Annotated in this window: 46 protein-coding genes; 20 read left to right on the top strand and 26 right to left on the bottom strand. The window is 60.3% G+C overall.

Annotation, left to right across the window (positions count from 1 at the left end; genetic code table 11):
- Positions 1 to 201: 201 nt before the first annotated feature.
- Together AB4Z20_RS24860 and AB4Z20_RS24855 are read right to left on the bottom strand one after the other, a co-directional pair.
- Positions 202 to 396, bottom strand: a complete 195-nt coding sequence (locus tag AB4Z20_RS24860; RefSeq protein ID WP_014339307.1) for a DUF6021 family protein — start codon at positions 394 to 396, stop codon at positions 202 to 204.
- 100 nt (positions 397 to 496) lie between these two features.
- Entirely contained in the window at positions 497 to 1,174 is a 678-nt protein-coding gene (locus AB4Z20_RS24855) for a peptidase C39 family protein (protein ID WP_442090793.1), read from the bottom strand.
- Between the two features lie 224 nt (positions 1,175 to 1,398).
- Here AB4Z20_RS24855 and AB4Z20_RS24850 point away from each other — a divergent pair, with 224 nt between their 5' ends.
- The gene (locus AB4Z20_RS24850) at positions 1,399 to 1,563 is read left to right on the top strand and encodes a hypothetical protein (protein WP_258690761.1); all 165 of its coding nucleotides are present in this window, start codon (positions 1,399 to 1,401) and stop codon (positions 1,561 to 1,563) included.
- Between the two features lie 83 nt (positions 1,564 to 1,646).
- Here the strand turns inward: AB4Z20_RS24850 and AB4Z20_RS24845 are convergent, their stop codons facing one another.
- Both AB4Z20_RS24845 and AB4Z20_RS24840 read right to left on the bottom strand, forming a co-directional pair.
- Entirely contained in the window at positions 1,647 to 2,396 is a 750-nt protein-coding gene (locus tag AB4Z20_RS24845) for a TerC family protein (RefSeq protein ID WP_063322133.1), read from the bottom strand.
- Between the two features lie 26 nt (positions 2,397 to 2,422).
- The gene (locus AB4Z20_RS24840) at positions 2,423 to 2,674 is read right to left on the bottom strand and encodes a hypothetical protein (RefSeq protein ID WP_320390165.1); all 252 of its coding nucleotides are present in this window, start codon (positions 2,672 to 2,674) and stop codon (positions 2,423 to 2,425) included.
- A gap of 139 nt (positions 2,675 to 2,813) precedes the next feature.
- Between AB4Z20_RS24840 and nhaR the strand changes: the two genes are divergently transcribed.
- Entirely contained in the window at positions 2,814 to 3,710 is an 897-nt protein-coding gene (gene nhaR / locus AB4Z20_RS24835) for a transcriptional activator NhaR (protein WP_063322135.1), read from the top strand.
- On the opposite strand, the gene AB4Z20_RS24830 is transcribed toward nhaR, so the two are convergent.
- Entirely contained in the window at positions 3,707 to 4,858 is a 1,152-nt protein-coding gene (locus AB4Z20_RS24830) for an MFS transporter (protein ID WP_063322136.1), read from the bottom strand. The genes nhaR and AB4Z20_RS24830 overlap by 4 nt on opposite strands.
- Positions 4,859 to 5,140: 282 nt before the next feature.
- On the opposite strand from AB4Z20_RS24830, the gene sstT reads away from it, so the two are divergent.
- A complete protein-coding gene (gene sstT / locus AB4Z20_RS24825; protein WP_442090789.1) occupies positions 5,141 to 6,373 on the top strand; it encodes a serine/threonine transporter SstT in 1,233 nt (410 codons plus the stop codon).
- A gap of 211 nt (positions 6,374 to 6,584) precedes the next feature.
- Here the strand turns inward: sstT and AB4Z20_RS24820 are convergent, their stop codons facing one another.
- Positions 6,585 to 7,094 carry a DUF1993 domain-containing protein gene (locus AB4Z20_RS24820; protein ID WP_253473050.1) on the bottom strand — a complete coding sequence of 170 codons (510 nt, stop codon included), beginning with the start codon at positions 7,092 to 7,094 and terminating at the stop codon, positions 6,585 to 6,587.
- 130 nt (positions 7,095 to 7,224) lie between these two features.
- On the opposite strand from AB4Z20_RS24820, the gene AB4Z20_RS24815 reads away from it, so the two are divergent.
- On the top strand, positions 7,225 to 7,872 hold the full coding sequence (locus AB4Z20_RS24815; RefSeq protein WP_320390163.1) for a YceH family protein: 648 nt from the start codon (positions 7,225 to 7,227) through the stop codon (positions 7,870 to 7,872).
- Between the two features lie 6 nt (positions 7,873 to 7,878).
- On the opposite strand, the gene AB4Z20_RS24810 is transcribed toward AB4Z20_RS24815, so the two are convergent.
- Positions 7,879 to 8,700, bottom strand: a complete 822-nt coding sequence (locus tag AB4Z20_RS24810; RefSeq protein ID WP_320390162.1) for a shikimate 5-dehydrogenase — start codon at positions 8,698 to 8,700, stop codon at positions 7,879 to 7,881.
- Positions 8,701 to 8,961: 261 nt separating this feature from the next.
- Between AB4Z20_RS24810 and AB4Z20_RS24805 the strand changes: the two genes are divergently transcribed.
- Entirely contained in the window at positions 8,962 to 9,315 is a 354-nt protein-coding gene (locus AB4Z20_RS24805; RefSeq protein ID WP_214508969.1) for a hypothetical protein, read from the top strand.
- A 219-nt stretch (positions 9,316 to 9,534) separates the two neighbouring features.
- Here AB4Z20_RS24805 and AB4Z20_RS24800 read toward each other — a convergent pair whose 3' ends face one another.
- The 6 genes from AB4Z20_RS24800 to AB4Z20_RS24775 all read right to left on the bottom strand — a co-directional run bounded on the left by AB4Z20_RS24800 (position 9,535) and on the right by AB4Z20_RS24775 (position 18,374).
- Entirely contained in the window at positions 9,535 to 11,055 is a 1,521-nt protein-coding gene (locus AB4Z20_RS24800) for a nucleobase:cation symporter-2 family protein (protein WP_214508968.1), read from the bottom strand.
- Between the two features lie 124 nt (positions 11,056 to 11,179).
- On the bottom strand, positions 11,180 to 12,004 hold the full coding sequence (locus AB4Z20_RS24795; protein ID WP_442090786.1) for an arylamine N-acetyltransferase family protein: 825 nt from the start codon (positions 12,002 to 12,004) through the stop codon (positions 11,180 to 11,182).
- A 117-nt stretch (positions 12,005 to 12,121) separates the two neighbouring features.
- Entirely contained in the window at positions 12,122 to 12,916 is a 795-nt protein-coding gene (xth, locus tag AB4Z20_RS24790) for an exodeoxyribonuclease III (RefSeq protein WP_442090784.1), read from the bottom strand.
- A gap of 69 nt (positions 12,917 to 12,985) precedes the next feature.
- The gene (locus AB4Z20_RS24785; protein ID WP_442090782.1) at positions 12,986 to 15,562 is read right to left on the bottom strand and encodes a bifunctional diguanylate cyclase/phosphodiesterase; all 2,577 of its coding nucleotides are present in this window, start codon (positions 15,560 to 15,562) and stop codon (positions 12,986 to 12,988) included.
- Positions 15,563 to 15,767: 205 nt separating this feature from the next.
- The gene (locus tag AB4Z20_RS24780; protein ID WP_258690756.1) at positions 15,768 to 17,339 is read right to left on the bottom strand and encodes a sensor domain-containing diguanylate cyclase; all 1,572 of its coding nucleotides are present in this window, start codon (positions 17,337 to 17,339) and stop codon (positions 15,768 to 15,770) included.
- 375 nt (positions 17,340 to 17,714) lie between these two features.
- Positions 17,715 to 18,374, bottom strand: a complete 660-nt coding sequence (locus tag AB4Z20_RS24775) for a ribonuclease T2 family protein (protein ID WP_442090779.1) — start codon at positions 18,372 to 18,374, stop codon at positions 17,715 to 17,717.
- A gap of 178 nt (positions 18,375 to 18,552) precedes the next feature.
- Between AB4Z20_RS24775 and chrA the strand changes: the two genes are divergently transcribed.
- Positions 18,553 to 19,911 carry a chromate efflux transporter gene (gene chrA, locus AB4Z20_RS24770; RefSeq protein ID WP_258690754.1) on the top strand — a complete coding sequence of 453 codons (1,359 nt, stop codon included), beginning with the start codon at positions 18,553 to 18,555 and terminating at the stop codon, positions 19,909 to 19,911.
- Here the strand turns inward: chrA and arsN2 are convergent.
- Positions 19,908 to 20,339 carry an arsenic resistance N-acetyltransferase ArsN2 gene (gene arsN2, locus AB4Z20_RS24765; protein ID WP_442090777.1) on the bottom strand — a complete coding sequence of 144 codons (432 nt, stop codon included), beginning with the start codon at positions 20,337 to 20,339 and terminating at the stop codon, positions 19,908 to 19,910. The two genes, chrA and arsN2, sit on opposite strands and share 4 nt — an antisense overlap.
- Before the next feature lie 135 nt (positions 20,340 to 20,474).
- On the opposite strand from arsN2, the gene AB4Z20_RS24760 reads away from it, so the two are divergent.
- On the top strand, positions 20,475 to 20,963 hold the full coding sequence (locus AB4Z20_RS24760) for a hypothetical protein (RefSeq protein WP_442090775.1): 489 nt from the start codon (positions 20,475 to 20,477) through the stop codon (positions 20,961 to 20,963).
- Positions 20,964 to 21,170: 207 nt separating this feature from the next.
- On the opposite strand, the gene AB4Z20_RS24755 is transcribed toward AB4Z20_RS24760, so the two are convergent.
- Together AB4Z20_RS24755 and AB4Z20_RS24750 are read right to left on the bottom strand one after the other, a co-directional pair.
- Positions 21,171 to 22,394, bottom strand: a complete 1,224-nt coding sequence (locus tag AB4Z20_RS24755; RefSeq protein ID WP_253473016.1) for an MFS transporter — start codon at positions 22,392 to 22,394, stop codon at positions 21,171 to 21,173.
- Between the two features lie 524 nt (positions 22,395 to 22,918).
- A complete protein-coding gene (locus tag AB4Z20_RS24750) occupies positions 22,919 to 23,968 on the bottom strand; it encodes an NAD(P)-dependent alcohol dehydrogenase (protein WP_442090773.1) in 1,050 nt (349 codons plus the stop codon).
- Positions 23,969 to 24,154: 186 nt separating this feature from the next.
- Between AB4Z20_RS24750 and AB4Z20_RS24745 the strand changes: the two genes are divergently transcribed.
- Complete coding sequence (locus AB4Z20_RS24745) at positions 24,155 to 25,072, top strand: AraC family transcriptional regulator N-terminal domain-containing protein (protein ID WP_442090771.1); 918 nt, start codon at positions 24,155 to 24,157, stop codon at positions 25,070 to 25,072.
- Positions 25,073 to 25,215: 143 nt separating this feature from the next.
- Here AB4Z20_RS24745 and AB4Z20_RS24740 read toward each other — a convergent pair whose 3' ends face one another.
- Both AB4Z20_RS24740 and AB4Z20_RS24735 read right to left on the bottom strand, forming a co-directional pair.
- Complete coding sequence (locus tag AB4Z20_RS24740; RefSeq protein ID WP_442090769.1) at positions 25,216 to 26,730, bottom strand: amino acid racemase; 1,515 nt, start codon at positions 26,728 to 26,730, stop codon at positions 25,216 to 25,218.
- A 10-nt stretch (positions 26,731 to 26,740) separates the two neighbouring features.
- Positions 26,741 to 28,036 carry a dicarboxylate/amino acid:cation symporter gene (locus AB4Z20_RS24735; RefSeq protein WP_258690747.1) on the bottom strand — a complete coding sequence of 432 codons (1,296 nt, stop codon included), beginning with the start codon at positions 28,034 to 28,036 and terminating at the stop codon, positions 26,741 to 26,743.
- 181 nt (positions 28,037 to 28,217) lie between these two features.
- On the opposite strand from AB4Z20_RS24735, the gene AB4Z20_RS24730 reads away from it, so the two are divergent.
- Positions 28,218 to 29,165, top strand: coding sequence for a LysR substrate-binding domain-containing protein (locus tag AB4Z20_RS24730; protein ID WP_258690746.1), 948 nt, complete (start codon positions 28,218 to 28,220; stop codon positions 29,163 to 29,165).
- A 10-nt stretch (positions 29,166 to 29,175) separates the two neighbouring features.
- Here the strand turns inward: AB4Z20_RS24730 and AB4Z20_RS24725 are convergent, their stop codons facing one another.
- From AB4Z20_RS24725 to AB4Z20_RS24715, 3 genes are all read right to left on the bottom strand, one after another.
- Positions 29,176 to 30,024, bottom strand: coding sequence for a nickel/cobalt efflux transporter (locus AB4Z20_RS24725; RefSeq protein WP_442090766.1), 849 nt, complete (start codon positions 30,022 to 30,024; stop codon positions 29,176 to 29,178).
- Between the two features lie 7 nt (positions 30,025 to 30,031).
- Positions 30,032 to 30,319 (bottom strand): metal-sensing transcriptional repressor, encoded by a 288-nt coding sequence (locus tag AB4Z20_RS24720; protein WP_442090764.1) that lies wholly within the window; start codon positions 30,317 to 30,319, stop codon positions 30,032 to 30,034.
- A gap of 249 nt (positions 30,320 to 30,568) precedes the next feature.
- Positions 30,569 to 30,844 (bottom strand): hypothetical protein, encoded by a 276-nt coding sequence (locus tag AB4Z20_RS24715; protein WP_442090762.1) that lies wholly within the window; start codon positions 30,842 to 30,844, stop codon positions 30,569 to 30,571.
- A gap of 510 nt (positions 30,845 to 31,354) precedes the next feature.
- Between AB4Z20_RS24715 and AB4Z20_RS24710 the strand changes: the two genes are divergently transcribed.
- From AB4Z20_RS24710 to tal, 7 genes are all read left to right on the top strand, one after another.
- Positions 31,355 to 31,525: a YhfG family protein gene (locus AB4Z20_RS24710; protein ID WP_003199786.1), complete on the top strand. Its 171-nt coding sequence runs from the start codon at positions 31,355 to 31,357 to the stop codon at positions 31,523 to 31,525.
- A complete protein-coding gene (locus tag AB4Z20_RS24705; RefSeq protein ID WP_442090760.1) occupies positions 31,525 to 32,124 on the top strand; it encodes a putative adenosine monophosphate-protein transferase Fic in 600 nt (199 codons plus the stop codon). The genes AB4Z20_RS24710 and AB4Z20_RS24705 overlap by 1 nt, the downstream gene beginning before the upstream one ends.
- A gap of 142 nt (positions 32,125 to 32,266) precedes the next feature.
- Entirely contained in the window at positions 32,267 to 32,938 is a 672-nt protein-coding gene (locus AB4Z20_RS24700) for a metallophosphoesterase (protein WP_442090759.1), read from the top strand.
- A 220-nt stretch (positions 32,939 to 33,158) separates the two neighbouring features.
- Positions 33,159 to 33,401 (top strand): hypothetical protein, encoded by a 243-nt coding sequence (locus AB4Z20_RS24695; RefSeq protein ID WP_024616335.1) that lies wholly within the window; start codon positions 33,159 to 33,161, stop codon positions 33,399 to 33,401.
- Positions 33,391 to 33,675 carry a type II toxin-antitoxin system RelE/ParE family toxin gene (locus tag AB4Z20_RS24690; protein WP_024616334.1) on the top strand — a complete coding sequence of 95 codons (285 nt, stop codon included), beginning with the start codon at positions 33,391 to 33,393 and terminating at the stop codon, positions 33,673 to 33,675. Before AB4Z20_RS24695 ends, AB4Z20_RS24690 begins: the two co-directional genes overlap by 11 nt.
- A gap of 82 nt (positions 33,676 to 33,757) precedes the next feature.
- Positions 33,758 to 34,744: a tRNA dihydrouridine(20/20a) synthase DusA gene (gene dusA / locus AB4Z20_RS24685; protein ID WP_442090756.1), complete on the top strand. Its 987-nt coding sequence runs from the start codon at positions 33,758 to 33,760 to the stop codon at positions 34,742 to 34,744.
- Positions 34,745 to 34,922: 178 nt separating this feature from the next.
- On the top strand, positions 34,923 to 35,849 hold the full coding sequence (gene tal, locus AB4Z20_RS24680) for a transaldolase (RefSeq protein WP_214508920.1): 927 nt from the start codon (positions 34,923 to 34,925) through the stop codon (positions 35,847 to 35,849).
- A 203-nt stretch (positions 35,850 to 36,052) separates the two neighbouring features.
- Here the strand turns inward: tal and rssC are convergent, their stop codons facing one another.
- The 3 genes from rssC to AB4Z20_RS24665 form a co-directional block, all read right to left on the bottom strand.
- Positions 36,053 to 36,535: an anti-sigma factor antagonist RssC gene (gene rssC / locus AB4Z20_RS24675; protein ID WP_018609990.1), complete on the bottom strand. Its 483-nt coding sequence runs from the start codon at positions 36,533 to 36,535 to the stop codon at positions 36,053 to 36,055.
- The gene (gene rssB / locus AB4Z20_RS24670) at positions 36,535 to 37,716 is read right to left on the bottom strand and encodes a two-component system response regulator RssB (RefSeq protein WP_210643695.1); all 1,182 of its coding nucleotides are present in this window, start codon (positions 37,714 to 37,716) and stop codon (positions 36,535 to 36,537) included. The genes rssC and rssB overlap by 1 nt, the downstream gene beginning before the upstream one ends.
- 346 nt (positions 37,717 to 38,062) lie before the next feature.
- Positions 38,063 to 38,752 carry an MlaA family lipoprotein gene (locus AB4Z20_RS24665; protein ID WP_092344347.1) on the bottom strand — a complete coding sequence of 230 codons (690 nt, stop codon included), beginning with the start codon at positions 38,750 to 38,752 and terminating at the stop codon, positions 38,063 to 38,065.
- Positions 38,753 to 38,954: 202 nt separating this feature from the next.
- Here AB4Z20_RS24665 and AB4Z20_RS24660 point away from each other — a divergent pair, with 202 nt between their 5' ends.
- Both AB4Z20_RS24660 and AB4Z20_RS24655 read left to right on the top strand, forming a co-directional pair.
- The gene (locus tag AB4Z20_RS24660) at positions 38,955 to 39,575 is read left to right on the top strand and encodes an HAD family phosphatase (protein ID WP_214508919.1); all 621 of its coding nucleotides are present in this window, start codon (positions 38,955 to 38,957) and stop codon (positions 39,573 to 39,575) included.
- 109 nt (positions 39,576 to 39,684) lie between these two features.
- Positions 39,685 to 39,948, top strand: coding sequence for a DUF4404 family protein (locus tag AB4Z20_RS24655; protein ID WP_214508918.1), 264 nt, complete (start codon positions 39,685 to 39,687; stop codon positions 39,946 to 39,948).
- Positions 39,949 to 40,134: 186 nt separating this feature from the next.
- On the opposite strand, the gene queF is transcribed toward AB4Z20_RS24655, so the two are convergent.
- Both queF and copI read right to left on the bottom strand, forming a co-directional pair.
- On the bottom strand, positions 40,135 to 40,965 hold the full coding sequence (queF, locus tag AB4Z20_RS24650; RefSeq protein WP_013692631.1) for an NADPH-dependent 7-cyano-7-deazaguanine reductase QueF: 831 nt from the start codon (positions 40,963 to 40,965) through the stop codon (positions 40,135 to 40,137).
- Between the two features lie 61 nt (positions 40,966 to 41,026).
- Positions 41,027 to 41,572 (bottom strand): copper-resistant cuproprotein CopI, encoded by a 546-nt coding sequence (gene copI / locus AB4Z20_RS24645; RefSeq protein WP_442090752.1) that lies wholly within the window; start codon positions 41,570 to 41,572, stop codon positions 41,027 to 41,029.
- A gap of 157 nt (positions 41,573 to 41,729) precedes the next feature.
- Between copI and AB4Z20_RS24640 the strand changes: the two genes are divergently transcribed.
- The gene (locus tag AB4Z20_RS24640; protein ID WP_253472965.1) at positions 41,730 to 42,410 is read left to right on the top strand and encodes a heavy metal response regulator transcription factor; all 681 of its coding nucleotides are present in this window, start codon (positions 41,730 to 41,732) and stop codon (positions 42,408 to 42,410) included.
- Entirely contained in the window at positions 42,407 to 43,756 is a 1,350-nt protein-coding gene (locus tag AB4Z20_RS24635) for a heavy metal sensor histidine kinase (protein WP_253472962.1), read from the top strand. Before AB4Z20_RS24640 ends, AB4Z20_RS24635 begins: the two co-directional genes overlap by 4 nt.
- Positions 43,757 to 44,005: the final 249 nt, after the last annotated feature.

Below are 44,005 nucleotides of genomic sequence, written 5' to 3'. Positions count from 1 at the left end.
TGGGCCATGGATGGCCCTTCGCGGCGGCCCACGGAGCAATGCCGGAGTGAGGGCATGCCGAGCCTAAGCGAGGCACCGAGTGGTGGGGCAAAGCGCTTTTGGTTACTTTTGGCGCTCTTCCAAAAGTGACCCGCTGTAAGAGCGGAACCATAAGCCGCCGTTACCGCAGAAACGGATATACACACCAACCCACGGCAATCTCTAGACCTTCAGATCACCCAGCGGATCATAAGGCTTGGGCTTGCGCTCCTCCTTCTTGTCCAGAGGCGCCTTGGCCGGCCCTACCGGATCAACCTGAGGATCCTCAAGGTCCGGCGAATCCGGATCAAACCCCAGGTCATCACCACTGGAATGCTCTGACGAATGTGGCCCCGTAGGTGTTTTCGACTGTGCCATGCGCGCCTCCTCCAATCACGGTCGGAAAATGCCCAACCCTGACGATAAGAGCCTCAGGCCTGCCAGGTTGTGCCCGGCAAGTGACGAACGGGGGGAGCGATCAATGCGCCGTTTCCAAGGTCTTGGTGGCCCGCGCCGCCGCTTGCTCCTGCCCTGCCCCGGCCAATTCGGCCGCCGCTTTGAGCCACCGCTGCGAGTCGACATTGGCCGGAAGCTGCGTAGGTCGCTGGACCAGCACCGCCCAGCCGCCCGCGCCCTGGAAGTCCGATTCGAAGGCACTGAAGCTCATCAACTGCCGCGGGTTCATGCCTGCACGCAGCAACACCGTCTGCTTCCGACGGTCGTAGCCGACGAGAATTCCATACCGAGGCGCGGGCCAGAACGCCGAACCCTCGATATAGCGCACCAGCACCGGATAACCCGCCGCGACCTGCTCCAACAATACCGGCAGCCTGGGGCGGAGGGGATACACCAGCAACCCGTACTCCCGCGCCAGGGTGGGTATATTCTCCTGCAAACCAGCTTCGCCACCGGGCAGGTGCAACGGTTTTTCCAGCAGCCCCGGCGTGATGACAGTGCCTTGCAACGTCAGCAAGGCGGCCAGGGACTGCGGAGCGCCCTGGTGCATTTCACCACGGTAGAACGGCACGCTGTTAAGTTCCACCCGCTCGGGCAGGCGCTGGATCTGCGGCGACACACTGCCCGCACACCCCACCAGGGCAACGAGGCAGGACAGCGTCAGGACCAGTGATCGAAAAGATGAAATAACCGGTGACATGATGACTCTCTTGTTCAGACACCCGGCATCCGGGCCAGGCTTGGGTCGACGATCATAAGGCGCGCACAGCCCTGGGTATAGCCATAACCTTCGTTTTACGAGGGTGATAGAACGAACCGATCCGAACCCCAGCGCCATAGATCGATTAGCTGCAACACTTGAGCGACTAGACTGTCCATTGTACTGGGTGCGATATCCCGGACCGGGGATAGAAGGAGGCACAAATGAGCCTGACGACGACAATCCTGATGCTGATATTTGGCTGGCTGAGCGTAGCCACGGCCATGCTGTGGGGGGTGCTTCGAATTGCTCGGCGCCATCATCACGTGCCACCTGCGCCATCGGGAAAAGCCGCCAAACCGGCCCGGCACCACGCCGCCGCACACTGACTGCTCACGTTCAAACCCATACTTCTCAAATCCAAAAAAAAGCCACCCGGGCCTGGACCCGGGTGGCTTCTGTCTGCCTGGCATCAGGCGTTGTCGGCCAACGCCCTTTCCCTGGCCCGACGGGACAACATGTTCAACACTTCGATCGCCGCCGAGAACGCCATGGCCGCATAGATATAGCCCTTCGGTACATGGGCGCCGAAGCCTTCGGCGATCAGCGTCATGCCGATCATGATCAGGAAGCCCAGGGCCAGCATCACCACCGTCGGGTTGTCATTGATGAACTTGGCGAGCGGTTCGGCCGCCAGCAGCATCACCAACACCGACACAACGACCGCGATGATCATGATCGGCAAATGCTCGGTCATGCCCACAGCCGTGATGATGCTGTCGATGGAGAACACCAGGTCCAGCATCAGGATCTGACCGATTGCAGCAGCAAAGCCCAGGGTCACGCCGGACGTGGCCGACTTGGGGTCATTCGGTGCGGGGTCCATGCTGTGATGGATTTCAGTGGTCGCTTTCCACAACAGGAACAGGCCACCGGCGATCAGGATCATGTCTTTCCAGGAGAACGCCTGACCCAGGATTTCGATGACCGGTTCGGTCAACTGCACAATGAAGGCAATGGTGCTCAACAAGCCCAGGCGCAGGATCAGCGCCATGCCGATACCGATCCGCCGTGCCTTGGCACGGTGCTGGGCGGGCAGCTTGTTGGTCAGAATCGAAATGAAGATCAGGTTATCAATGCCGAGCACGATTTCCATGACCACCAGAGTTGCCAGGGCGATCCACGCGGTGGGACTGGCGGCGAGCTGTAAAAGATAATCCATGGGTCAGTCCTGACTGATGTGACGTGTTAGATGGTTTTGGTCGGGGTTTGTGTTTCGTCAACTTCGTCCGCCGGTTTTTTCTTCGGGCTGATCAACCCGCCGGTGGCTTCGCTGATCGCCTGTTCGGCGGCCTTGTGGGTGTCATCAATGGCCTGCTTGGCGGTTTGCGCTGCCTGTCCCATCAGTTGCTGGGCACTTTTTTCAGCCTGCTCACAGCCCGCCAATGTCATTGCAGACATCGTCAACAAGGCTGCAAGTCCCAGGGATTTGTATGTCATGAAATAAATGCCTCTTGAGAGAATAGAAGACGCACGAAAATGGCCCGCCAATGGCCAGGCATTCTAGAGACGCGAACACTTCAGGAAAATTCGTATTTTCAGCGGTTATACTTCGGTTTTTACGAATCCGTGTGAACCCATGCTCAATTACCGACAATTGCATTACTTCTGGGTGGTGGCGAAAACCGGCAGCATCGTGCGCGCCTGCGAGCAGTTGAACCTGACCCCACAGACCATCAGCGGGCAGATTTCCCTGTTCGAACAGACCTATAACATCAAGCTGTTTCGCCGCGTCGGACGGCAGCTGGAACTGACCGAGGCCGGCCGCCAGACCTTGCCCTACGCCGAACACATGTTCCAGTTGGGCGGTGAGCTGGAATTGATGCTGCGAGCCCAGCCCAACGAGCAGCAAACCCTGTTTCGGGTCGGGGTGGCGGATGTGGTACCCAAATCCATCGTCTACCGGCTGCTGGCGCCGACCATGGAGTTGAGTGAGCCGCTGCGCATTACCTGTCGCGAGGACAAGCTCGAGCGGCTGCTGGCAGACCTGGCGATCCAGCGTCTGGACCTGGTGATTTCCGACAGCCCAATGCCAACCCACCTGGACATCAAGGGCTACAGCCAGAAACTGGGGGAATGCGGGATCAGCTTTTTCGCCACCGCCGCGCTGGCCGAACGCTACGGGCAGGATTTCCCCCACGGCCTGCATGACGCTCCGCTGCTGATTCCCGGGCCGGAAACCGTGGTGCGCAGCCGCTTGCAACGCTGGTTCGCCGAGCAACAGATCCAGCCGCGCATCGTCGGCGAGTTCGACGACAGCGCATTGATGCAGGCCTTCGGCCAATCAGGCAGCGGGATTTTCATCGGCCCGAGCGTGATCGCCGAAGAGGTCAAGCGCCAGTACGGCGTAGAAGTGATCGGCCAGACCGACGCGGTGAGCGAATCCTTCTACGCCATTTCCGTGGAGCGCAAGGTCAGCCACCCCGGCATCGTCGCGATTGCCGAAGGCGCGCGTCGCGAGTTGTTCAGCGCTTAGCAGGTGACGCGAGGTTTGAAAGTCATCAGGAGCAACGCCAGCAGGATCGATACGAAGATGAACCCTGCCGCCGCAAACCCGACACTGCCCAGGCCCAGGGTATCGATGACCCGGCCACCAACCATCGCCCCCAAGCCAATCCCCAGGTTAGCCCCGGCGATGTTCAACGATGCGGCAAAGGCCGGGGCCTGCGGGGCCGCCTTCATCAGCCGCACATGGCTGACCAGGAACAAGGCCGCCTGGGTCACTCCCCAGATGCCCATCGCCGCCGCCAGCGCGAGGGGCGAATGAATGCTCGGTACCAACGCCACCATGCCGCCAATCAGGAACAGGCAGAAGACCATCGATGCGATCAACGGATGCCGGTCCACCGCCCGGCCGCCCAGGGAATTGCCCAGCAGCCCGACGGCGCCGAAGCCCATCAGGCACCAGCCCACCAGGGTGCCATCGAACCCAGCGAGGCGTTCGAGGATATCCGCCAGATAGGTGTAGGCGGTGAACATGCCGCTGAACACCAGGATCGACAACAGCACATGCCCTTGCATCAACGGGCTGCGCAGGATCTTGAATTGCGAACGAAAGCTCACCTGATGCTGGTGCAGATTGGTTTTCGGCAAGTAGATAAACAGCAGCAAGGCCTTGGCGAAGGCGATGACCGCCAGGATCGCGAACGCGCTGCGCCAGCCAAACGCATCGGAAATCAATGTGCCCACGGGAATGCCGAACACCGTGGCACAGACGATGCCAAAGCCGATTCGGGCGATGGCCCGCCCGGCCAACTGTGGCCCGACAATGTCCACCGCCGTTTCACTGGCCAGAGCCCAGAACACCGGCAGGCCCAGGGCCGGGATCAACCGGGCAACGGCCATCACCCAGATGTTGGGGGCGACTGCGGCGAGCATGTTGGCCAGACCGAACATCACCAGCACGCTGATAAACAACTTGCGCCGCTCAAAGCGGGCGAACCAGGCCGTCAGGAATGGCCCGAACGCCGCCACCGTAAACGCGAACAACGTCACCAGCAGCCCGGCCTGGGGGATGCTGACCTGCAAGTCGCGGGCGATGGAGGGTAACAGGCCAACGATGACGAACTCCGTGGTCAGCACGGTAAAACCGGCGGCCGACAACAGAAAAATGGGTAACAACATGCAGAACTCCAGCGAAACGACGACACCAGCGTCAGCCCGAGGGGCTCGCTGGCGGATATAGAAAGGTGATGAAGGCAAAGCCTAACAGAATGCGTCCACCAGACAAAACGCGCTTGAACACCCGAGTGACGGATCGTCACAGGTCCGTCAGATTTTTCATCGGGCTGTGATAAAGTCCGCGGCCTGCAAACGCCGTACTTTCTCACGGTCCGCTCATGTGGCCTGCCCGCTTGTTGCCCTGACTCGTCGACCGTTGCACACAATAAAATCAGAGATGCCGTTATGACAGCTTCGTCCGTTACCCCTATGCAACGCCTCAAACGCACCAGCCTGGTGACGCAAATCATCATCGGCCTGATCGCCGGTATTGTCCTGGCATGGCTGGCGCCCGACGTGGCCAAGTCCACCGCATTCATCGGCAAGGTCTTCGTCTCCGCGCTCAAGGCCGTGGCGCCGATCCTGGTGTTCGTGCTGGTCATGGCCTCGATCGCCAACCACAAGCATGGTCAGGAAACCCATATCCGGCCGATTCTGTTCCTCTACCTGCTGGGCACCTTTGCCGCCGCGGTGGTCGCGGTGATTGCCAGTACGCTGTTTCCCTCCAGCCTCGTGCTGTCGACCCAAGACGTCGCAGTCACGGCGCCCGGTGGCATCAGCGAGGTGCTGCAAAGCCTGCTGCTGAGCGTGGTGGATAACCCGGTCCGGGCGCTGATGGACGGTAACTTCATCGGCATCCTGGCCTGGGCCATCGGCATGGGCGTCGCCATTCGTCATGCTGGCCAGACCACCCGTACCGTGCTCGAAGACCTGTCCAACGGCGTCACCGTGATCGTGCGCCTGGTGATCCGCTTCGCCCCGCTGGGGATCTTCGGCCTGGTGGCCTCGACCCTGGCAACCTCCGGTTTCGGCGCCCTGCTCGGCTACCTGCACCTGCTCACCGTACTGATCGGCTGCATGCTGTTCGTGGCGTTGGTGGTCAACCCGCTCATCGTGCTCTGGAAACTGCGTCGCAACCCCTACCCGCTGGTATTCACCTGCCTGCGCGAGAGTGGTATCACGGCGTTTTTCACACGCAGCTCGGCGGCGAATATTCCGGTGAACCTGGAACTGAGCAAACGCCTGGGCCTGCATGAAGACACCTATTCGGTGTCGATCCCACTGGGCGCGACCATCAACATGGCGGGTGCCGCCATTACCATCACCGTACTGACCCTGGCGGCTGTGCATACCCTGGGTATCGCCGTGGATATGCCAACAGCCGTGCTGCTGAGCGTTGTCGCGGCCATTTGCGCGTGCGGCGCATCCGGGGTGGCCGGTGGTTCGCTGTTGCTGATTCCCCTGGCGTGCAGCCTGTTTGGCATTCCCAGCGAAATCGCCATGCAAGTGGTCGCGGTGGGTTTCATCATCGGTGTCCTGCAGGACTCGGCGGAGACGGCGTTGAACTCGTCTACGGATGTGCTGTTCACGGCGGCGGCGTGCCTGGGCGAGGAAGAGAAGCTCGCGCGTACGGCGTAACCATTACGGTGGCTGTTCGATCGCTATCGCGAGCAAGCTCGCTCCCACAGGGGGCAGCGGCGCTCACACAATAGCCGCTACACAACAGATCCCCCTGTGGGAGCGAGCTTGCTCGCGATAGCGGCGGCACATCCGCCGAGGATGTGCCAGTCAGCCACAAAAAAGCCCGGGAACGGCCCACACCGTCCCGGGCTTTTTCATGCCTGCGGGGTTAGAACGCGCCCATGTAGTCGCGCTTGCCCACTTCCACGCCATTGTGACGCAGCAAGGCGTAGGTGGTGGTGACGTGGAAGAAGAACTGCGGCAGGCCGTAGGTCAGCAGGTAGTTCTGGCCGCTGAAGCGCTTTTCCTTCGGCGTGCCCGGACGGGTAACGATTTCGATGCCTTCCTTGCCATCGATCTGCTCTGGCTTGATGTCACCGATGAAGGCCAAGACCTTGGCGATCAAGGCTTGCAGCTCGGCGAACGAGGTCTCGCTGTCCTCATACTTCGGCACTTCGATCTCGGCCAGGCGTGCAGACACACCTTTGGCGAAGTCCACCGCGATCTGCACCTGGCGCACCAGCGGGAACATGTCCGGGTACAGGCGAGCTTGCAGGAAGGCGTTCGGGTCGATGTTCTTCGCGGTGGCGTGGGCTTCGGCCTTGTTCAGAACATCGCTCAACGCGTTGAGCATCTGCTTGAAAACCGGGACGGAAGCGGCGTACAGGGAAATAGTCATGGCGATCTCATGCAGGTGGCAGGAAAGAATGAATCAAACGGCTGCAATTATAGCCACGGCTTGTTGCACAGCTTGTCTTTTATTGCGCAAGGATTAGGCTAGGCGGCTTCCACAGCATAGGGAACGCGCGATGAGCATCGAAGAACAACAGCAGGCTGAAGAACCACGGCTCAATAGCACGGAAATCCGCATCCTCGGCGCGCTGGTCGAAAAGCAGGCCACCAACCCCGAGACCTACCCGCTGACGCTCAATGCCCTGGTACTGGCCTGCAACCAGAAAACCAGCCGCGAACCGGTGATGAACCTCAACCCGGGCCAGGTCGGCCAGAGCCTGCGGGCACTGGAAGGTCGCGGCTTTACCAAACTGGTGATGGGCAGCCGCGCCGACCGCTGGGAACATCGGGTCGACAAAGCCCTGGAGCTGGTACCGGCCCAGGTGATCCTGATGGGCCTGCTGTTCCTGCGTGGCCCGCAAACAGTCAATGAGCTACTGACCCGTAGCGGGCGGATGCACGACTTCGAAGACGCCGAACAAGTCGTGCACCAGCTTGAACGCCTGATCGCCCGGGGGCTGGCGCTGCTGGTGCCACGCCAGGCCGGCCAGCGCGAAGACCGTTATGTGCACGCCATGGGCGATCCGGCGGACATCGAAGCGATTCTCGCCGCCCGCCAGCACCCGATGGAGCGTGGAGCCGGCGGCGCTGTCTCGCTGGAGCGCCTCGAAGAACTCGAAGCGCGGATCGCGGCCCTGGAAGAACGCCTGTCGCGGCTGGAATAGCAGCGCCTACACCGACCGGGCGAAGGCCACGGCTTTTTCAAATTGCTCCAGGTTGGGCCGCACGCCGGTGTACAGCACAAACTGCTCCAGGGCCTGAATCGCAATGACTTCCAGCCCGGTGATGACCCGTTTGCCTTCGGCCCGAGCGCGCACGATCAGGGGCGTTTCCGACGGGATCGCCACGACATCGAACACAGTCTCGGCCGCAGCGATGGTCTCGGGCTCAAACGCCAACTGGTCGGCCTCCGGGCCGCCGGTCATGCCGATCGGCGTGACGTTGATCAGCATCTGTGGCCGCCGGGTACCCAGGTCAGCTTGCCATTCATACCCCAGGGACTCGGCCAGGGCTCGCCCCGCGGCTTCATTGCGGGCAACGATCAGCCCGCTCTTGTAACCCCCATCGCGCAAGGCACTGGCCACAGCCTTGGCCATGCCGCCGCTGCCGCGCAAGGCAAAGGTCGAGTCCTTGGGCACCGCGTGGCTTTGCAACAACTGGGCGATGGCAATGTAGTCAGTGTTGTAGGCCGTCAGATGGCCGTTGGTATTGACGATGGTGTTGATGGACTGGATTGCGGCGGCGGAAGGATCCAGCTCATCCACCAGGGCAATGCAGGCTTCCTTGAACGGCATCGACACGCCGCATCCACGAATCCCCAGGGCACGGATACCGCCCACAGCTCCAGGCAAATCCTGGCTGCTGAACGCCTTGTAATAGAAATTCAGGCCCAATTGTTCGTACAGGTGATTATGAAAGCGCAGGCCGAAGTTTCCGGGACGCCCCGATAGCGACATGCACAGTTGGGTGTCTTTGTTGGGATTGATCTGCATGCGTGTCTCCTTGCAATTCACTTTCGGACAGACGGAATCACCGCTGCGAAAGGTTTTATTCGATGATGATACCGCCAGCTCAGCCCGGTCCCAGGCCCCTGGATAACGCAGCGCGGTAAGGAAAAGCGCTACAGACCTTACACAATATTTACCCAACGGCGTCGCAAATCCTGAGAAAATCGTTGTCAGAGCAAGTATCCCCGCGACCCTCATCGGGTCTGTTGCAGACCACAGGCGCCGGGGCCGAAACGAGGAACAGCCATGAATCGTAAACTTCCCATCATCGCCCTGCTCATGGGGGCACTCGCGGTCACCGGCCAGGCATCCGCCCACGGTCGTGGTGGTTGGGAGGGGCCCGCCGTTTTTGGTGCCATCGTCGGTTCGGCCATCGTTGGCTCGGCCTTCATCAACCGTGATCGGCCGGTGTATGTGCAGCAACAACCGGTCTACTACCAACCGCAGCCGGTCTATGTGCAGCAACCACCGCCGGTCTACTACCAGCCACAGCCGGTGTATGTAGAGCAACCGATCTACTATCGCCCAGCGCCGGTGTATTACGGGCCACCACGGGGCTACTACTATGGCCCACCTCGTGGTCATTACGGTCGCTGGTAATCAGCCTCCCGGGTAGCACAAAAAAGCCTGTGATCGATGATCACAGGCTTTTTTTATGTCCACTGGTTAACCGCTCCAACTGCGTAGGAGCTGTCGAGTGCAACGAGGCTGCGATCTTTCCCCAGACACTTGAATCTCAGGCGAAAGATCAAAAGATCGCAGGCTTCGCCAGCTCCTACAAAGCCCAGCGGGAGCGAGCTCCCTCGCCACAGGGACTTGTCAGACGTGCTCGCTGCTTTTCAGACGGATCGGCGCATGCTCCGCCGCCCCGTGAACAGGCTCAGGCACCACGGGAATCTCGTTGCCATCGCAGTCGTGCAGCTTGCCATCGCTGAAGTAATCACCCTCACGTAGCGCTGCCAGGTCCTGATAGCGCAACACTCGCTCGGTGCCGGCGGCGAAAACCGACTGCTGGTCGGAGTTACCGGCGGTGAAGTGGTTGAACGCCAGGTTCAGCGCGATCGCCATGATTGCCGAAGAACTGATGCCCGAATGGAAAATGGTCGCGAACCAGCTCGGGAAATGGTCATAGAAATTCGGTGCGGCGATGGGAATCATGCCAAAACCAATGGAGGTGGCGACGATGATCAGGTTGACGTTATTACGGTAATCGACTTTGGACAGCGTGCGGATGCCACTGGCAGCCACGGTGCCGAACAACACGATACCGGCACCGCCCAGTACCGAGGTCGGCACCGCCGCGATCACCCGGCCCATGAACGGCAGCAGGCCGAGCACCACCAGGAAGACCCCGCCGGTCGCCACCACGAAACGGCTCTTGATCCCGGTCACCGCCACCAGCCCGACGTTCTGGGCAAAGGCACTCTGGGTGAAGGAGCCAAAGATCGGCGCGATCATGCTCGACAGCATATCGGCACGCAAGCCGTTGCCCAGGCGCCTGGAGTCGACTTTGGTGTCGATGATCTCGCCCACCGCCAGGATGTCGGCGGAGGTTTCCACCAGGGTCACCATGATCACGATGCACATCGACAGGATCGCGGCGATGTGGAAAGTCGGCATGCCGAAATGGAACGGTGTCGGGAAGCCGAACATCGGGCCTTGGCTGACCGATGAAAAGTCCGCCATGCCAAGGAACACGGCGATGACAGTCCCAATGACCATCGCCAGCAGAATCGACAACCGCGAGATGGTTGCGCTGCCCATTTTGCTCAGCAATAGCACCAGCACCAGGGTCACCGCTGCCAGGCCGATATTGGCCATGCTGCCAAAATCAGCGGCGTGGCTGTTGCCACCCATGGCCCAGCGCGCCGCTACCGGCATCAGGGTCAGGCCGATGGTGGTGATCACGATGCCAGTGACCAGTGGCGGAAAGAACCGGGTAATGCGCGAAAACACCGGGGTAATCAGCAAACCAATCAGGGACGCGGCGATCACCGCGCCAAGGATGGCTTGAAAACCGCCTTCCCCGCCGCTGCCGACAATCGCCACCATGGTCGCCACGCCCGAGAACGATACGCCCTGCACCAAGGGCAGTTGGCAGCCGAAAAACGGCAGGCCGAGGGTTTGCAGCAACGTTGCCAAGCCCCCCGCGAACAATGACGCGGCAATCAACAGACCGATGTCCGCGGGCGAGAGCCCGGCCGCCTGGCCGATGATCAACGGCACGGCGACGATGCCACCGTACATGGTCAACACATGTTGCAGGCCGTAAGCCATATTCGCGCCGACGCCAAGGTTTTCGTCCTCGGGCCGTGGGAGTGAAACATGGGGCGTTTTCATGGTTCGGGGATTCCCTGTTTTTTGTTATGGGCACACTGTATTCAAAACTCAGGACAAATGTCCATAGAGTTGTATACAACTTGTTGCCATACCCAGGAACAGGTTCCCCCGGCCAACAGCTTCTCTATGGCTGGAGCACCCCCACGATCGCCGGCCGCAACAGCTCGCGCGGCGGTACGCGCAGGCCAAACTCTTGTTCGAGCAAGTCGATCAACTCATCGGCATCGGCGATCACCCGGCGTTCGCTCTCCTGCCCTATCCGGTGCACCGCATAGCTGTTGCCGTTCAGGGTCTTGCGCAACCCGTCACCGGTGCGTGCAACCATCAACCGGCCCATGAACGGGGATTCCGGGTGGCTGCAGACGTACCAATTACCGAGGGTGTAGTCGATGTCTTCCTGGCGTTGCAGATCGAACAGGTACATTGGCCGCCATTCGTCGGCGACGTTGGCGCGCAGCAGGTAACCGTCCGCCTGGGTTTCGATGCGGTACGACTCATGGGGGGTGGTTTGGGCATCACGGCTGTCCAGCAGCAACGGCGCAGTGGGCACCATGCCACCAAAGCCGACGTCGGTGATGTAACGCACGCCGTCGAACGTCACCAGGCTCAACCGGTGGGTCCGGGCCGCCCAAGAGCCTTCAGGCGCGTTCATCACCACGCGCCCGGTGATGCCGCGGGCGTCGAAACCCAACTCCAGCAACAACGCCAAAAACAGTTGGTTGAGTTCATAGCAATAGCCGCCGCGTCCTTGCTCGAACACTTTTCGTTCGACCGATTCAAGGTCGATGGGCACGGGTTGACGCAGCAACGTCGACAGGGTTTCAAAAGGGAACTCGGCGGTATGGCGCCGTTGCAGTTGACGCAACGTGTCGAGGGTCGGCGCTGGGGGGGCGTCGAAACCCAGGCGCCGCAGATAGCGGGCCGTGTCGATCAGTTGGGGATGACTCATGAGGGGTGTCCTTTTCCGGGGTCGGCGCTGCGCTCACGACAAGCGCACTGTTGTAGGGCGCCAGGTATAAGGCATTCCCCTCACAGAGACAACAATCGACCGGGGTGCCTTCCCTGGTCACCGCCGCTTGCGTGACGCCAGCCGGATCCAGGTGGGTGCATGGTCACTGGGGTGGGGTTGGTTCCGGACCCAGGCGTCCACGCCGGCCTCGCTCAGGTAGGCGCTGGCCGCCGAGTTGAGCAGCAGGTGATCGATGCGCAGCCCGGAGTTTTTCTGCCAGTGCTGGCGAAAATAATCCCAGAAAGTGTAGATCCGCTCCTCCGGATACAGGTGGCGCAACGAATCGGTCCAGCCCTGGTCCAGGAGCCGCTGGTAGCACGCGCGGCTTTCTGGCTGCAACAGCGCATCCTTGAGCCAGGAGCGCGGGTTGTAGATGTCCATGTCGGTGGGTACCACGTTGTAGTCACCAGCCAGCACCACAGGGTGATCGCTGGCCTGCAACCCTTGGGCGTATTCGATCAGCCTCTCGAACCACGCCAGCTTGTAGTCGAACTTGGGACCCGGTTGCGGGTTGCCGTTGGGCAGGTACAGGCAGCCCACCAGCACGCCATGCACCGCCGCCTCCAGATAGCGACTGTGGCTGTCGTCATCCCCGCCGGGCAGACCTCGACGGCTCTCCAGCGGCTGCGCGTCACGGGCCAGGATCGCGACGCCGTTCCAGGACGCCTGCCCATGCCAGGTCGCCCCGTACCCCACCGACTCCAGCTCCGCCGCCGGGAAATCCTTGTCCACGGCCTTGAGCTCCTGCAAACAGGCAATGTCGGGCTTTTCCCGCTCCAGCCATTCCAGCAGGTTGGGCAGCCGGGCCCGGATGCCATTGATGTTGAAGGTCGCGATCCGAAGGTTTTTCATAGCGCCAGAACTCGAAATGCCAAGTCACAGTTGTGACCGGCAACCGGACGTAGAGGTTGCAACAGGTCTTCAGGAAGCCGTTTTCGGCAGGGGCTGGCCTTTCTCTAACAAGTGCGCAAAGGCTTGCTTGTCGATCGGCCGGCTGAGTAAATAACCCTGCACTTCATGGCATTGGTCCGAGCCCAATGAACCTAGCTGGGCCAGGGTTTCCACGCCCTCGGCAGTCACCGTCAGCCCCATGGCCTTGCCCAGGTTGATGATCGCCTGCACCACGGCGCGATCATTGCTGCTGTTGCTCATGGAAGCAATGAAACGCCTGTCGATCTTGATGCCATCAAATGGATAGGTGCGCAGATAACCGAGGGACGAATAGCCGGTACCGAAATCGTCCATGTTCAAGCGCACGCCCAGTTCCTTCAGGGCATTCATGACCTGCAGAGCGCCATCAACGTCGTTGAGCATCACGTTTTCAGTGATCTCCAGCTCCAGGCGACTCGCCGGGAAACGGGTTTCGATCAACACCTGTCGCACATCCTCCACCACATCGCTGCGCTCGAACTGCGCCGGTGACAGGTTGACCGAGACCATCAATTCTCCCGGCCAGGTCAGTGCGGTTTCGCAGGCCTCACGCAATACCCAACGCGAAAGCGGGACAATCAGGTCGGTTTGCTCGGCCAATGGAATAAACGTGTCGGGGGCCAACAAGCCCTGGGTTGGATGCTGCCAGCGAACCAACGCCTCGACCGCCACGATCTCCCGACCGTCGACGGTGTAGCGCGGCTGGAAATGCAGGACGAATTCGTTGTTTTTCACGGCCTGGCGCAGGTCGCTTTCCAGTTGGCGGCGATGCTGGATCTGATCGTTCATTTGCGAGGCGAAATAGCACCAGGTTTTCTTGCCCTCGGACTTGGCCTGGTACATGGCAATGTCGGCGCAGCGGATCAGCTCACCAGGCACATAACCCTGATGGTGGCTCAGGGCGATACCGATACTGGCGCTGATGTGCAACGAATGGGTTTCGTAGAGGATCGGTTGCTGCAGGCTGTCGATCAGCCGCCCACAGAATCGATCGATCTCAGTGGTATTGTCCATCCCGCTGAGCACCACCACGAATTCGTCTCCCCCCAGGCGCGCCACCAGATCTTCTTCGCGGGTGCTGTCGCGCAGCCGCCGGGCCACTTCCAGCAACACCGCGTCGCCGGCCGGGTGGCCGAGGGAGTCGTTGATCGGCTTGAAATTGTCCAGGTCCACCATCAGCAACGTCAGGGGGGCGGAATGCTCCTTGGCCACCAGCGCATCATCCAGGTGTCGCGCCAGCTTGTTGCGGTTCGGCAGGCCGGTCAGCGCATCGTGCATCGACAGGTGCTGAACCTGGGCATGGGCGGCCACCTCATCGGTGATGTCGCTGGCGGTGCCGCGATAACCCACCACCTCGGCCTTGTTGTAGATCGGGCGTGCCGACACCCGACAGAAGCGCAGTTGCCCGGAATAATCACGGTAGGAGCAGCGCAAGCTGTTGGCGTTCTGCTCCTCCGTCAACTTGATCAACCAGAGGGCAATCGGCGTGGTGTCGCAATACAGCAGTTGCTCGATGTCCTGCCCCAGCCATTGCTGGTCGGAAAAACCGGTGACCGTATTGAAACGCCCCGACAGATAAGTGATGTGCTGCTGCCCGTCGATTTCCCAGATCCAGTCGGAAGCGGCTTCGGCCACGGCCCGAAAGCGCTCCTCGCTGGCCTCAAGGGCGTGCGCCGACCGTTCCAGGCTGTCGTAACTGGCGTCCACATGCCGTGCCGTGCGCAATGCATAGCGAAAAAAGTAAGCGGTCAGCAGGGCCAGGATCAGCAGCGCCCCACCCAGCGGCGGCACCAGGGACCAGAGCAATTGCAGGCCCGGGCGCTCCAGACGAGACACCAGGCTGAAACCGGTATTGTCCAGCGGCACGGCCGGCTGGCCGGGCTTGAGCTCGGTGTCTTTCTTGAGCTTCAAATCGGTGAGGCCATAACTCTTGCCCAGTTTGCGCAACTTGACGGGCGTCAGTTGGTCGACGAACAGCAGGACCGAGGTGTTTTTGGCCTCGACCTGGGACCGTTCGTCATTGGGCGTAATCACCGATGCGTTGACGATAGCCGGCCAGCCCTCGAACAATGTGTAGCGGACCATGGGTATCGTCAGGTCGGGCTGCGCCTGGAGCTGGTCCATCAGGTCCGTCAGCGGCGCGTCCATATAAACCGCGGTATCCGCTTGGACATTGAGCCCGCGTACCACGGCATATTTGGTGCGTAGCCGATCAATGACAAACAACCCCTCGTATTCATCATTGGTGAACAGGGTCTTGCCCATGTTCTGTTCGGCGTAGGCCCATTGCACATCGACTTCACCGTTGAGGTGGTCATAGGCCGTGGTCCAATAGGCATAGCTGGTGATGTAGTTTTTCGAGGCGGTAATGCGATTCTCGAGGGCGCGCTCGGTATAGAAATGCGTCTTGCGCAAGTCCTCCGCGTCGAGCTTTTGCGCAATGTTGAACAGCGCGGCAATCGCCACCAGGACGCCCAGGACAAACAGCCCCCCGACCGCCACGACCAGGCGATGGGTAATCGGTGTGTGACGCGCGGAGCGTGAAGGGGTATCAGCAGTGGAATCCATTGACCTACTCCTGTCCTTTCAACGCTGGCTTCACTATCGAGAACGGAGAGGACCGAGCCAGTCGTCTACCCAACCTTAGCACCCACTGCCTGATCAGTTGGCAAGCCCACGGTTTTTTGCGAAAGAGACTACACACCGCTTGAAGTTCGCCAGCGCAATGCCTCAATAGTGGACCGGGGCAGACTGCCGATGATTCCACCCGACCTCAACGATCCGAGCGCGCCAGCGTATCGAGCCCGTCGTCGGTCGATAACACCGCCACCCGGTTGCGGCCGCTGTGCTTGGCCTGGTAAAGCGCCGCATCGGCCCGCTGGATGAAGACTTCGATGCTGTCCTGGCCGCTGGGCACAAAGGCATAGCAGCCCAGGCTCACCGTGAGGTAGCCGGTCGGGGAGCCGGAATGGGTGATGTGCTTGTCGATGACGCTGCGGCGGATCTGCTCGGCCAACGCCATGGCCCCCGAAAGATTGGTGTCGGGCAACAGGACCGCGAACTCTTCGCCGCCATAACGCACCGCCAGATCGGCCTTGCGATGGCAACAGTCCTTGAGCACCTTGGCCACTTCCGCCAGGCAATGATCCCCGGCTACGTGCCCATAGGCGTCGTTGTAGCGCTTGAAGAAATCGATATCGAGCATGATCAGGCTCAAGGGGCTGCGCTGACGCGCCCCCCGGCCGAACTCGATGTCCAGGGCCCGTTCGAACAGGCGTCGGTTCGCCAGCCCGGTGAGGCTGTCATGGGTGGCAATCAGCTCCAACGCCTCCTGAGCCTTGCGCAAGTCCGCCTCGATCCGTTCGCTGTTACGTACCTGGCGCACGAATACCCAGCCGAACAAGCAAATGCCCAGCACCACCAGGCCGACAATGAGACTGGATTGGAAAGCCCTGTCATGCCACCCCGACAGGATCGCCTCTTCGGACACCGCGGCGGTGACCACCAGCGGATAAGCCTCTAAATGTTGGTGCCCATACAGCCTGACGACGCCATCGATGGTTGATCGGATGACTGCATCGCCGGCCATCACGTTTGCCGCGTCATGCTTGAAGATATTCTCGTCACCCAGCGGATGACCGATCCGCGCCTGATCGAAAGGTCGACGCGCCAACAGTGTCCCGTCAGACAAGGCCAGGGCCATCTCGCCTTGATCATCCAGATTGAAGCTCCTGAAAAACCGGTCGAAGTACGACATTTTGATGCCGGCCATCAACACGCCTTGGAAGTTGCCATCCTGATCGTTCAAACGCCGGGAAACGGGAATGATCCATTCGCCGTTTTGCCGGCTGCGGATCGCCGGGCCGATATGAGCGATCAAGGAGGCATTCTGTTGGTGGAAAGTAAAATAATCCCGATCCGCCACCCCTGCGCCCCTGTGCAGGATGTCAAAAGAGGTCACCACCCAGTGGCCGTGCTTGTCGAACAGGAACAGACCATGCAATTGCTCGAGCGATTGCACACGGCGGGCAAAAGTTTGCTGCAAGCGTGGTTGTACGGCGGCGCCATAGCCATCGACCTGGATCCAATCAGCCAGACTGGCCAATACCAGATCAGCCTGGAGGAAGGTGTCCTGGGCCTGCTGGGCCATGGCCCGGGCAAGGGTCGCCGAAGCAACGCGGGCCGACTCCAGGTCGTGGCTGCGCGATTGCTCCAGTTGCAGGTAAAGCAGACCGCACAGGCACAGGCACACCGTCGCGATGAACGTAACCGCTGCCTTGAGCAACGGCAGGCGCTTCAAGGCACCGCCAGGGGCATGGAAAGGATCGAAAATAGGGATAGGCAAGCGAATTCCTGAAGGGGGCAAAACATGAGCGAATTCGCTCAAAGCCCCCGATATTCGTGAGCTTAGCCTACCGCTTGTGAGGCGGCAATTTGCCTGTGCAGCAGAGCCGATGGGTGGCTGCAGTGGATCCAAAAACTCGCCTGCCAGCCGATAAAAACGTCCTCTTCAGAACGAGGAAATTCCCCGTGTAGGAGCTGCCGAAGGCTGCGATCTTTTGATTTTGATCTTTCGCTTGGGATTCAAGTGTCTGGGGAAAGATCGCAGCCTCGTTGCACTCGACAGCTCCTACACAGCTCCTACAGCGCAGCCGAGCGGGAGCAAGCTCCCTCGCCACGGGTGTACGGATCGGAGACAGGGGTCAATGGGTTGTGGCTCTCACCGTACCGGCGGCACCCGGATCTCCCCGGCCCGGCATTGTGTCCTGACGCCCCTGCCACACGCGGCGAACGCCAGGTCCTTGTCCATGCACACCCGCACTTCCGACAGTTGCGGCCCGCTGCAAATCACCGCAATGCCGTCAGGTGCGATGCCCGGATTGCTTTGGCGGAACAGCCGGATGATTTCATCTGCCTCGAAATAATACGAGGAATTGAACGGTTGCAACTGCGGTGGGATTTTCACCACGCCCAAGGCTTTGTCGGCAACCTCCAGGTAGCCCATGGCACCCAGGCCACTGCAAGTGCCGTGCTTGGACCATTCATGCGCCATCAACTTGCGGGTGGGAAACAAGGTCAGGCCCTTCTTCTGCTCCGCCGCCGTCAACGGCACCTGGGGGGCACAGGATTGCGGCCAGCCGCCCCGGGTGTATTGCGGCCAGAGGCCATGGAGCACAAAGCCGTAGCCCTTGCCGGAACACTGCGCATCCTTCTGGTGAGTCAGGCAGAACGTCGGTGACCAGGACAGCACCAGCAAGTAGTAATCGAATACCCCAGCCACAGATTGCGTCCGTGCGTAGCCGGATTCGCGGGCATTGGCCGCACCCATGGAACCCAGTGTCAGTACGATCAGCACGACAATGGCAAGACGTTGTTTCATTGACCCACTCCTTGGGGCGATTGTGCGAAAGCGGGATGCTCGGGCAATGATAGTTTCAACCTTGTGTGTCAAATCCTGAAGGGCTGTTTTTTACAAGCAAACCTTGCCGAGGGGCTATCTAAATTACGTAACGCCCCATAACGTAGATCGCCTTTGACTTTTACGTGCCCCGTCGCCCATGAGCAAACCGACCCGAACCGATGACGAACAGCCCCTGACCCGACCCGACGCCGTCAGTCTGCGCGAGGCTTTCTGGTTCTGGCTCAAACTGGGCTTCATCAGCTTCGGCGGCCCTGCGGGGCAGATCTCGATCATGCACCAGGAGTTGGTGGAGCGCCGACGCTGGATTTCCGAACGACGATTCCTGCATGCCCTTAATTACTGCATGTTGCTGCCTGGGCCAGAGGCCCAGCAACTGGCCACGTACCTGGGCTGGCTGATGCACCGCAGTTGGGGCGGGATCATCGCCGGGGCGTTGTTCGTACTGCCTTCGCTGTTCATCCTCATCACCTTGTCCTGGCTGTACGTCGCCTTTGGCGAAGTGCCGGTGGTGGCGGGCATTTTCTACGGCATCAAGCCGGCGGTAACGGCAATCGTGGCGCATGCCGCCCACCGGATCGGCTCCCGCGCACTCAAGAACAATTGGCTGTGGGCGATCGCTGCGGCGTCGTTCACCGCGATATTCGCCTTCAACGTGCCCTTCCCGCTGATCGTGCTGGGTGCCGCCGTCATCGGTTACCTGGGCGGTCGCTGGGTACCGGGAAAATTCAGCCTGGGCGGCCACGATGACAAGCACCAATCCTTCGGCCCGGCATTGATCGACGATGACACCCCGCCTCCGGACCACGCCCGGTTCAGCGCCTTCAGGCTCGCCCGGCTGGCGATCATCGGGGCCCTGTTGTGGGCGTTGCCAATGGGCCTGCTGACTGCAGTGTTCGGCTGGGAAGGCACGCTGACGCAAATGGCCTGGTTCTTCACCAAGGCTGCATTACTGACGTTTGGCGGCGCCTATGCGGTTTTGCCCTACGTGTACCAGGGCTCCGTCGGACACTTCGGCTGGCTGACGCCGACACAAATGATCGACGGTCTGGCGCTCGGCGAAACCACGCCGGGACCGCTGATCATGGTCGTGGCCTTCGTCGGTTTCGTCGGGGGCTACGTGATGCAGGTGTTTGGTCCCGAACAGGCGTTTCTCGCCGGGGCCGTCGCAGCCACGCTGGTGACCTGGTTCACGTTCCTGCCCTCGTTCCTGTTCATCCTGGCCGGCGGCCCGTTGGTGGAATCGACGCACAACGCGCTGAAATTCACCGCACCGCTGACTGCGATTACCGCGGCGGTGGTCGGGGTAATCCTCAACCTGGCGTGCTTCTTCGGTTACCACGTACTCTGGCCCAATGGTTTTGCTGGTGCCTTGGACTGGCCGTCGGCAATCATCGCAATCGCAGCGGCCATTGCGCTGTTTCGCTACAAGCTGGGGGTGATCCAGGTGTTGCTGGCGTGCGGGCTGGCTGGGCTGGCGGTGCACTTGCTGCGCTAGACGAGGCGTTTGCTCAGGTACGTCGCCGAAGCCGGGCACAAGGTTTTGAATTGGGCCGTCGCACCGATCGAAGCAGGCGCCAGCGAGCGGTCCCGCGCCTGATAGCCCTGGCCGGTAAAAAACGCGGCGGCGCTGTCAGTCAGCAGATGGAGCTGCTCTACACCCTCACGTTTCGCAAACGCCTCGATAGCGGCCAACACCGCTGCGCCAGCACCCTTCCCCCGCTGCCCCTCGAGGACAACCAGTGAGCGCAGCAACCGGTCAGCCCCCTCCCCCTCGATACCAGCAAACGCCACATCGACGCCTTGGTGGCTGAAGCTGAAAAACTGTCGACCGGGATACGCCAGGTCGTCGACGGGTAGACCGGCCAGGGTGAGGGCATCGCGCAAGGGTCGCAGGTCGTTATTGCTCAGTATTCTCATGTGCATGACTTGCTCCTCGTAAATTGTTCCGGCGCTCGTCATCGTACCGAAACTCAACAACACGCCACCCCATGACCCAGCGCAAATGATCACCCCAGCCCATCAGCTAAGCTCAACCTATCATCACGACAGGGAATCGACATGAGCAAGGCAGACGAGCTAGCGGCCAAACTGAGGAAAGCCCAGCAAACCCGCGCGGATACCGACAACTGCGCCGACCTGGCGATCGAGCACTGGCCCGCCCAGGTCTACGAACTGTATCGCCAGATCGAAATCTGGCTGGCGCCCGTGTGCGAGGCGGGCCTGGACATCCGGCGCAACCCCACCCATGTATTTGAAAGTCATTCCAGCGGTTCGACGTACAGCTACGCCATCGATCAATTGGTGATCGAAGGCAATCATCACCGCATTTCATTCGACCCGATTGCGCGTTTCTCGTCCAAGGGAGAGGGCTGCATTGAAGTCCATGTGAAGGGGCAGGAACACTGCATCGTGCGCTCACTCGGCGAACATGGTGAATCGCTTTGGCATATCCAGGCCCTGCGCCAGACCGGGCAACCGCGTCTTGAACTCACCATGCTGGACGAGGACACCTTGCTCACGCTGGTAGAGCAAGGCCTGGGGCTTTAACGCAAATGGGCGACCCTTGAGGTCGCCCATTTCGTTGGAGAACCCACTAGAACTGCGGCGCTGATTCGACGGTTGGATCGCTCCCTGGCACCGGTAGCGTCAGTTCCTCCACCGGCCTTCCCACGAGTTTATGCAAGGCATTGTCGATTTCGTCAGCCGCACCTTGCGCGTATCGGGTATCCGCCCAGCTCCAGTACGGATCGAACATCAGCCCGCCGAGCCATAGGGCGCTGCATCCGTAGTCGATGAAAACTCCCGGAGCGCTGACCGAGCGGCCAGCACCGCAAGAACAGCGGCAACGCCCAACACCGCCGCACTGGTTTCAAAGGTCGCGCGATAGCCACTCAGGTCGAACAGAAGGCCACCCACTGTCGCGCCCGCGGCGATGGCGAGCTGGACGATCGCCACCATCAGACCGCCGCCGGCTTCGGCATCTTCCGGCAGCGTTCGCGAAAGCCAGGTCCACCAACCTACGGGCGCCGCCGTGGCCACCAGGCCCCAGAGGCCGAGCAGGAGGGTCGTGATCGTGACCGACCCACCGAAGCCCACCAGGGCAATGGCAATCGCGGCCATCAACAGCGGGATGACGATGAGCGTCCGATAGAGGTTGTTTTTCAAACAGGCGCCGATCAGGAAGGTGCCCAGCAAACCCGCCACACCGATCACCAGCAGCATGAAGGACAGCATGGAAACGCTCACCTGTGTCACCGTTTCAAGGAACGGGCGCAGGTAGGTGAACAACATGAACTGGCCCATGAAAAATGTGCTGACCGCCAGCATGCCCAGCGCGACCGGTGCCCGGGCCATCAACTTGAAGACATTGGTGCTGCCCTGCTTCGCCTGCGAAGGCATGGAAGGCAGGCGTAACAGCAGCCAGACCAGGGCGATGGCGGCGACGGGCACGATGCAGAAAAACGCGCCACGCCAACCGATGATCGCCCCCAGGAAACTGCCCAGCGGCGCAGCGACCACCGTCGCCAAGGCATTGCCGCCATTGACGATGGCCAGTGCCTGCGGAACCTGATCGTCCGGCACAAGCCGCATGGCCGTGGCCGCCGACAGCGACCAGAAACCGCCAATCGCCACGCCGATCAACGCGCGACCGAGCATGAATACCGGGTAATTCGGCGCGAACGCCACCACGGTGCCAGAAACGATCATCAGCAAGGTCAGCCCCAGGAGAAGCCATTTGCGATCGACCCGGGCGGCGATCGATGCGATGAACAGGCTGGTGATCAGGGCAAAGGCGCCAGAGACGGCAATGCCTTGGCCGGCCTGCCCTTCGCTGACGTGAAGATCGGCCGCTACCGGCGTCAGCAAGCTGACTGGCATGAACTCCGAGGCAACGAGCACAAATGCGGCGAGAGCCATGGCAAGTACCGCGCCCCAGGCGGGCTGGAGTTGTGGTTTAGGTAATGAGGTATCGGTCATTGGACAACAATCCTGTGTTTCTTGTGTGGGAGCGAGCTTGCTCGCGATGACGGCGGCACATCCAACATCACCGTCTCAGGCAGACCGCTATCGCGAGCAAGCTCGCTCCCACAGTTTTGAATGGGGGTGTTCATGCATTCGTGCCTGCCACCTATTCCCCTGTGGGAGCGAGCTTGCTCGCGATGACGGCGGCACATCCAACATCACCGCCTCAGGCAGACCGCTATCGCGAGCAGGCTCGCTCCCACAGTTTTGAATGGGGGTGTTCATGCATTCGTGCCTGCCACCTATTCCCCTGTGGGAGCGAGCTTGCTCGCGATGACGGCGGCACATCCAACATCACCGTCTCAGGCAGACCGCTATCGCGAGCAAGCTCGCTCCCACAGTTTTGAGCGGGGGTGTTCACATATTTCCTGCACGCCACACCTCCCCCTGTGGGAGCGAGCCTGCTCGCGATGACGTCGGCACAGCCAACATCACGGCCCCAGGCAGCCCCCTTTCGCGAGCAACCCGGTGGCGCTCTATCAGCCGACCAAGGTCGCGTTATCGATCACGAAGCGATACTTCACATCGCCCTTGAGCATGCGTTCGTAGGACGCGTTGATCTGCTCGGCCCGGACCAGTTCGATGTCGGCGACGATGCCATGCTCTGCGCAGAAATCGAGCATCTCCTGGGTTTCGGGGATGCCGCCGATCATCGACCCGGCGAGGGTGCGTCGCTTCATGATCAGGTTGAAGACATTCGGCGAAGGATGCGCAGTTGCCGGGGCGCCCACCAGGGCCATCGTGCCGTCGCGCTTGAGCAGCACCAGCAGCGCGTCCAGATCGTGAGGGGCCGCCACGGTGTTCAAGATGAAATCGAAAGTCTTGGTGTGCGCGGTCATTTCTTCAGCATTGCGCGACACAACGACCTCGTCGGCCCCCAACTGCCTGGCATCCTCGCGCTTGGACTCGGACGTGGTGAACGCCACGACGTGAGCCCCCATCGCATGGGCGAGCTTGATGCCCATGTGACCCAGCCCCCCAATGCCAACCACACCGACTTTCTTGCCCGGCCCGACGTTCCAGTGGCGCAGCGGCGAATAGGTGGTGATGCCTGCGCAGAGCAGCGGCGCGACGGCGGCAAGCTGGGCTTCGGGGTGACGAATGCGCAACACATAGCGCTCATGCACCACGATGTTTTGCGAATAGCCACCCAGCGTCCAACCGGGCTCATCCGGGGTTGGGAAGTTGTAGGTCCCGATCATCCCGTCACAATAATTTTCCAGGCCGCTGTCGCAGTCGTCACAGTGCTTGCAGCTGTCGACGATGCAGCCAACGCCCACCAGGTCGCCGGTCTTGAAGCCGGACACATGGGCGCCCACCGCCGCGACCCGACCGACGATTTCGTGGCCCGGTACGCAAGGGAACTGGGTACCCGCCCACTCGGCACGCACCTGGTGCAGGTCCGAATGGCAGATACCACAAAAAGCGATGTCGATCTGGACGTCGTGGGCGCCCGGCGTGCGACGAGTGATCTGCAGGGGTTCAAGGGGCTTGTCGCCCGCGTGGGCGCCATAGGCTTGTACACGCATCAGAAGACTCCTTGCTGGATTGAATGAGGTTGTATCTTCAGGGTTCAGCCCGGCCGACCGGTAGTGCATTACGCTGAGATGCTTGCCTGATCCTATGAGTGTTTCTATTGCGTATAGGCAGCGCTTCGCTTGGCGAGTTAATGTTCTGCCTATAGCGCTTGAGCTCAGATGACACCCGGACCCGACATGGCCATCCAACGCAGATCCGTACAAGAGACTCTGGCCGCCATCATCGGCGCCCGGACCTCACACCCGGGCGACTTTGAAACGCCCATCGCCGGCCTCGTCTTCTTCCGGCGTGACGCCCCGGCGCCGCCGGTGACTTGCATGATCGAACCGAGCATCGTGCTGGTGGTTCAAGGCGAAAAGCAGGTCTGGATCGGCGGCGAAGCCTATGGCTACGACACCGGGCGGTTCCTCATGACCTCCCTGGACATCCCGGCCAATTCCGAGGTGATGCAGGCCAGCCCGGAACAGCCCTGCCTGGGCCTGGTTCTGAGGCTCGACTTGCGCATGGTGGCCGATCTGATCGCCCAAGGCAGCCTGTCACCGCCGCGTGATCGAGCAGTCGGGATCGGCGCGGGAATCGGCACCGCAACGCCGGACCTGCTGGAACCGTTCGCGCGCCTGCTGGGGTTACTGGATGAGCCCGAAGCCATCCCCATACTGGCGCCGTTGATCCAGCGCGAGATTCACTACCGGCTGCTGCTCAGCGACCAGGCCGCCCGACTGCGGCAGATCGTTTCGGTCGATAGCCAAGGCTACCGGATCGCCAAAGCCATCGACTGGTTGAAATTGAACTACACCGAACCCGTGCGCGTAGACGACCTCGCGGCGCGGGTGCAAATGAGCGCGCCGACGTTTCACCACCACTTCCGACAGCTCACGGCGATGAGCCCGCTGCAATACCAGAAGTGGCTGCGGTTGAACGAAGCAAAACGCTTGATGCTCAACGAGCACGTGGATGTGGCGAGTGCGGCCTTCAAGGTGGGCTATGAAAGCCCTTCCCAGTTCAGCCGCGAATACGCCCGCTTGTTTGGCGTGCCGCCCAAGCGGGACATTGCGGCGCTGCGCGGGCCGGCCAACCACATCAAGGCGGTTTGATTGAGCCAGGCTTGATTCAGTGTGGCCTGATTCATTGTGGCGAGGGAGCTTGCTCCCGCTGGGCTGCGGAGCAGCCCCTTTTTGTGAGCGCTTCGCACTCAAGCGGGAGCAAGCTCCCTCGCCACAGGGGGCCAATTTTCACGTCAAATCGCAGCAACATCCTTCAACGTTTTCAGCACGCTCATCGGCTTGTCAGCCTTCTGCGCCAACGCCACACACTTCAACGCCAGAATCATCGTCGGATCAACCAGCGCCACCCTGTGCCCATTGATATCCAACGCCTCGCAATGCGCCAACACCAGCGGCAACTCCGTACACCCCAGGATCAACACCCCCGCCCCCAGCTCGCACAAATGCTCGGCCGCCAGCAACAGCTGCTCCTTGCAGAGTCCCTGCGTGAAGCCAGCCTTGATACCCCGCGGTCCATAGATGGCGTCCATGACCATCGCCTGGTAATCGACACCTGGCGTGAGGACCTGGAGCCCGGCATGGCGCGCCGCCTGGTGATAGACCTGGCTCTGCACCGTACCGGAAGTCGCCAGCAGGCCAATCGCCTTGCCCGAACCATAGGTCCGCGCGATCCACTCCACCGTCTCGCTCAACATGTTCACGATGGGCACCCTCAGGTGCGCCTGGATCCGCTCGACGAAGGCATGGGCGGTGTTGCAGGGAATCGCAATGGCGTTGGCGCCGGCACTTTCGAGACGTTTGCACGTGGCATACATCGCCATCGTCGGGTCGGTTTCATCGCGCAGCAGGTTGGCCGTCCGGTCCGGTATCTGCGGGTTTTGCTCGACCACCATCTTGATGTGGTCCTGGTCCTTTCCCGCCGGGGTATTGGCCACCACCTTGGCCATGAAGTCCACCGTGGCGGCAGGCCCGACGCCTCCCACGATGCCCAGTTTGAAAGGTGGGCGCCTGGGCTGCTGGTCCAGCGTAGCGAAGTCGGCGTAGATCTCATTGACGTCCAGCACGGTGATCCCGCGACGCTGCAAATCGGCACAAACCAGGGACAGCTCGGTCATGCCGGGCAGGATCACCGTCGCACCCTGGGCCTGCAACGAGAGGCACGCCTGGTAGACCGCTTCAAGCGGCACGCCTTCGAGATGACCGTCCTTGATGCCGTTGAGACCGTACATCGCCTCCATCAACCCCGCTTGAGCGTCTGCGTCGGGGTAAACAATCTGGAAGTCTTTGCCGAAATGTCGCTCGAACAATCCGCAATGGCGCACGAAATCGGAGGCGATCACCCCTAACGTCGTCTGGGGCAGCACCGTGTGGCTGACGTGCCGGGTCAAGGCGGCCATCATGTCCAGCACGGGAATGCTCAACTCCTCCTCGATTTCGGCGCGAAAGGTATGGCTGGCAAAGCATGGGAGCATCACCGCATCGAAGCCACTGTCCTCGAACGACTTGCACACCTGGAACACATAGAACTTACGCGACGTCATGCTCGCGCCCTGGTCCAACGGCAGCAGCACGTCCTTGAAGGGGTGCTGTTCGAACAGGAAATGGTAGCGCCCCTGATCCTCGAGCACCGCCCGGGACTTGACCAACTTGTAGAACAGATCGCCCCCGGCCAGTGACCCAAGCCCACCGACGATGCCCAACTTGCGCACCACAGAAGCCTTGTGACTCGACTGCGCTTTAGCCTTCATGAACGTCTCCTCAAGCCACCGGCACCGGCTCGGATCGCGACCGAACCGGGGCATGTGCGCCCTCGTCCTCGTCGGCCTCTTCCTGTGGTTCGGACTTGGCGACCACCGCCGTCGCAATACTGTTACCCACCACGTTGGTGGCGGTGCGGGCCATGTCGAGGAACTGGTCGATGCCAATGATCAACAGCAGCCCCGCCTCGGGAAGATTGAACATCGGCAACGTGGCCGCGACCACGACCACCGAAGCCCGCGCGACACCGGCCATGCCCTTGCTGGTGATCATCAGCGTCAGAAGAATCAGCAACTGCTGGGTGAAACTCAAATCAATGTTGTAGGCCTGGGCGATGAACAGGATGGCGAACGCCTGGTACATCATGGAACCGTCGAGGTTGAACGAGTAACCGAGGGGCAGCACGAAGCTGGACACGCGTTTGGGCGCGCCAAACTTCTCCAGCGCCTCGATGGTTTTCGGGTAGGCGGATTCGCTGCTGGCGGTGGAAAAAGCCAGCAGAATCGGTTCGCGAATGAGCTTGCCGAGGTGAAAAACCGAGCGGCCGAGAAACAGGTAGCCAGCGCCGAACAGCAGCGCCCAGAGAATCATGATCCCCAGGTAGAACTCGGCGATCAGCTTGCCGTAATCCACCAGCAGGCCAAGCCCTTGGGTGGTAATGGCCGAGGCGATGGCGGCAAACACCCCAATCGGCGCGAACGCCATCACGTAGTCGGTGATCTTGAACATCACCTTCGCCAGCTCTTCGATGGAATCGGTGATCCGGGTGTAACCCGCCCGTTTCACGCCGGCCAGTGCAAAGCCGAAGAACAGCGAAAACACCACGATCTGCAGGATCTCGTTGTTGGCCATCGCTTCGGCAATGCTGCGCGGAAACACATGGCCGATGAACGCCTTGAGGCTGAAGTCACCGGTGTTGACCGGCACGGCGGCCGTTGCGTGCTGGGCCACGTCCATGTTCAACCCGGCACCGGGTTGAAACAGATTGACCAGGCCCATCCCGATCAGCAGCGACACGAGTGAAGCAGTGACGAACCAGGCCATCGCCCGAGCCCCGATCCTGCCAACGGAACGGGAATTGCCCATGCTGGCGATACCGCCCACCAACGTCGCGAAGACCAGGGGCGCGATGATCATCTTGATCATGCGCAGGAAAATGTCAGTGACCATCGAGAAGTAACCGGCGATCTCTTTGGCACTTTGCTCGCTCCCTGCGAAATGGTGACACGCCCAACCAACAAGTACGCCCAGGGCAATGCCCATTGCAATTCGACGTGGGAGCTTATTCTTCTTCACGGTGCTGTCCTCAAGTAGTTCTTGGAGTTTTTTACTTGGCAAGATCGATTCTAAGGAGCGGATCCGGAAGGATGATGAGTAATCCAGCTAACCCCATGCGCTTTTGGAATAGTTAGTAAAAGGCCGCGCTGGGCCGGGGGATTGCGCAGTAAAATCGAGCGCTCACAACGGGGATTCCGATATGCAACTCAAATGGCTGGATGACCTTCTGGCGATTGGCGAATGGAAAAATTTCTCCCGCGCCGCCGAGGTGCGTTGCGTGACGCAATCGGCCTTGTCCCGGCGTATTCGCTCACTTGAGGAATGGGTGGGCGTCAAGCTGGTGGACCGGGGCACCTACCCTGTCCAACTCACACCCGCGGGAGTCACCTTCTGCGATGAAAGCCGAGAGGCCCTCGCCGGATTACTGAGGTTGCGCTCGACGCTGCGCGACGTGGAACGAATGCCCGGACGCTCGATCCAGATCACCGCCGGCCACAGCCTGTCGATGACCTTCCTGCCCAAGTGGCTCTCGCAGTTCCAGCAACACAACGAACAGTTCAACGCCCGGGTGGTGGCCGCCAATATTCATGACGCCGTCATTGCACTGGAGGAAGGCAGTTGCGACTTGATGATGGTCTACCACCATCCGCTTGCGCCCATCCTGCTGGACCCCGAGCGTTTTGGCAGCCTGGTGCTCGGCCACGATGCGTTCATCCCCCTGTGCGCGCCCAACCGCAAGGGCGCCCCGCTGTTCCGCCTGCCCGGCCGTGCTGGCAAACCGGTCCCCTACCTCGCCTATACGGCAACGACATTCCTGGGGCGCGTGGCGGACATCGTCATCAACAACGGCCCTGAACCGATCGCGCTGGAGCGCTGTTATGAAGCGGACATGGCGATGCTGCTGATGCGCATGGCCATCGAGGGCTACGGCGTGGCCTGGCTGCCGCAGAGTGCGGTGGCCGACGAGTTGGAACGTGGGCTGTTGGTGCGGGCCGGTGGCGAGCAATGGAGCACGCGATTGGAGATTCGCTCGTACTGTGCGATTGCCAATCGCAACCCAACGATGCGTAAGCTGTGGAAGACCTTGGAAGGCGCTTCGCTGCAGCGGCCGGGCAGCGCACCCTCTGCGCCAGAAGGTGCGAACTGATCGGTGGAGGCTACGCGTTCAAGCCGATCCAGCCATGGATCCCCACGTAGAGACCGACGCCGATGATCAGCAGACTCGACAGGTAAGGTGCCCGGCGAGCAACGGTGCCCAACCAAGGCCAGCGATTGGAAGCCTGCCGTGCACCAATGGCCGCCGCCGCCCCCACGGTCACCAGGGTAATCGCCAGGCCGATGCTGAAGCACAGGACAAGCAGACCGCCCAGCGCGACTTCTTTGACTTGCAGGCACAGCAGCAGCACGGTAATGGCCGCGGGGCAAGGAATGAGCCCGCCCGTCAGGCCAAACACAATGATCTGGCCGGTGGTGACCTCCCGATTGGTGAAGCGCCTGCGGATATCGTTGGCATGTGCCTGCTCGTGGGCGTCCTGATAACCCTCCAGCGACAGCGCCAGGCCTTTGGGGTCGGGATGCCCGTGGTCATGTTCGTGGTGGTGATGATCGTGATCGTGATCGTGATGATGGTGGTCGTGACTTTGCGCGAACCTGAACATCTGCTCGCCGCGCCAGGTACGCCACAGCATCCACAGCGCGATGGCAATGATCAGCGCAGCGGATGCCAGTTGGAAATAAGGCTCGGTGGTTTCGGCGTCCAACCCCTGGCCCAGGTACATGCCGCCGATCGCGACCAGCCACACCACCGCAGTGTGGGATAGCGTAGCCGCCAAGCCCAGCAACACCGCCTGCTTGACCGAGCCCCGAATCGCCACGATAAACGCCGCCATCATGGTTTTCGAATGACCAGGCTCCAGGCCATGCAAGGCACCCAGCAAGATAGCGCTGGGGAAATACAGCCAGGCGTGAGTGCCACCCTGTTGCAGCAGTTCAGCAAAATTGGGCATGTCGGGCCTAGAGGTACTTGGTGATTTGTTTGAAAGCTTCCAGCGGCGCGCGCTCGCCTTTATGCAACGACGAAACGGTGTCCTCCAGGCAGTGATCGATGTGATCCTGGATCAACGTCCGCTTGGCCTGGCACACCGCTTTCTCCACCGCATGCAACTGCTGGGCGATATCCACGCACTCACGGCCCTCTTCGATCATCGTGATAATGCTGCGCAAATGACCGTCCGCGCGCTTGAGACGCTTGATGATCGCCGCATGGCTTTGGTGGGGATGTTCGTGGTCGTGCGCACTCATGGTTTGAGCCCTGGGTTTCGATGAATTTATGTCACCATCCTATCCCCCCAGGGAGGATACAAGCAAACCCATCAAAACGCCGCCGACGAACCTGTGGGAGCGAGCTTGCTCGCGATGACGGCATCACATCCAACATCCTCACCAACGGACCCACCGCTATCGCGAGCAGGCTCACTCCCACAGGATTGCAAACTGCACAGGGTGATGAGCAAGACAGTGCAGGCGACCTCGTGAGGTCGCCTACTTCCCTTACAGCGCCAAAACCTGCGCCTGCAGTCGCCGCCCAATCACATCCAGCAGATCACACCCATCGCGCAGGGGGATCGCTAGCACTTGGGCGAAATCATGGAGTATCACGGCGTCCGTACTGATGTCGGAACGCATGGCGAGGTTTTCCAGCAACTGGGTGACAGCAGCGATGCGGTAAGCAGCGGTGTCGTGCAGCACGTCCAGCGGCGCTTCTGTGTCGATCAGGAGCGCGTGGAAGTTGTTTTCAATACCGGTGATGGGCATGTAGCGGGTCATGAGGGGTTACTCCTGCGGGGATGGGAGGTCAGTGCCGGGTTGAAGATAGGGATGCCACTGATGAAGGACCGAATCCGGGGTCGGAATTCGTAGATTGAGCAGGAGGTTGTAATTGATGTAATGGAGGACAGATTGGATGAGGTTGAGATGATGCGTGCCTTGCGGACACGGTTTTAAAGCAATAGCAGTACCTTTTTTCATTGGGCGATCTCAGGATTAATTGAAAAAAAATCCCAGGCATTAGGGCTTCCACACCCTGCCGCTGAATTTGCAGCGACGGAGAGAACTTAACGCACGGGGTGATTGGGTGGATAGTCAGCGGGGAGCGACGCAGCTTGAGGGAAATTTCCGATGGGGGTGTCCGGCGATGGATTGGGCTGCGCAGCTAGGGGCGACAAGGACAAATCTCGAAACGAATGAGCGCTCAACGCTTTTCGTCCAGACCGCAACATAGGCCATGCCAACGGGATGGGCTATAATCGGCCAACCAACGCGATTGAGGTCCAGCCCATGGGCAATGTCAGCCTTGAAACCAAAAAGGCCTATGCCGCCAGGACGCGTAGATCCAACTACGCGGCTAGCCTCCGTCTGGAAGGTTTCAAAACGACCTTCGCCGACGGCGAACGCAAAATGCCAACGCGTGAAGAGGTCTTGAAGGCCTTTACCCAGACCAGAACCTGATGGCTGACAAATATGGAGTCGGCGAGGACGCTTATTGCTATCCCGGCTCCACGGTCCTTCGCAACAAACTCGATATCCGTGACGAACCGACCCTAAGCGAAGCCGAACAACAGCTCTCGGCCATCGCGGCGGACAACGTCGAATTCAGCCCTCCCCCCTACAGCCTGGCCTACCTTCAAAACATTCATCGAATCCTCTTTTCAGACCTGTTCGAATGGGCCGGAGAGCTGCGCACCGTTGGCATGTCCAAACAAGACACCCGCTTTTGCCAACCTGAGTACATGGAGAAGGAAGCCAATAAGATCTTTGCCAACATGGCGGCGGCAAACTGGTTCGAGGGCATGGAGCGGGCTGAGCTGATAGTCGCGGTGGCAGAGGCCTATTCCGACATCAACGTCGTACACCCCTTCCGCGAAGGCAACGGTCGTGCGCAACGCATCCTGTTTGAACACCTCATCATGAATGCCGGGTTTGAAATCAGTTGGTGGGGGATTGAGAAGGACGAGTGGATTTTTGCCAACATTGCGGCTTATAACGGCCTCATGGAGCCTATGGAGCAGGTTTTTGAGAAGTGTATCGGGCTGGCGATTCAAGCTTGACCGCACAACGTTATCCCCCGCTCACCGTCTTACTGTTTATTTCGCCAAGTGATACAGTCACCGCCAATCAACATCTGCTGAAGCACTGAAAATGTACAGGACGAGATCTTTCCCACCCAACAAAAAAGGTCGCGACTTTGTGGTGGGCGACATTCACGGGCATTTCAAACTTCTAACAGCAGCCTTAAACAAACTAGACTTCAACACTGAGCTGGATCGCATCTTTTCCGTGGGCGACCTCATCGACCGCGGCCCCGACTCCATAGACGTATTGAACTGGCTTGAGAAGCCTTGGTTCCACGCCATACGCGGCAATCATGAGCAGATGCTTATTGACTGCATCTCCGGCCATGGGGACATACCCCGACATATCCGAAACGGGGGTGCCTGGCTCTACGAGTTACAACCCGACATTCAGCAAGCACTATCAAAAGCCCTGAAAGCACTTCCACTGATCATTGAAATCAAACTTTCAAACGATCAAACAATTGGAATAGTCCATGCCGAAGCCCCTGTCATCCAAAATAACGATGGCTGGCAGGAAGCCAAAGACGCTATCACTGGAAGTTCTGGGGAGCCACATCAGCGGCACGCCTTGAAAACAGCGCTGTATGCAAGAGAGAAAATCGAGCAACAAGACCACACGTCCATCAAAGGCATAGACCGGCTCTATGTTGGGCACTCAACAGTACCCAGTGTTATACGCCTGGGCAACGTCGTTTATATCGATACCGGCTGCTCATTTTCCGACGGTGCATTGAGCCTGGTAGACATCCAAACCGAAACCATAATCAGCATAAGCATGGGCCAATGAGAATGGGGCAGTCTCATTGGCTTTGATCCTCGGTGTGAGATCAATGTCATGCCATTCCATATCCCACATTTACCCCCGGGACGGCGGCGTCTGTGAGGCTTTTTCAGATCAGCGCACGAGGGGAACAATTCACGTCGAGACACACCTTGCGACGGCCTGCTGATTCAAGCGCTCGGTCAACGGTGTAAGATGCCCGAAAACGTCGACCATCGAGGCTGCCATGTCCGGCATATCCCTGAATCTGCCCGAAGACCTATCGAACTCCCTCGCCGATCTGGCCAAGACCAACGGCCAAAGTGCGAGCTACTTGGCGATGGACGTTCTTCGCGACTTCATCGAACACGAAAAAGCGCTGACCACACAGATCGAACTTGCCGTAAAGGAAGCTGACCAAGGCAAATTTGCTACCGATGAGCAAGTGGCAGCGATGCGTGCTCGGCGCTGGAGTCAGAATGCAGGTTGAGTGGCTGGAAAAAGCACTCAAAAACCTGGAGGACGAAGCCAGCTATATTGCACTTGAAAACCCCAAGGCTGCTGACGACTTCTCCGAAGCGATCTTCGCCAGCGTAGACAAATTGGCTCAGTTTCCCGCAATGGGTCGAGAAGGACGAGTCAAACAGACGCGGGAATGGGCGGTCCCAAACTGGTCTTACCTGATTCCGTACCGCGTACACGGTGATCGCCTCCAAATCCTCGGCGTATTCCACACTCGACAACGCCCCCGCACCAACTGGTGAATCCGGCGCAATATTGCTCTCCCAACACCTCCTGCCCTTCCCTGATAAACTGTGCCATCCGCCTCGCTGATTCAGATTCCCAATGCCCCTACAAACTGCCCCGCTCTCCCGCCGCTTCTCCGTCGCCCCGATGATGGATTGGACCGACGCCCACTGTCGCTTCTTCCTACGCATCCTCTCCAAGCACGCCCTGCTCTACACCGAAATGGTCACCACCGGCGCGCTACTCAACGGCGACCACGAACGCTTCCTGCGCCACCACCCATCCGAACACCCGCTAGCCCTGCAACTGGGCGGCAGCGTCCCAGCCGACCTGGCCGCCTGTGCCCGTATGGCCCAGGAGCACGGTTACGACGAGGTGAACCTCAACGTCGGCTGCCCCAGCGATCGGGTGCAGAACAATATGATCGGCGCCTGCCTGATGGGGCATCCAGATTTGGTGGCTGACTGTGTGAAGGCCATGCGCGATGCGGTGTCGATTCCGGTGACGGTCAAGCATCGCATCGGGATCAATGGGCGGGACAGTTACGAGCAGTTGTGTGAGTTTGTCGGGACGGTGCGTGAGGCCGGTTGCACGAGTTTTACCGTGCATGCGCGGATTGCGATCCTGGAGGGGTTGTCGCCGAAGGAGAATCGCGATATCCCGCCGCTGCGTTATGACGTGGCTGCGCGGTTGAAGGCGGATTTCCCGGAGTTGGAGATTGTGCTCAACGGCGGGATCAAGACGCTGGAGGCGTGCCACGAGCATTTGCAGACCTTCGACGGTGTGATGCTGGGGCGCGAGGCCTATCACAACCCGTATCTGCTGGCCGAGGTGGATCAACAGCTGTTTGGCAGCACCGCGCCAATCATCACCCGGGCCGAGGCGCTGGCGCAATTGCGGCCTTATATCGCCGATCACCTGGCCGCTGGCGGGGCGATGCATCACATCACTCGTCACGTGTTGGGCCTGGGCACCGGGTTCCCGGGGGCGCGGCGGTTTCGGCAGTTGTTGTCGGTGGACATTCACAAAACCAAGGATCCATTGGCGCTGCTGGATCAGGCGGGGCAACTGCTGGAAGGGCGTTAACCGTCACTTGCTTTGAACCTGCGCGCTGTTTTGGCATCGTATCTACCGATACCGCCCCGGCCTTTCAAACAGCCGTTTTCAGGTTGTTGCCGCTGGGGCCCGTCGATACCCCTTCACGCCCTTGAGTGGCTGCCGGCCCTCGGGTAATGTCAACGGACCCATAGGACAGAGCACGCTCATGACTTCCAAGCTGGAACAACTCAAACAGTTCACCACCGTTGTGGCCGATACCGGCGACTTCGAGGCCATCGCCCGCGTCAAACCCGTGGACGCTACCACCAACCCTTCCCTGCTGCTCAAGGCCTCGGCCATTCAAGGTTATGCCGAGCAGCTGAACGCCTGCGTGGCGGACTGCAAGGGCGATGTGGGCCTGGCCAGCGACCGTTTTGCCGTGGCGGTCGGGCAAGAAATTCTGAAAGTGATCCCTGGGCGTATCTCCACTGAAGTGGACGCGCGCCTGTCGTTCGACACCGAGGCCATGCTCAAGCGTGCGCATCGCCTGATCGATCTGTACGACAAGGCCGGCATTGGCCGCGAGCGCGTGCTGATCAAGATCGCTTCCACCTGGGAAGGCATTCGTGCCGCCGAGCAGCTGGAGCGTGAAGGCATCCAGTGCAACCTGACCCTGCTGTTCTCCTTCGCCCAGGCTGCCGCCTGCGCCGATGCCGGGGTGTTCCTGATTTCGCCGTTCGTGGGCCGTATCTACGACTGGTACAAGAAAGCCAATGGCAACGACTACACCGGCGCTGATGATCCGGGCGTGCAGTCGGTGACGCGCATCTACAACTACTACAAGGCCAATGACTACAAGACCGTGGTCATGGGCGCGAGCTTCCGCAACCTCAACCAGATCGAGCAACTGGCCGGCTGCGACCGCCTGACCGTCAGCCCGGACCTGCTGGAAAAACTGGCCGCCGACGAAGGCAAGCTGGAGCGCAAGCTGGCGCCAGGGCAAGCCGGGGAAGCGCGCTTGATCCTCAATGAAACGCAGTTCCGCTGGTTGTCCAACGAGGACGCCATGGCGACCGAGAAACTGGCGGAAGGTATTCGTCAGTTTGCCCGGGACCAGGAGAAGCTGGAGGCGTTGCTGCAAGCCAAGCTTTGAGCTGATTCACAAGGTATGCAAAAAGGGCGAACCTTGGTGGGTTCGCCCTTTTTTGTGCGGCTTGGCCTGAGGGATGTGGCGGATCGATAGACGCTATCGCGAGCAAGCTCGCTCCCACAGGTGATGCATTCCAATGTGGGAGCGAGCTTGCTCCGGGCGGCGTTCCGACGATGGGGCCGGTCTGCCTAAGCAAAACCCAGGGGTCAAGGCCCTTCCAGCGCATTCACCAGGTCATGGAAGGCTTCACGATTGGAGTCGTTGAGCCCCATCAGGATCTTGTGGGCTTCGAGCACCTTGATCCGCACTTCTTCTTCGGACTGGTCCTGGTCAGGCAGGTCGTCCAGGCATTCCGGGCACGGCACAGGGTCGCCCACGATGTTGAACACCTGGTCGAAGCCCATCGATTGCAGCAGACGGGTAATGTCGTTGTGGGTGGTGACGACTGTCGGCAGCAGGCCGACCTTCTGCCGCGACAGGATCGACAGTTTAGCCAGCAGGCCCAATGTGGTGCTGTCGATGCTGCGGGTTTCGGTCAGGTCGATCACGATGGCGCTGAAGTTCAGCGAGGTGAAGATCCGCTCAATAGTCGCATCCAGCGCCGAACACAGGGTCAGGCGCACTTCACCGACAAACTTCAGGACAAAGGTGCCGTCCTGCTCGGCGAACTGGATTCTACCGGTACTCATCAAAGGTTCCTGCTCAACACTAACAGGGCGATATCATCCGGCATCTCCCCGAGCGTGGCTAATCCAAACACTTGACGCAAGCCTTCCAGGCTGCCGCCCGCTGCACTCACCCGTTCAGGCAAGGCCGCTTCTTTCTCTTTGAGTGTAGGTTCTGTCAAAAGGTCCAAAATGCCATCAGACATCAGCGTCAGGCTGAATGTCGGCGGCAATTCCAGTACGTGGTCTTCGTAGGTGGCCTCGTTGAACAGGCCCACCGGCAAACCACGCCCTTCCAGGTAACGCACACTGTCTGGCGTATACAACACAGGCAAAGGCAGGTGACCGCCGATGCTATAGGTCAACAAACCAGTCTCCTCGTCGATGACTCCACCGACCATTGTGACGTGTTTGCCCAGCTTACAACTGATCAGGCCTCGGTTGATATGCCCAAGGACTTCAGAAGGCTTGAACTCTGGCAGAGTGCCATTGCGCTTGGACTCGAACAACAGGCGCGTGGTCATGAACTTCAACAGCACCGTGACGAATGCCGAAGAAGCGCCATGGCCGGAAACGTCCGCCAGGTAGAACGCCACTCGCCGCTCGTCGACCCGGAAATAGTCCACGAAATCGCCCGACAGGTACAACGACGGAATGATCTGGTGGGCAAAACGGAAACCGTCGACAGTCCAGGGGCTGACCGGCAGCATGTTCATCTGCACCTGGCGCCCGGCGTTCTGGTCTTCCTGCAACAGGTTCAGGCTGGCTTCCAGCTCGCGGTTGGCGGTTTCCAGCTTCTCGCGGTAGCGCTGGTTTTCGACCAACAGGCGCGAACGGTCCAAGGCCCGGCGCACCGAGTGCTCGAGCACCGCAAGGTCTTCAAGGGGCTTGATCAGGTAATCCGCCGCGCCCAGGCGCAACGCCTCGACCGCGTCGTTCATCACGCCCGCGCCCGAAACCACGATCACCGGAGTCTGCGAGGAAATCTCGGTGACCTGGCGAATGAGTTCGAGTCCGCCCATCTGCGGCATGCGCAGGTCGCAGATGACCAGGTCGGGCTTGTCTTGCTCGAATACCTGAAGACCCTGTTGGCCATTGCTGGCCTGCAGGACGCTGAAACCACTGTCTTCCAAGTAGGCTGCGAGACTGGCTCGCACCACTTCGTCATCATCGATTATCAGCAGCGTGGCACTGGTTTTTGGCATGTGGGCAAACGGCGCCAGAATTAGGTTGGCGTAGCGGGCTGGGCCGTCTGGCCTTGCACGCACTACTGGATTCGCTTTCTAGCCTCTCTGTCGTACCGGTTTCAGGCCTTTGCCCTACACACAACTACATCAGAGGTGCCCTTCTAAGGCGCAGACGGTACTCCCATCCGCGGGGCGTTTCAAGCTCAGGCAGATAGCCGCTTGCCGTCTTTATTTGTCAAAGTACAGAGAGTTATAAGAACCGAGCGAAGCGTAACTCAATGGAAGGATGAAACCCGCTCAAACACGACGCCAAAAGCACAGAAGGCGGCCTTGTGGGCCGCCTTCGTGGTTTTACAGGTCGGAATTAAAAATCGTCTTCGACCTGGCCATCCTTGACCTTGAATTCGCGGTTTTGCAGGTAGGCGTTGCGGATGAAGACATACTTGTCGCCGCTCACCATCTTCTCGGCCGACAACAGGCTGGCGCGGGTGTCGACGACGTTCAGGCCTCGAATGGAGTTACGCACCGAGACGTTATCGATATAACGATACGGGGCGGTGTAGTCATCGACCAGCTTGGCCGGCGCGTCACGCAGGGTGCTTGGCCCCAGCAGCGGCAGCATTACATATGGCCCGCTGCCCAGTCCCCAGTAGCCCAGGGTCTGGCCAAAATCTTCATCGCTGCGCTGCAGGCCCATCTGGGTGCCCACATCGAAAAAGCCCAGCAGGCCGAAGGTGGTGTTGAAGATCAACCGGGCGGTGTCGACCCCGGCAGCGGCCGGCTTGGCCTGCAGCACGTTGTTGGCCAGGTTGCCCACGTCACCGATGTTGCGGAACATGTTGTGAATGCCGTCTTCGAGGAACTGCGGCGTCACGTATTGATAACCCTGGGCCAGTGGCTTGAGCGCGTAGGTATCAATGGTGTCGTTGAAGGTAAAGATCGGACGGTTGATGCTTTCCCAAGGATCTTCTTCCGTGGCGGCCTGGGCGGCGAACGGAACCAGCACGACGCTGGCTGACAAACACAGCTGAGCTAGACGATGGCTCCAGCGCATAGGGGAAAACTCCTTGGATTAATCAGGCAAGGGCGCCGAGCCCAGGCGGTAAGGTGGCTAGTATAAGACGGAACGCGTGGATAGGCAGCACCGAAAAAACAAGTAGGCCGTAGGACGTTTCCACGACTGGCACCCTTCATTTCACTGTCACCGGACTGTCATCGAGGCCCTTTAGGCTGCAGGTTATTTCAAGGACGTTCCCATGCCCCGCGCCGAAGCCCTGCCCCTCCTCGCCCCCAGCCTGACCGCCGTACTGTTTGGCCTGAGCGGATGCCTGGTGGATTTCGGTGCACGCATCCGTCAACCAGGGGCAGCGCCAGTCGAGCATGCGCAGCCAACACCGGGCGCCCTGGAGAGCTTGCACCACCTGCAGCGCCAGGAAATTCCCTGCGCCTGGCTCGACGAACTGCCGCCTGCCGTCAGTCATGCCTTGGCGGCCTCATTGCCGACGTGGATCAAACCGCCGCAACTTCCAGCAACAAATAATCCTTGGCCAGCACCACATGCCTGCTGGCAGGCGCTGATGGCGCTGAACGTCCAGCAACTGGACGGTTGCGTGTTGGTCAGTGGCGAACCCCGGTTGTTGCAGTCAGGGCTCAACGCCGGTTTGTGGACCATCGGCCTGGCGTCCTGCGGCTCGCTGTGTGGCCTGGCGCCTGGCGAATGGCAGGCGCTGAGCCAACAGGAACGGGAAACCAAGCGCGCCAAGGCCACCGTGCAATTGTTCGGCCTGGGGGTGCATTCGGTGATCGATCACCTGGGCGAACTCGACACCTGTCTGGCGGACATCAGCCTGCGCCGACTCAAAGGCGAGAAGCCATGACCGGGATCATGCAGGGAGCGTGAGTGTGGATTACTCTTAAGGCAAGCCACGGACTTTTGACACACTGTCGCGGTCCATGGCTGTGCCTATCAATAAAGGGAGTACGCCAATGCCTGCCCGCGAATTGCAAGAACAGCTCAACAAACTGCGCGAGCAATTGGACCAGAATCCACCGCTTTCCGAAGTCGAGCGCGATGACCTGCACGCGCTGATGCAAAAGATCGAACTTGAGCTTGAGTTGGAAACCAAAGCACCGGACAACAACCTCGCCGACAATGTGAACCTGGCTGTCGAACGCTTCGAGGTGGAACACCCCACCCTTGCCGGGACCTTGCGCAACATCGTGCAAGCGTTGGGCAATATGGGGATCTGAACCCTTTAAATGCAAAAAGCCCTGCTGTCGCTAGCGGGGCTTTTTAGTTTCACAAAACTGAACCGCATTCCCTGTGGGAGCGAGCTTGCTCGCGATAGCGGTGTGTCAGCTGACATCAATGTCGAATGTACCGGACTCATCGCGAGCAAGCTCGCTCCCACAAGAGCTCACTTTCACAAGGAACGTTTATTGGCGGACCAGGCGGTGGTTGGGCAGTTGCACGTCTTCGGTGCTGCGATACGGGTTGATATCCAACCCGCCCCGACGCACATACCGCGCGTACACCGTCAGCTTTTCCGGCTTGAGCAAGCGCTGCAGGTCGAGAAAGATCCGCTCCACGCACTGCTCATGGAAATCCGAATGCTGGCGGAAGCTGACGATGTAGGCCAGCAGGCTGGCGGGGTCCAGGGCCGCGCCGCGATATTCCACCGCCACGCTGCCCCAGTCTGGCTGGCTGGTCACCGGGCAGTTGGACTTGAGCAAGTGGCTGTGCAGGCTTTGCTCGACGATGCGCGAAGCATCGCAACGCAGCAGTTCCGGGCGCGGGTGCGCGTAGGAGTCGACGCTGATGTCCAAATCGTCGATGCACGTACCGGGCAACGCCACGATGCCTTCACGCTCCACGTCCTTGAGGCTGCGGATCCGCACGCCCACTGCTTTGCCGGCAGCCGCCGACAGGTCCTGGCGCAGGGTCGCTTCCAGGCTCGCGGTATCGGCGAACGGGGTCTGGTTCAAGGAGTTGAGGTACAGTTTGAAGGATTTGGACTCGATGATATTCGGCGAATCCGCCGGGATCGCGAATTCACCGATGGCCACCACCGGCTTGCCGGACGGCAGCAGCCACGACAGCTCGAAGCAGTTCCAGAAATCCACGCCCTTGTACGGCAGGGTCTCGGCCGTCAGGCCCAGTTCCGCCCATTTCGCCGTGCGCGGGATCGGGAACAGCAGTGACGGCGTGTACGTGGCGATGTATTCGCTGGATTTGCCCAGCGGCGAATGTTCGGCTGCGGGATGCATGACGGAAACCTGACTGAAGAATCAGCCGATTCTATCAGCCTTTGCCGCAGCCTTTGAGTGCTTACTGACTGACTGTCAGGTCGCCCTTCATCCCGGCCTGGTAATGACCGGGGACATTGCAGGCAAATTCCAGCCGGGTAGCCTTGTCAAAAGCCCAGGTCAGCTCGGCGGACTTGCCCGGCTCAACCAGCACGCTGTTAGCGTCGTCGTGGCCCATCATGCGGTCTTTACCACCGTGCTCCATCGAGGCCGGATTCATCGAGGCATGGTCCATTCCCGGTTTCATCCCGGTGGGTGTCAACATGCCGCTCTGTTGCATCTTGAGCATTTCCTGCTGGTGTTGGGCATGCATCGCGGCGTTACCGAGGTTGAATTCGTGCAACAACTGGCCTTTATTGATCAGTACAAACCGCACCGTCTCGCCTGCCTTGATATCCAGCGTGCCAGGATTGAACGACATGTCGCCCATCACCACCTCGATGGTGCGACTGGCCTTGGCCGCCGGTGCGGGCTGGCCGAAATCAAAGTGCGCACCGGGCGATGCCCACAACGAGCTACTCAATACCCACGCGGAGGCGGCCAGGATCAGACGGTTTACCATCAACATGTTCATACTCCGACAAGGTAAGGTTCAACTTGCCCAAGACTCTAGATCGGTGCGGCTGCCAATTGACTGACAGTTGCATTACAACTCTGTCAGGTTGTGCCACGAGCCCGGCCGCCGCGGTATAACGCCCACGTTCAAACCATGCCCTGAGCTGCCCATGAAACTGCTGATCGTCGAAGACCAAACCAAAACCGGCCAATACCTGCGCCAGGGCCTGGGTGAAGCCGGGTTCAATGCCGACCTGGTGGCCGATGGCATCACCGGCCAGCAACTGGCCTTGAGCGGTGAATACGCCCTGCTGATCCTCGACGTGATGTTGCCCGGCCGCGATGGCTGGCAGATCCTGCAAGCTGTCCGTGGCGCCGGGCTGGAGACACCGGTGCTGTTTCTCACCGCGCGGGATGCGATACAGGATCGCGTACACGGCCTGGAGCTGGGCGCCGATGATTACCTGGTCAAGCCCTTTGCCTTTTCCGAGTTGCTGGCGCGGGTACGCAGCCTGTTGCGTCGAGGCAGTTCGACGCAACAGGAAACCAGCCTGCAACTGGCCGACTTGCGCCTGGACCTGATCCGCCGTCGTGTCGAACGCGGCGGCCGGCGCATCGACCTCACCGCCAAGGAATTCGCCTTGCTGGAAATGCTCCTGCGCCGCCAGGGCGAAGTGCTACCCAAATCGCTGATCGCGTCCCAGGTCTGGGACATGAATTTCGACAGTGACACCAACGTCATCGAAGTCGCGATACGACGCCTGCGAATCAAGATTGACGACGACTTCCCCAGCAAACTGATCCATACCGTGCGGGGCATGGGTTATGTGCTTGAAGAGCGCAGCCTGTGAGGCGGTTGTCGCTGAGCAGCCGCCTGGCGCTGCTGTTCGCCGCCTGCACCGCCGTGGTGTCATTGTTCGCCGGGGTGTTGTTCAGCCGTGGCAGCGAGGCGCACTTCATCGAACTGGACCAGCAACTGCTCGAAGGCAAGTTGATCGGCCTGCGCCGGGCCCTGCAAGACCTCGACGCTGAGCAGACCCAGGCGCGCCTGGAAGATGAATTGAGCCGCCAGGCCGACCTGGCGCTGCGCATCAAGGGCAGCGATGGTGTGCGCTGGTACGACAGCTCGATCCGGATTCCAGCGCAATTGCCAGAGCGGCCCGGCCTGTCGACCCTCAGCGATGCCGACACTGATTACCGTGTATTGAATGCGCCGCTGTATCCCGATCGAGCCAATTCGCCGCAGCTGACCCTGCTGCTGGACATCACCCACCACCAGCACTTCCTGCAACGCATGCAGCGCCTGATCTGGCTGACCGTCGGCCTCTCGGCCCTGGCCACCGCCCTGCTGGGTGCCTGGGCCGCCCGGCGGGCCTTGCGCCCCTTGCGGCGCATGGGCGCCATTGCCGGCAGTGTCTCGGCCCGCTCACTCAACGCCCGACTGCCCGAAGAGCAAATGCCCGCCGAACTGGCGGAATTGGCCCACAGCATCAACGCCATGCTCGGACGCCTCGACGATGCGTTTCAGCGGCTTTCAGCGTTTTCTGCCGACATCGCCCATGAATTGCGCACACCGCTGTCGAACCTGCTGACCCACACCCAGGTCACCCTCACCCGCGAACGCCCCTTGGAGGATTACCGCGAGGCGTTGCACAGCAATCTCGAAGAACTGCAATGGATGGCGCAACTGGTCAACGACATGCTGTACCTGGCCAAGGCCGACCACGGCTTGCTGGCGCTCAATCGTGAACCGCTGCGATTGGCCGAAGAGGTGGACGTGCTGCTGGACTTCTTCGCGCCGCTGGCCGAAGACACCAACGTACGCCTGAGCCGTGAGGGCGATGGGCGCATCGAGGGTGACCGCAACATGTTGCGCCGGGCGCTCTCCAACCTGCTGGACAATGCGCTGCGCTTCACCCCCGCTGACGGCGAAGTGCGGGTGCGCATTGTCGATGCGTCTCAAAGGGTGAGCATAAGCGTGGAGAACAGCGGCGAGGGGATTGCAGCGGACTTGCTGCCGCGCCTGTTCGACCGCTTCTATCGCGCCGACCCGGCCCGCCAGGAGGGCAGCAGCGAACACGCGGGCCTCGGACTGGCCATCACCCGCTCGATCATCCGCGCCCATGGCGGGCAGATTCGCTGTGAATCGGCCGATGGCTGGACGCGGTTCCTGATCGAATTGCCGAAGGGGGATTGAGCCCGACGCAACCCCTGTGGCGAGGGAGCTTGCTCCCGCTGGGCTGCGTAGCAGCCCCAAAAGCGTTTGGCCTGGATCAGGATCAGGAGCGCTTCGCACTCCAGCGGGAGCAAGCTCTCATCAAACAAAATCCATCCCCTTGTTCTTAAAGCTTTTTTAAGCCGCAACCAATCGGACACCCAACTTTGTAGCCTTGCGCTGCAAAGCTCTAAGCTGACGATCACGGCTTTTAGCCTCGTACTCGTCCAT

Origin of the sequence: Pseudomonas sp. KB_12, assembly GCF_052114545.1 — a bacterium.
GTDB lineage: Bacteria > Pseudomonadota > Gammaproteobacteria > Pseudomonadales > Pseudomonadaceae > Aquipseudomonas > Aquipseudomonas brassicacearum.
The sequence above is the reverse complement of the archived record's forward strand: the minus strand, read 5'-3'. Positions and strand labels throughout refer to the sequence as shown.

Bases quoted from the DNA above. Each gene is read 5' to 3' on its own strand.
- AB4Z20_RS24860 (WP_014339307.1), bottom strand. From the start codon at position 396: ATGGCACAGTCGAAAACACCTACGGGGCCACATTCGTCAGAGCATTCC.
- AB4Z20_RS24855 (WP_442090793.1), bottom strand. From the start codon at position 1,174: ATGTCACCGGTTATTTCATCTTTTCGATCACTGGTCCTGACGCTGTCC.
- AB4Z20_RS24850 (WP_258690761.1), top strand. From the start codon at position 1,399: ATGAGCCTGACGACGACAATCCTGATGCTGATATTTGGCTGGCTGAGC.
- AB4Z20_RS24845 (WP_063322133.1), bottom strand. From the start codon at position 2,396: ATGGATTATCTTTTACAGCTCGCCGCCAGTCCCACCGCGTGGATCGCC.
- AB4Z20_RS24840 (WP_320390165.1), bottom strand. From the start codon at position 2,674: ATGACATACAAATCCCTGGGACTTGCAGCCTTGTTGACGATGTCTGCA.
- nhaR (WP_063322135.1), top strand. From the start codon at position 2,814: ATGCTCAATTACCGACAATTGCATTACTTCTGGGTGGTGGCGAAAACC.
- AB4Z20_RS24830 (WP_063322136.1), bottom strand. From the start codon at position 4,858: ATGTTGTTACCCATTTTTCTGTTGTCGGCCGCCGGTTTTACCGTGCTG.
- sstT (WP_442090789.1), top strand. From the start codon at position 5,141: ATGACAGCTTCGTCCGTTACCCCTATGCAACGCCTCAAACGCACCAGC.
- AB4Z20_RS24820 (WP_253473050.1), bottom strand. From the start codon at position 7,094: ATGACTATTTCCCTGTACGCCGCTTCCGTCCCGGTTTTCAAGCAGATG.
- AB4Z20_RS24815 (WP_320390163.1), top strand. From the start codon at position 7,225: ATGAGCATCGAAGAACAACAGCAGGCTGAAGAACCACGGCTCAATAGC.
- AB4Z20_RS24810 (WP_320390162.1), bottom strand. From the start codon at position 8,700: ATGCAGATCAATCCCAACAAAGACACCCAACTGTGCATGTCGCTATCG.
- AB4Z20_RS24805 (WP_214508969.1), top strand. From the start codon at position 8,962: ATGAATCGTAAACTTCCCATCATCGCCCTGCTCATGGGGGCACTCGCG.
- AB4Z20_RS24800 (WP_214508968.1), bottom strand. From the start codon at position 11,055: ATGAAAACGCCCCATGTTTCACTCCCACGGCCCGAGGACGAAAACCTT.
- AB4Z20_RS24795 (WP_442090786.1), bottom strand. From the start codon at position 12,004: ATGAGTCATCCCCAACTGATCGACACGGCCCGCTATCTGCGGCGCCTG.
- xth (WP_442090784.1), bottom strand. From the start codon at position 12,916: ATGAAAAACCTTCGGATCGCGACCTTCAACATCAATGGCATCCGGGCC.
- AB4Z20_RS24785 (WP_442090782.1), bottom strand. From the start codon at position 15,562: ATGGATTCCACTGCTGATACCCCTTCACGCTCCGCGCGTCACACACCG.
- AB4Z20_RS24775 (WP_442090779.1), bottom strand. From the start codon at position 18,374: ATGAAACAACGTCTTGCCATTGTCGTGCTGATCGTACTGACACTGGGT.
- chrA (WP_258690754.1), top strand. From the start codon at position 18,553: ATGAGCAAACCGACCCGAACCGATGACGAACAGCCCCTGACCCGACCC.
- arsN2 (WP_442090777.1), bottom strand. From the start codon at position 20,339: ATGCACATGAGAATACTGAGCAATAACGACCTGCGACCCTTGCGCGAT.
- AB4Z20_RS24760 (WP_442090775.1), top strand. From the start codon at position 20,475: ATGAGCAAGGCAGACGAGCTAGCGGCCAAACTGAGGAAAGCCCAGCAA.
- AB4Z20_RS24755 (WP_253473016.1), bottom strand. From the start codon at position 22,394: ATGACCGATACCTCATTACCTAAACCACAACTCCAGCCCGCCTGGGGC.
- AB4Z20_RS24750 (WP_442090773.1), bottom strand. From the start codon at position 23,968: ATGCGTGTACAAGCCTATGGCGCCCACGCGGGCGACAAGCCCCTTGAA.
- AB4Z20_RS24745 (WP_442090771.1), top strand. From the start codon at position 24,155: ATGGCCATCCAACGCAGATCCGTACAAGAGACTCTGGCCGCCATCATC.
- AB4Z20_RS24740 (WP_442090769.1), bottom strand. From the start codon at position 26,730: ATGAAGGCTAAAGCGCAGTCGAGTCACAAGGCTTCTGTGGTGCGCAAG.
- AB4Z20_RS24730 (WP_258690746.1), top strand. From the start codon at position 28,218: ATGCAACTCAAATGGCTGGATGACCTTCTGGCGATTGGCGAATGGAAA.
- AB4Z20_RS24725 (WP_442090766.1), bottom strand. From the start codon at position 30,024: ATGCCCAATTTTGCTGAACTGCTGCAACAGGGTGGCACTCACGCCTGG.
- AB4Z20_RS24720 (WP_442090764.1), bottom strand. From the start codon at position 30,319: ATGAGTGCGCACGACCACGAACATCCCCACCAAAGCCATGCGGCGATC.
- AB4Z20_RS24715 (WP_442090762.1), bottom strand. From the start codon at position 30,844: ATGACCCGCTACATGCCCATCACCGGTATTGAAAACAACTTCCACGCG.
- AB4Z20_RS24710 (WP_003199786.1), top strand. From the start codon at position 31,355: ATGGGCAATGTCAGCCTTGAAACCAAAAAGGCCTATGCCGCCAGGACG.
- AB4Z20_RS24705 (WP_442090760.1), top strand. From the start codon at position 31,525: ATGGCTGACAAATATGGAGTCGGCGAGGACGCTTATTGCTATCCCGGC.
- AB4Z20_RS24695 (WP_024616335.1), top strand. From the start codon at position 33,159: ATGTCCGGCATATCCCTGAATCTGCCCGAAGACCTATCGAACTCCCTC.
- AB4Z20_RS24690 (WP_024616334.1), top strand. From the start codon at position 33,391: ATGCAGGTTGAGTGGCTGGAAAAAGCACTCAAAAACCTGGAGGACGAA.
- dusA (WP_442090756.1), top strand. From the start codon at position 33,758: ATGCCCCTACAAACTGCCCCGCTCTCCCGCCGCTTCTCCGTCGCCCCG.
- tal (WP_214508920.1), top strand. From the start codon at position 34,923: ATGACTTCCAAGCTGGAACAACTCAAACAGTTCACCACCGTTGTGGCC.
- rssC (WP_018609990.1), bottom strand. From the start codon at position 36,535: ATGAGTACCGGTAGAATCCAGTTCGCCGAGCAGGACGGCACCTTTGTC.
- rssB (WP_210643695.1), bottom strand. From the start codon at position 37,716: ATGCCAAAAACCAGTGCCACGCTGCTGATAATCGATGATGACGAAGTG.
- AB4Z20_RS24665 (WP_092344347.1), bottom strand. From the start codon at position 38,752: ATGCGCTGGAGCCATCGTCTAGCTCAGCTGTGTTTGTCAGCCAGCGTC.
- AB4Z20_RS24660 (WP_214508919.1), top strand. From the start codon at position 38,955: ATGCCCCGCGCCGAAGCCCTGCCCCTCCTCGCCCCCAGCCTGACCGCC.
- AB4Z20_RS24655 (WP_214508918.1), top strand. From the start codon at position 39,685: ATGCCTGCCCGCGAATTGCAAGAACAGCTCAACAAACTGCGCGAGCAA.
- queF (WP_013692631.1), bottom strand. From the start codon at position 40,965: ATGCATCCCGCAGCCGAACATTCGCCGCTGGGCAAATCCAGCGAATAC.
- copI (WP_442090752.1), bottom strand. From the start codon at position 41,572: ATGTTGATGGTAAACCGTCTGATCCTGGCCGCCTCCGCGTGGGTATTG.
- AB4Z20_RS24640 (WP_253472965.1), top strand. From the start codon at position 41,730: ATGAAACTGCTGATCGTCGAAGACCAAACCAAAACCGGCCAATACCTG.